Here is a 57671-nt window from a genome sequence, read left to right as displayed (position 1 = left end):
AGTTCTGCACCAGTCCGGGGCTGCTGATCGCCCTCAAGGGCGAGGGCACCGATCAGTTCGTTGCAAAAGCATCCGAGGCGATCGCAGCACAGGCCGCGCAGACGATGCTGACCCCGGCGATCAGCGGCAGCTACAAATCAGGCAACGCACAGCGCAGCGACGACGCGAATGTCGAGCTGATGGCCAAAAGCGCGGATGTTGCGGCCAACGCCAACCAGGCGCAAGTGTATCTGTTCAAGGTCTCAGGCGCGAACTTTCTGGCCGACGAAAGCCTGCAGCACGAGATTTTCGGGCCCTCGACGCTGCTGATCGAATGTACGGACGAGGCTGAACTCGTGCAGGTTGCCAAAAGCTTCTATGGTCACCTCACCGCAGCGGTTCACGTCGCTGATGCGGACGATGCGCTGACGGCGCGTATCGTTCCGATCATCAACGACAAGGTTGGTCGCTTGCTTTTCAACGGCTACGGCACCGGCGTCGAGGTTTGTGGTTCGATGTCTCATGGCGGGCCATACCCAGCCAGCACCAACGTGCAGACGACCTCAGTTGGCGAACGAGCCATTGATCGCTTCCTGCGCCCGATCAGCTATCAGAACACGCCTGACCGGTTCTTGCCACCGGAACTTCAGAACGCAAATCCGCTGGGTGTAATGCGTCTGGTGGACGGAAAATGGACCGATGCCCCGCTTTAGGGGCCGCCAGACCCGATTGAAAGGCCGCGCCCCACAAAGCGCGGCCATTTTCACAGGCGGTAAAGGTGTTCTGCAGTGTCGCCAAAGACCGCGTCGATAGCAGACGCTCCACCCCGGCTGTTTATTAGTGAGTAGGCCAGATCGAATGCATCAGCGTAGTTGCGCTCGCTTTCTTCCAACACCGGCCAGTCGCTGCCAAACATCAGCCTTTCCGGACCAAGTTCGTCCCATAGCAGATCCGTCAGGGCGGCGTAGTAGTCCGGATCGCAGGTCGCCGGTCTTTTTTGCGTGCATAAATCCATCAGTCCTGAAAACTTAAACACGATATTTTTGCGAGCGGCCAGGGTGCGCACAAGTTCAACCTGACGAGGAGGCAGGGGGCTCTGATCTGTATCGACGTGACCGCAATGCGTCACGACGATCTGAAGGGTCGGCAGGGCGTCAGCCAGCGGAATCAACGCGGACTCCATCCGGTTTTCTATCATCAATCCAAGCTCTGCCAGCCGCCCGAACCTAGGCAGAAAACCCGCCAGACTAGCCTGCTCCCACGGATGCAGGCGGGGACGGATCGCGCGCAGCTTGGGATAGCCCGTCAATGCATCCAACTGCGCGTTAAACTCTGTGCTCATCGGGTTGAGGTTGGCGACATATGCCGGGATGAAGTCACAATCGGCGATTTGTTCCAGACACCAAAGGTTATCCACATGTCGTTCGCTCGCCTCGACAAGAATGGCGGCGGTCAACTTGCAGGTGTCCAAATGGCGGCGGATATCAGCCGTTGCTATCACGCGGTGAATAGGGGACTCCGGTGGCGGGAAGGGAACCCCGCCCGGCTTGGCGGGGTCCCAGATATGGGCATGTGAATCGATCAGCACGGTCAGACCTACGACTGCAGGTCGTTCTCTTGTGCCAGTTTCATCAGGGCCGTTGTGATACGGGTGACATTCTCGACCCCATACCCCATGCCGTTCACCATCTCGTGCAGCTGACGGGAAGAGCTGCCCAACACCGACAGAATGCCCGATGAATTTGCGAGAAGATCATAGAGCCTCATGTCTTTTGTTGCCGCCGATACCGCGAAATTCTTGGTGTGGTCGTCATTGATCAACGCGGGCGCGATCACATGCAGACGCTTGGAGGAGGCCATTGAGGCGTCAAGGACCTTGTATAGTGTTTCCTGATCGACATCCATGCGTTGAGCGACGGCGAATGTTTCATACAGAATTGCCGAATTGGTCAATGTCACGGCGTTGTTGATCAGTTTGACGGTATGCCCGGAACCGGGCCCCCCAGCTATGAAAAGCGCGCCGGAAATCGCGTCAAGCAACGGCTCGGCACGCTCGACCGCCTGGCGCTCGCCCCCCGCGACGATCCCCATGACGCCATCCCAGGCCTGCGGCGGCCCGCCCAGCAGCGGCGCATCGACCAGCGCCACGTCGTTGGTGGCAAACTCACCGGCAAGTTTGCGGGTGTTGGTTGGGTCGCTCGTCGAACAGTCGATGACCAATGTGCCGGGACGGGCCAGTTCCCGAATCCCCCCTTCGCCGGCATAGACCGCAGTGATTGCGCTGAGCGTGGGCAGGCAGGTCAGGATTACGTCGCCATCGCGGATCAGTTCGGCGTTTGATGCGGCCTCGGTCGCGCCAAGCGCGATCAGAGCGTCCACGGTTTCGCGCGTTTTGTGCTGCGTGATGGAGACGGTATTGCCCGCTTCAAGCAGGTTTTTGACAATACCTTTGCCCATCAGCCCTGCGCCGATGACACTAACTTTCATGTTTTAATTCCTTTCGGGGGTTTAGTGGTTGGTCCGATCTGGAAAACCGGTCGTCAACAAATTGTCTGCATTGAATTGCAAGGGTGCGGCGTTGCCGATTTGCTCTAGCCCGTCATGGGCGGCAACCTCCGGCAGCAGTGCTTCGGATACCCAAAGCAGTTCAAGCTCAAGTGTGTTATGTGCCACGACCATTCGCACATCGGCCGGTGTGTTCCAGCGGCAGCAGCGCATCGATATCTGCAACGCCTGAAGGTCGTGTTCCGTGACCATGGGTAGTGATGCAGCGGGCATGTTGCCTGCGGTGGCGCAATTTACGTAGGTGGCTGACCAGTTCACTTGGTTGACCAGACGATGCGTGGTGATATCCGACAAGCCCAGCCCGGTGGCGTTTCCATGAGATTGTGGCGTGATGTTCAGGGTGACAATACATTCGATGGGCGGCGCATCAAAGCCCGGTAACCGCGATCCGGGCCGACCGATTACATTGGGATCGATTCCCGAGCCCGAGATATTCTTGCCCATTTCATGCAGCACCAGAATATCCAGCGAGGGCAAGGGCAGGCGCGGAAGGTTGGCCTTGGCCATCTCCTGCATGGCTGCGTCCCGTTTAAAAAAGTCTGCTGGGGCAACAAATTCCAGATGGCTGAGATCTTCATGGGCGTTTTCAACCATGGCGACACCGAACAGAACCCGGGTCTTAGCCAGAAAAACCTCGGCGGCGGCAGGTATAAGGGTGTGAAAATTCTCGAACCCGCGCGTGTGAAAGGTTGCGGCCCCTTCGTGCTTGCTGATGCCAATTGCGAGCATCTTGATCAGCCCGCTTTCATGTTTCGCCTTGAAGTCCGTATGTGGTTTGATCCGATTAAACGGAATGTAGAAATCGGCTTCGTAGGCGTGTTTGTCACAATAGACCGGCATTCCGTCGGGTAGACGGCCCAGTTCGACCACTTCCATGCTGGATTTGAAGGGCACGCCGAGGCTTTCCTCGGAATAGCCGTAGCCGTTCAGCAGCTCCATCTGACCCTCGGCGGTGCCGCCACCATGGCTGCCCATCGCGGGCACCATATACGGTTTCGCGCCTGCGGCCTTGAGCTGGGCGATGGTGGCGACAAGAACCGCAAACTGCTCCTTGATGCCACGGCTGCCGACGCACAGCGCAACCGACTTGTCCTTTAAGTCGGTATCCGCGAATTTCCCGAACTCCTGTGCGACCTGATCGGGAATATCGGTCACCTTTGATGTATTGAATATCTGGCGCACCGGTGCCAGTTTGGGAAACTCCACTTCAAGGCCGCCGGGAAGATCTATCGAAATCGGTTCCGTCATCATCAGAGCGTCCTCCAGGTGAATTGCGAGTGTTGTGGATATTAATATATTAGTTTACAAGTGAAGTCCATGGCGTCCGCGCTCGAGCCGGGTATTCTTGTACATGGTTTTACCGACAAGCAGGGGCAACAAATGAAAAATGTCAACGTGGTCGATCTTGATCTGGTCGGCGGCATCGCGGGCGATATGTTTCTGTCAGCGTGCCTGCATGCGTTTCCCGAATTTGCTGTCGGTTTGTCGGAATTTCTGAACGACGCAGATCTGCCCGCCGCGTATCAGCCAACCTTCAACCCTGTCGTCAAGGATGGTCTGACTGGCATGTATCTCGCCCCGGTTTCGCGGCCTGAACGCTGTGTGCCGTCGGGTCATTGGACTGCGATACGATCCCGGATTCAGGACCTGAGCGCCAGTGCCGCGATCAAGGCTCATGCCATCGGCATTTACGGCCTTGTCGCCGAGGCCGAGGCCGAGGTGCACGGGATCGATGTGGACAAGGTTCATTTCCACGAACTGGCCGACTGGGATACCTACCTGGACGTTTTGGGTACCGCCTGGCTGATCGACCAGATCGCGCCTGGCTGTTGGACCTATGATGCCGCGCCGCTGGGTGGTGGGTTTGTCACCTGCGACCATGGCCGCATGCCCGTCCCTGCTCCGGCCACATTGTTGCTGCTGAAGGGGTTGCGGTGCGTTGATGACGGGGTCGGAGGCGAACGGGTGACGCCAACCGGTGCAGCGATTCTCAAATATCTGGTCTCGTTGGGTGGTAGCCCCGCACCAGTCAGGAGTGCCGTGCGTGTCGGCTACGGCGCCGGCACAATGTCGCTGCCGGGAATTCCGAATGTGTTGCGCTTGACTGCATACGAGACGTTGCAAGCGGGTGAACCGACGGATTGGCGCAGCGAAGAGATCGTCGTGCTTAGTTTCGAGATTGACGACATGACGCAAGAGGAAATCGCCACTTCGACTGACCATTTGCGCGGAATTGATGGCATACTGGATGTCAGCGTCGGGCAGCGCTCGGGTAAGAAAGGCCGCTTCATGTCGGATTTTCGTCTGCTGGTTCGGCCCGGCGCGGTGCAAGCAGCGACCCGGCAGTGCTTTCTGCAAACCACAACTTTGGGCGTGCGGAGTGAGACTCAGGTCCGCCAGATACTGGAAAGGTCCCAGAGGGCGGGGGAGGTCGGCGTGAAATATGCTCGACGCCCCGAAGGCGTGATGACTGCCAAAGCCGAACAGGACCATTTGCGCGTAGCCGCCACACTGCCTGAACGCCGGGCGCTTGCGGCAAAGGCGGAAACGGAGGAGTCATGACATATCGCGACCAACTGCTTGAGGTGTTGCGGCGTTTCGACCGTCTGGCGATCGCCGTCAGCGGCGGCGTCGACAGTCTGACGCTGGCTGCTACGGCGGCCGAGCGTATCCCGAACCGGGTCGAGATGTTTCACGCCGTTTCCCCTGCTGTGCCTGAAGATGCGACGCGGCGCACGCGCGAAATCGCGGATGCCCGGGGATGGCGCCTGCACGTGATCGATGCGCAGGAATTCAGTGACCCGGACTATCTGCGCAATCCGGTGAACCGCTGCTATTTCTGCAAAAGCAATCTGTATTTCCGGATCGCCACCCATACAGATGCACCAATCGCCGCTGGAACTAATACCGACGATCTGGGCGACTATCGCCCCGGTCTGATCGCCGCCCGGCAAAACGGCGTGGTACATCCCTTTGTTGAGGCCGAAATGGCAAAACCTCAGGTTCGGTCACTGGCGGCCGATCTGGGGCTTGGCGAGGTATCGAGCCTGCCCGCGCAGCCCTGCCTGGCCAGCCGCATTCAGACCGGGATCGGTATCCGCGTGGATCTGTTGCGATTGGCCTATGATATCGAGGCCCTTGTGCGCCGCGCACTGCCCGGCAGCGTAGTGCGCGCGCGCATCCGGCCCGAGGGAGTCGAACTGGAGCTTGGTGCATCCGTGCATGAAACATTGGGGGCAGATCATCCGCTTCTGGGCGAGATAAAGCAGAAATGCGCGGCCGCACAACTGGCCTTTGCCGGAGTATCCAGCTACCGAATGGGGTCTGCGTTTGTTGGTGACAAAGCGGGAGGGTGAGATGTCCGATTTCGACTTTGATTTGGATCGAGCGTCCCGCGCCGGCGTGGGCGAAGCGATCTTTTGCGCGGGGAAGTCTGTCGAGCAGCTCAATGCGTTTCTGGGCGACTGGACCGGGAAGGGGCCGGCCATTTTTCTGACCCGGTTGAGCCCCGAGAGGGCGGGGGCGTTGAAGGTCGCGCCTGATCATAGTTTCGACTATGATCCAATATCACAAACGGCGATTCTGGGGTCTTTGCCGGTGGCGCGACATGCAGGCGTGGTGATCGTAACCGCTGGCACCTCAGATGTGCCCGTCGCGACCGAAGCGGCACGCGGGCTGGCGGTTTGCGGTTATGATTCCGAAACGGTGAAGGATGTCGGCGTGGCCGGTCTGCATCGTCTGCTGGGTCGGCTGGACACCTTGCGCGAGGCACGTCTGATCATCGCGGTAGCGGGTATGGAAGGGGCATTGTTTCCCGTCATCGCCGGGCTGGTGCGGGCGCCTGTGATCGCGGTCCCCACCTCAGTGGGCTATGGCGTAACGGCTGGCGGCAAGGCAGCGCTTAACTCGGCGCTTGGAACCTGCGCGCCCGGCGTTCTGACCACAAATATCGATAACGGCTTTGGTGCGGCCATGGCCGCAGCCAAGATTCTGGGCATCGGGGCCGCAGATGAATAAAAAAAGCCGCTTCGTTGAAACGAAGCGGCAAGAGCCTCAATCGGGAAGAAGGAAGGGCGATTGAGGTCGGGGAGTAGGTATTTCAGAGCAATCCGGGCACGCGCCGGGTCGATGCGTCGAAAAGATGGCAATACTGCGGTTGCATTTCGAGCCCGATTTTCGCGCCGGCTCCGATCTTGAGCGACGCGTCGGCCTTGGCGACGATGGTTTGGCCACCCTCGATTTCGCCATAGAGGATGCTCTCAGAACCCAGATTTTCGGAAACCGACACTTTGAACGGTATGCCGTTTTCGGCAACTTTCAGGTGTTCGGGGCGAATGCCCAGGGTAAGGTCGCCGTTGCAGTCATGCTTGCTGTTCAGGTTCACGTCCTGACCGCTTGCCAGTTGCACTTGGGTTGAGCGGCCATTTTGGCCAGCAACTTTGGCTGGAATAAGGTTCATCTTCGGGGCGCCGATGAAGCCTGCCACGAAGATCGAAGCAGGTTCGTTGAAGATCTGCTCCGGCGTGCCGACTTGCTCGATAATACCATGATTCATTACGATAATCCGATCAGCCAGCGTCATCGCTTCGACTTGGTCGTGGGTCACGTAGATCATGGTTGCATCCATCGACTGGTGCAGCCTTGCCAGTTCCAAACGCATTTCCACCCGCAGGGCTGCGTCGAGATTCGACAGCGGTTCATCGAAAAGGAACACTTTTGGATCGCGCACGATGGCTCGGCCAATTGCCACTCGCTGGCGCTGGCCACCCGACAGGTTTGCCGGTTTGCGTTCGAGATAGTCGGTGATGCGGAGCATTTCGGCGGCTTTCGCCACGCGCGTGGCGATCTCGTCCTTGGGAATCTTTCGGATTTTCAAAGAAAAACCCAGGTTTTGTGCCACGGTAAGGTGGGGATAGAGCGCATAGGATTGAAACACCATCGCGATCTCGCGCTTGGACGGAGACACGCGTGCAACAGAGCCGCCGCCGATTCGAATGTCGCCACCGCTGATATCCTCCAGCCCCGCCACCATGCGCAGGGTCGTGGATTTTCCGCAGCCCGATGGACCTACCAAAACGGCAAACTCACCGCTTTCGATGTTCAGGTCTATGCCTTTTACGGCTTCTACCGAGCCGTATTTCTTGCGCACGCCACATAGTTCGACCTGTGCCATAGTCTCCTCCTGTGCCTTCCTCAGGGACGCTGCAGGCGTTCCTGTCCGTTCCCGCGCTTCATCTACTTACAAGAATTATCGCGAGTTGACAAGACTCATATATCAATATATTAAACGACACTGAAGAGAGCCTCGGGAGGAGCGCTTTCAACAGGGGAGGTAAGCGTGCAGCTTTCACTGAAAAAGCAACCAAAGTTCTATTTGGGACTTGTGCTTCCGGCGATACTGATCGTTTCGAGCCTGATCCTGTACCCGCTGTTGAATGGCGTTTACATGAGCTTTACCGATGCATCTCCTCTGTATCAGGACACGAATTGGGTTGGGTTCGAAAACTATACATACCTTTTGTCGGATAACGGTTTCTGGGAGGTTGTCTGGAACACGGTCTTTATGGTGGGAGCATCTATTATCCTGTCGACCTTCCTGGCTTATGTGCTGGCAACCGCGCTGAATACCGGGCTGAAGGCGGCGCCGCTGCTCAGAACGCTGATCTTTCAGATTTGGGTTCTTCCGTGGATCGTGATCGCCATTCTGTGGGCCTGGCTGTTTTCAGAAAATTTTGGCCTAGTGAATTATGTCGCCATCAGCCTTGGAATAATCGACGAACCCTACAAATGGCTGTTCGATCCGCAGGGGTCGCAATGGGCGGTCATCGCGGGGTATGTCTGGCGCTCGCTGCCACTGTTGATGGTGATCATTCTGGCGGCGCTGCAAGGTGTACCGGATGAATTGGAGGAAGCGGCGAAAATCGATGGTACCAACTTTATCCAACGTCAGTATCTGGTGGTGTTTCCGTTGGTAAAGAACATCGTGGTCGTTGCGATGCTGCTGCAATCGGTGCGTTTGTTTCAGGAAATCACGTTGATCTTCGTGTTGACCAAGGGTGGTCCGATCAACGCCACCATGGTTCTCAGCCTGTTCACCTACAAACTGGCGTTCGAGGATTGGGATTTCGGGCTGGCGGCAGCGGTGTCAATGCTGTGGCTGGTTCTGATCATGTTCCTCGCGCTGTTCCTGATGAAAACGGTAATTCGGTCGAATACGGAGTAATCCAATGGCGAATCAAGAATTGATAGCTGAGTTTCAAAGCGAACTTGGTCCCGACTGGAAGAAATTTGCCGTCGACGTCGCCATCTATGCGGCGCTGCTCGCCTCGATCACGTTCCTGCTGCTGCCGGTGATCTGGACCATTTCGACCAGCTTCAAGCCGATAGGCGAAGTTTTTGAATACCCGCCGCGCTTTATCCCGCGCGATCCGACGCTCGAGAACTACAAGGCCCAGCTTAGCCCATTGCTGGGAACCTTGTTCTTCAACTCGTTCCTCGTGGGCGCGGTTTCGGCGCTGGTCTCGACCGTGGTCGGGGCGATGACAGCCTATGCGATCTGTCGGTTCAAATTCGCGGGTAACGACTGGATCATGCTGTTCTTCATGGCGACACTGGCCTTTCCGATCCCAATGATCATGATCTCGACCTATATTATGTTCGCCAAGTTCGGGCTGTTGAACACCTATTGGGCGATGATCCTGGGCCATGTGGTGATCACTCTCCCCGTGACGGTCTGGCTGCTGCGCAACTTCTTCGACCAATTGCCCGGTGAGGTCGAGGAGGCGGCGCTTATTGATGGCGCTGGCCCTTGGTACACCTTCTTTCGCATCGTCCTTCCGATGGCCAAGCCAGCGATGTCGGCAGCGGGAATATTCGTTTTCATCACCTCCTGGAATGAGTTGCTTTTTGGCCTGACATTCGTTTCAGAAACCGCAATGCGGCCGATTCCGGCCGGCGTGATCCTGCTGTTCCTGCAGGAATACGAGGGTGAATGGGCGCAAATGATGGCGCTGGCAGTGATCGTATCGCTGCCGATCCTGCTGCTGTTCGTGTTCTTCCAAAACGCCTTCCTGCGCGGTGTGACCGGAGGGGCGGTGAAGGGCTGAACACTAACAACAGGATCAACAACAACTATGCCGTAAGACGGCAGAACAAGTACCAACAGAAAAGGAAAATCTATGACACTGATCAACCGCAACAAGCTGTGCGCCGGTGTGGCGGCTCTGGCCGTGACCGCTGGCGCTGCCTCGGCAAAGGACAACGAACTGACCTTTTTGGGTCTCTGGGCGCTGTTCGATTTCTCGCGCGCTTCGATGGAAGAACTGGAGGCGAAGTTCGAGGATCAGAACGACGGTTGGGATTTCAATCGCAACGACGTGCCATTCGAACAGACACTGCAACAGGCGACCTCGGCGCATCTGGCCGGGACTTCGACCGATATCCTGCAAACCGTTGCGGGGAACGTTCCCGCACTGGTTGGCATCGGCTCATTGGCTCCGCTGAACGATTTGTTCACCGAAGAAGAATGGGCCAAACTGCCACCCACGACGCTGGCATCCGTTTCGGTCGATGGACAGATCTATGGCATGCCGTGGGTTCCTGGCCCGATCCTGCCCTTCTACAATCGCGACCTGCTGCAAGAGGCCGGCCTAAACTCCGACAACCCACCCCAGACCTGGGACGAAATGATTGCGGCAATGAAGGCCGTTTGTGCCCTGCCTGACACGGATGCGGGTCCGGTTTATGGCCTGGCTATGCGTTCGGACCGGATCGGCAACTCGGCACAGTGGAGCATTCCGATCATCTATGGCCTGGGCGGTGATGTGATCGATGAAGAGGGCAAGCCGCTGTTCAATACTCCGGAAGTGGTCGAAGCTTGGACCCTGCTGCAGGAAATGGCTGCGGATGAATGTGTACCGATAGGGTTGTCGATCCAGGAATCGCGCAGCCTGTTCGCCTCCGGTCGTGCCGCGTTTGCCTTCGAGGGTCCTTGGGGCGCCGGTCTGTTCAACAACCTCAGCGGCGGCGCGCTGGAAGTGGCTCCTGATGGCAATGTGTGGGTATCGCAAATGCCGGCGGACAAGAACGGCAACGTGCGCACGATCGGCAACCCGCATCATCTGACCATCTCGGTCAACTCGCCAAACAAGGAAGTTGCGGCAGAACTGATCCGGTTTGCCACCACCAACCAGGAATTCGCCGACAATTTCTTTAAGGCGTCGAACCTGCTAGGCTCGGCAAATTCTGAAGTGTTGTCCAGCGGTGCGCATGCGGAGAGCGAATACGCTCAGGTATTTGTCGAAGCCTTGCCGTCCACGATCGACAATCCGATTTTCCATGCGAAGTTCGGTGCGATGATGGACGAATGGGTCGAAGGCCTGCAAAAGGTTCTGGCCGGTGCTGACCCGGCCACGGAACTGGAAGCGGTTGACAAGCGAGTCTCAAGGCTGACGCGGCGCTAAATCCTGTTGTTCGCAACAATGGTGGCTGCGCCGGATCGGAGGCGTGGCCACGTTGTTTTTTGCAAGGTTATTGAATCAGCGTAAAGTAGCTCTCACGGAAGTGACGGAAAAATCAGATTTGACGGCTTGCGGAGCGGAGACGGGCCTTCAATCGTCAATCGTCGAAAACTTCTCTTCGATCAGTTCCTTCATCATCTCGTGCGAATAATCCAGATGCGCCACCATCGCGGCTTCCGCCTTGTCCGGATCGCCAAGCTCAATCGCCTCAATGACTTTCAGATGCTGTTCCTGAACGTTTCCCAAGTGGCCCGGTATCGGTGCCGCCAGGTGACGCAGTCGGTCGACATGGGCCTTAGCTTCGCGGATCATGCGCCAGAGCTTCTTGAACCCGCTGATTTTGCTGATCTCGTGATGCAGTGCATCGTCGACGGCCACGTACTCGTTCCAAGCTTCGCGCTTGGCGAGACGTTCAGCCTTGTAATGAAGCGTGTAGAGATCTTCGATCTGTGTGACAGTTGCATGTTGGGCTGCGTGGCGAACTCCGGCGATTTCCAACTGCTTTCGGATAATGGCCCCCTCTACGAACATGCCGCGGCTGACATTTGTCACGAATATGCCGGAATGCGGAAAGATATCGATCAGATCTTCGTTGCAAAGTGAAATTATCGCCTCGCGTACCGGGGTTCTGGATACGCCAAGAGATTTTGCCAGCGCTTTCTCGTTGATCGGCGATCCAGGCTGCAACTTCGCCCAAATGATTGCTTGCCGCAACAGTGCATAGATCTGAGAAGACTTCGAACTGTTTCCGTCAAGTTTGATGTTCCCCAGTATTTGGGCAAAATACTTCAGGTCATCGATCTCTTTTTCATTCAGATTGTCTGAGCTCTTGTTCATGAATTTCGGGTCCGCCATCCGTTGCACCCGAGGCAGTAGACTAAAACCCGGGCTCATATCAATTCGAATAAGTGACAATTTCGCCTTGATTTTTTTAATATATCAATATACCAGACATTGGCAAGCGAAATTACCCTGAGAGGAAGTGTCATGACCCGCAAAAACATGGTCATCATCATGTCTGATGAACACAACAAATTCATCCAGGGGCATATGGGGCACGACATCATCAAGACGCCCAATTTGGACAAGCTTGCGGCGCGCGGCACCAAGTTCAGCAACGCCTATACGACCTGCCCGATTTGTGTACCCGCCCGAGCGTCTTTTGCAACCGGCCGTCACGTCAACGAGATCGGAAATTGGGATAACGCGTTTCCCTATACCGGAGCCGTTCCCAGCTGGGGGCATTACCTGAACCAGCGCGGGGTTCGTTGTGACTCGGTGGGCAAGCTGCATTTCCGCAGTGATGAGGACAACAATGGTTTTGCTCGGGAGGTTGCGCCGCTACATATTGTCGGCGGGGTAGGGGATCTGCTAGGTCTCGTGCGAGAAGAACTGCCGGTGCGCAAGGGGGCCAGGAACCTCGCGCTAGAGGCGGGGCGGGGCGAGTCCAGCTACACCAAATATGACCGCCAGGTTCGCAACAACGCCATCGACTGGCTTACCAATGAGGCCCCCAAACACGAGGATGGCTGGGTTGTCTTTGTCTCGTTCGTTGCACCGCATTTCCCGTTGATCGCACCAGACGAGTTCTACGACCTCTATGCCGACCTCGATTTGCCGATGCCAAAGCTCTACAACGAGGACGAACGGCCCGATCACCCTTATCTTGTCGAAATGAACAAGTGCTTCCCTTATGATGAGCCCTTCAATGACAAGGAAATGGTGCAAACCGCGATGAAGGCCTATTTCGGCCTCGTTAGTTTCATGGATGATAATGTGGGACGGGTCGTAGATGCAGTCGATGCGCTCGGGCTCGGCGACAACACGGACATCCTGTATGTCAGCGATCACGGGGATAACCTTGGTGCGCGAGGCCTCTGGGGAAAGTTCGTGATGTATGAGGAATCCGCCGGTATCCCTCTCCTCATAGCCGGCCCCGACATACCAGCGGGCAAGACCGTGGCCGAGCCCGTGTCATTCGTAGACATCATGCCCACAGTGATGGAATGCGCAGGGTTTGACGCCCACGAGATCGATCCCACGCTGCCAGGCACGTCGCTATACGACCAGATCAGAGGAACCGCCCCGAAAGACCGTGCGGTACTAAGCGAATATCATGCTGCCGGTGCCTGCACCGGGAACTTTATGGTGCGCCATGGGAAGTACAAATACATAGACTATGTGGGCATGCCTCCGATGTTGTTTGACCTCACGGCTGATCCGGAGGAGCTGAATGATCTGGCCTCCGACCCGGAATATGCCGAAGTCTTGGCCGCGATGGACGCCAAGTTACAGGAGTTCTGCGATCCCGAAGAGGTGAATGCCAAGGCCTTGGCAGCGCAAAAGGAACTGATCGATCAGCATGGCGGGCGCGATGCTGTCCTCAACCGTGGTGATTTTGGATACTCACCCACGCCTGATCAAAAAGTGGAATTCAACTAAATCGGTGTGGGTTCCACTCGACGCAACCAGTCTGTGGCTCACCGACTATGCAAAAGGATATCTTGATGGAAACCATCGGTTTTATTGGTGCAGGCGCGATGGGCCTGCCGATGTTGAAACATTTGGTCGATGCTGGCCACTCAGCCGTCTGTTTCGACCTGAACCCCGCCGATCTGGGCGACAGGGTCACCTGGGTCGATAGCCCGAAGGCCGTCGCGGAAGCTGCAGAAACCGTTTTAATGTGCCTGCCCAGCGAAAAGGTGGTCGAGGTGGTGCTGCATGGCGATGATGGCCTGCTGGCGGGCCGTGCGTCGGGGCTGACCGTGGTGGACATGACCACCAATCAATACGAGGCCGCCGCAAAATTCGGGGCCGAACTGGAGGCGTCGTGCAGCGCCTATCTGGATGCGCCGGTATTTGGTGCCCCTCCGCATGCGCGCGCGGGCGAACTGGCGATCATCATCTCGGGCCCCAAGGACGCGTATGAGAAGGTTGCGCCGTTGATGGAGAATTTCACGCGTCGGCAAACCTTTGTGGGCAAAGCGGGAACCGCGAGTCTGTTCAAGGTCATGCAGAACAGCCTGGGGCATGTTCAGATGTGTGCCATCGCTGAGGTGTTTTGGATTATCGAAAAGCATGGCGGCGACCCGAAACTGTTCTTCGAGGCGGTTTCTGGCAGCGGCGGGTTGGCCGATAGCGGGTTGTTCGCCAAGGTCGGGATGGATTTTGCCGAACATGAGGCTCGGTTCGATTCCATCCTTTGGGTGGCGGCAAAGGACATCAATACCGGCAATGAGCTTGCCAAGGACGCCGAGGTGCGCTCGCCGATGCTGCAATCGGCGCGCGACCATTATCAACATGCGATGGATCTGGGCTTTGGCGGCAAAGACATCTGCATGGTGGGCGAAGCCATCCGTCAGTCGTATAAAGGAAACTGAGCCTATGCATATGAGCAGCAGACTGTACCTGTCCGGTGGGGCAGCGGCGTTGTTGGTGTTCGGGTGGTTGGACTACAGCCTGGCGAGTCCGTCGCACCGGGTGGCAAATCAACCCACTGAGGGAGAAGTTGTGCAGATAACCCATGAAGCACCCGTCACCTGTCATCAGGACGCACTAGGTGAACCTGCACCGTCCGGGCATGGTACCAGCCCGACCCCGTGTGAAGACGAACACACGCATTGATGGCCGGGTATTAACAAATGGAGACTTTTTTGTTTCGAAAACTGCTGTTGCCACTTGTGTTTTCCGCATTTTCGACCGGCGTTTCAGCGGCGGAAATTCTCCTTGAGAACCAGACAAAAACGCTGAACCTCGCCAAGCAGATGGCTGAGTTGATGGAGGCCAAGGCTGCGGCCGAAGGTGAGAATGTGGTCATCTACATCGTCGGCGCCGATGCCCGCCCTGTCTTGATCCATCGTGATCCGCAATCCGGGTTCGCGCCAATGGATTGGTCGAGCGAAAAGGCGCTGTCATCCTATCAGACCCGCCAGCAAACCAAGGATCTGTCGTCGGAAATGAAGGTTTTCCGCGTCGACACGTTCAGCTTTGTGCCCGGGCTGCCCGGTGGTGTGCCTTTGGTCCTGGACGGAAAGCGCGCGGGGGCGATCGGCGTAAGCGGCGCGCCGGTCGCAAAGGATCAGGCGATCGCCGAAGTTGGCCTTGCCGTCTTTGAAAAGGCAATCGCCAGCCAAGACTAGCGGGCGCTCCTTTTCCGGCACAGTGTATGCGTCCGCTTAAGTGGGCGCATGATCGCAATTGGCCCCGACGATACGCGAAAACCGCAATATAGCCTCTGATTTGGACGAGGAGTACGCCCGTGTCAGATTCAATGCCACGCCGAGTGCGTCGAATGTTCACGCTGAACCGCCCCTGGTTCGCGACCGTTGGCCGCGACACCATGCGTGACGATGCGATGGCGGGCCTGACCAATGCAGCCATCGTACTACCCCAGGGCGTCGCCTTTGCCGTGATCGCCGGTTTGCCGCCGCAATACGGGCTGTTCACTGCCATGATCACGCCGATCATCGCAGCGATCTGGGGTTCTTCCGTCGTTATGGTATCGGGGCCGACCACAGCAATCTCGGCCGTGCTGTTCGCCACGCTGACAGAGATCACGCCCGCCGGCACCCCGGCTTACGTCGAATTGGCGCTGGGGATGACCATCATCGTCGGGCTGATGCAGTTGGCGGCTGGCATCGCACAGATTGGTGCACTGATTTCGTTTATCTCGCATTCGGTCATCATCGGCTTCACCGCCGCCGCAGCACTGTTGATTGCCGTTTCGCAATTGGCGGATGTTCTCGGTCTTACAGTCGATCCTGGAGGCTCAGTCTTCGCCCGGCTCTACCGAGTCTATGCCGGGCTGGATCAGACAAACCTCACTGCGCTTGCGATCTCTGGCTCGACCCTGGCCACCGTCATTGTAATACCGAAAATCAACAAGCGTCTGCCCGCATACATCGTTGCGCTGCTGGTCGGTTCGGTGACAGGCTATGCCCTTGGCGCGCCGGACCATGGCATCCAGATGTTTTCCAGCCTGCCTTCCATCGTGCCGTCGCTCACGGTGCCAGGGCTCGACTTTTCGACCACGATGCAGTTGGTCCCGGGAGCTGCGACCATCGCTTTTGTCGGCCTGCTAGAGGCCATTTCGATCGGCCGGTCATTTGCCCTGCGCCGGGGCGACGCTTATGACGCCAATCAGGAAATCGTCGGCCAGGGCCTGTCCAACGCCATCGGCGGGTTCTTCCAGGCTTATGCCGGCTCCGGCTCGTTTACGCGTTCAGCGCTCAACGCTGAATCCGGCGCCCGCACGCCACTTGCGGCGATATTCGCGGCGGCCTTTCTGTTGATCATGCTGTTTCTGCTATCGCCCTTTGTGCAGTACATACCGGTTCCAGCCATGGGCGGCATCATCCTCTATATTGCTTGGCGCCTGATCAATGCCGAGGAAATCCGTCACATCATCACCTCTTCACGCAGCGAAACCGCGATCCTACTGGCGACGTTCCTGACCGGTATCGCGACACAACTGGATTTCGCCATTATCGTTGGTGTGATCTGCTCGCTCTTTTTCTTCTTGCGAAAAAGCTCATTGCCCTGGGTCGGGGTGATGTCACCGGCAACCTACAGGGGCGTCCGCAGTTTCCGCAATGCCCGCCTCTACAACCTCAAGCAATGCCCGCAGATCGCTGCTATCCGCATCGAAGGTCCGCTCTTCTTTGCATCTATCGAACATGTAGAGCACGAATTCCGAAACGCCGAGGCTGAGGCCGGCGAGCGCCCGATTGTTGCCCTCACGCTGCGCAGTGTTGGTGACATCGACCTTTCAGGCGCCGACTTTCTGGTCAAAGAGATCGAAACCTGCCGCAAACGCGGTGGCGATTTGCATCTGGTCGCAACCTACCTGCCGCTGCTGCGCACGCTTGCGCGCACACACGTCCTTGAAATTCTTGGCAAACAGAACCTTCACGCGTCAAAATACTCGGCGGTCGCGGCTGCGGTTGAACAGGCAGACGAAGAGATCTGCAGAAACTGCCATATCCGCTCTTACTTTGAATGCAAAGGCAAGCCCAAACCGACGGACTTAGTCGAGCGCGAAGATACAACCGAAATCGTTGAGATTCTGGGGCCGCAAAGAAATTCAGGCCAAGGGTGATTTTGCATAGAGAAACACTGCGTATCAACCGGCTTCAGCCATATGGAGTCGTTAGAGATTCGCCGGAAAGCGTTGCATTGAGTTGCTTGGGATGTGCCGGGCAGCAGTTTTGACGGAGGATGTAGCGTTTGCACGAATGGACGCCGCGTTGACGCGCCGTAGCGATTTTTTGACACCGAAGCAGGCCGATCAGCAGAGCGGAAAGTATATCGTGCCTATTAATATATTAATATTGTCACAACGCAGAATATAAGCTATCTCAGAGAGCAAGATCGAAAACCGAGGATCCAGCGGCGTGTCAGGTGTTTTGCATTCGGTGCCCATTTGGCCAGGCGAAGACGAAGTTGTTGGCGTCAATAGACGAGTACTGAATCACGTAATCATGACTGAACAAGGATAGGCTAGGTGACACTTCTTCCCGTTGAACTCAGCGACAAGTTCGATCTTTCCAAAAATCAGGTTTACTTGACCGGAACGCAGGCCTTGATCCGCCTGTGCCAAATGCGGTCGGAATTAGACAAGTGTGCTGGCCTGAACACAGCGGGCTATGTGACCGGGTACCGTGGATCGCCGCTCGGCAATGTCGATCAGCAATTTTCCCGCGCCGGAAAATATCTCGACCCCTATAACGTGAAGTTCGAGCCGGGCCTGAACGAGGATCTTGCCGCTACCGCGGTCTGGGGAACGCAGCAGGCCGAAATGCGGGGCGAGGGCGCCTATGACGGCGTTTTCTCGATCTGGTACGCCAAAGGCCCCGGCGTCGACCGCACCGGCGACGCGCTGCGTCACGGCAACCTGGCCGGCTCGTCCAAGAATGGCGGCGTGATCGTGTTGATGGGTGACGATCACACCTGCGAAAGCTCCACCACATGTCACCAGTCGGAATACGCGCTTGTTGATGCGCTCATTCCGGTTCTGAACCCATCCAACGTGCAGGAAATCATCGAGTATGGGCTGCATGGCTGGGCCTTGTCGCGCTATGCCGGGGTCTGGTGCGGGCTGAAATGCGTCAAGGATAACATCGAGTCCTCCGCCTCGATCGACGCCAGCGTCGACAGTTTCAAATCGAACATCCCGACGGATTTCGACATGCCCGAGGGCGGCCTGAACATCCGCACCGGCGATTCACCGCAGACCCAGGAAGCGCGCCTTCACCAGTATAAAATCGAAGCCGCGAAGGCGTATGTACGCGCCAACGCTCTGAACAAGGTTGTGTATTCCGGCGGCGACAAGCCGCGTGTAGGTATCGTCAGCACCGGCAAGTCTTACATGGACACACTACAGGCGCTTGACGAGTTGGGTATCGATGAGGCTCGCGCAAACGAGCTGGGGTTGGCGCTGTTCAAAGTTTCGATGCCATGGCCTCTTGAGCCGCAGGGGATCTGCGATTTTTCCCGCGGGCTGGATCTGGTTATCGTGGTCGAAGAAAAGCGCGGTCTGATGGAGGATCGCATGCGCGTGCTGATGTACAATTACGACGACGCACCGAAGATCATTGGCAAACTGGACGAGAAGGGCCGCCGCCTGTTCCAAGTTGAGGCAGCGTTGAATCCCATCCAGATTGCGGCGGAAATCGGCAAGCGCATCGGGCGGAAATTAGGCGATCCGGCATTGATCGACGGCTCTAAGGAAATTGGCCAACGTCTAAAACAAGAACGCAAGGAGTTGGGCGTTCAGCGCAAGCCCTACTTCTGCGCTGGATGTCCGCATAACAGCTCGACCCGTTTGCCGGATGGCTCGCGCGGCTACGCCGGGATCGGCTGTAGCTGGATGGCGCAATTCATGGATAGGCGTACCGAGGGTTTCACCCAGATGGGCGCTGAGGGCGCCAGTTGGATAGGCGAGAGCAGGTTTTCCAAGCGCAAGCACATGTTCCAGAACCTGGGCGACGGCACCTACAATCACTCCGGGCTTCTGGCGATCCGAGCGGCGGTGGCGTCGAATACCAACATCACCTACAAAATTCTCTACAATGACGCTGTTGCAATGACGGGAGGGCAGCCTCACGAAGGTGACCTGAACTTGTACAAGATCGCCGCCGAGGTTCACGCGGCCGGTATCAGGAAGCTGGTATTGGTTTCAGATCATCCGGACATCCATCCGCGGTCGAAACTGCCGACGGGCACACGGGTCGAAAACCGCGACAACTTGCTTGAGGTCGAAACCGACCTGCGCGACACCGATGGGGTGACCGTTCTGCTTTACGAACAGACCTGCGCCGCCGAAAAACGTCGCCGACGAAAAAGGGGTTTGGTGGAAGACCCCGCCGAACGCGCCTTTATTAACGACCGCATCTGCGAAGGCTGCGGCGATTGCGGTGTGCAGTCGAACTGCGTCGCGATCTTGCCGAACGACACGGGCTTTGGTCGCAAGCGAATGATCGATCAGGCCGCCTGCAACAAGGACTTCTCCTGCGTCAACGGCTTCTGCCCGAGCTTTGTCACTATCAAAGGCGGCGGATTGCGCAAGGCAACCAAGGTCTCGGCCGAGTTGCCTGAAATTCCACTTCCCGCCAAGACGGTACAGCTGGGTCGACCCTATGCAATCGCGCTGACCGGCGTTGGCGGCACCGGTGTCGTGACAATCGGCGCTCTGCTGGGCATGGCTGCACATCTTGATGGCTTCGGCTGCGGATTGATCGACATGACCGGCATGGCACAAAAGGGCGGCGCCGTGACCACGCATATCAAGATCGCCAAGACACCTGAAGAGATCAAGGCGATCCGCATTGCGCCAGGCAGCGCCGATTTGGTCCTGGGTTGTGACTTGGTGGTCAGCGCCGGCGATCAATTGATGGCATCGATCAACAAGGCGCGCTCAAAGGTGGTGGTGAACACCCACGAGATGATGACAGGCGACTTTACCCGTGACGCGGATTTCAAACTGCCAGTCAACCTGATGTTGCAGCGCCTGACCAGTTCGGTCGGGGACGGCGCCGCCCACTTCGTGGACGCAACCAAGGTCGCCGGTGCCTTGATGGGCAATTCCATTGCCTCAAACCTCTTAATGCTCGGTGTCGCATTCCAGCATGGGCTGATCCCAGTGAGCGCCGAGGCGATCAGCCGCGCCATCGAGTTGAACGGTGTTGCCATTGAATTCAACAAACAAGCCTTTCAATGGGGGCGGATGTGGGTCCACAACCAGGCTGATGTTGAGGCACGGATCAGCCAGGAAGCAGATGGGCCCGCACGCGAGATACTGGACGAACGGATCGCGCGTCTGTCAGCCGAATTGGTCGATTATCAGGATGATTCTTACGCGCAGCGCTATCTAGATCTGGTTGAGCAGGCCCGCGCGAGCGATCCGAGCAAGGACAAAGTTCTGACCGACGCGGTGGCGCGCTATGCCTATAAGGTCATGGCCTACAAGGATGAATACGAGGTTGCGCGTCTGTATTCCGCGCCGGAGTTCTCGGAAGAAATCGCCAAGAACTTCGACGGGGACTTCAAGCTGTCGGTGCATCTGGCCCCGCCGCTGCTGACCCGGATGAACCCGAAAACCGGCCGGGTCAAGAAGATCAAATTCGGGTCTTGGGTCTTCAAGGTTTTCCCCCGTCTGGCGCGGATGAAAAAGTATCGCGGAACCAAGTTGGACTTGTTTGGCTACACCGCCGAACGCAGGGCCGAACGGGCCTTGATTGGCGAGTACGAAGAAATGATCCACGGTCTGCTGCCGCGCCTTGATGCAGTCGACTACGACACCGCTGTGGCTTACGCATCGCTGCCCGAGCGCATTCGCGGTTTTGGCCATGTCAAGGAGCGCCACATTGCCGACTATCACAAGCGCAAGTCGGACTTGGAAGGTGCGTTGGCCAGCGGCAAGAGCGGAACAAGCGATGTAGCCTGACCTGGTTCTTCAACCCGGTGCGGCAAGGATTGAGACCTGCCGCGCGGGTCACATCCAGCCCCTGAGGCTTGTCGGTTGCCGCCCCACGAATAGGAACATGTCATGATGTCTTTTCGCTTTCAGACGACCCGATCGGTGTTGGCCGAAGTTGGCGCCACCGCGAAAATCGGCGAGATAATGGCTGCGCGTGGTTGTCAAAAGATCGCGTTTGTCACAGACGAGATCATTCTGAAACTTGGTCTGGCCGATGCAGCCCTTGACGGATTTCGCAAGGCTGGGTTGGAGGTCTGGACATTCGCAGACGTTCAGCCGGACCCGCCTGAAGCTGTCATTCTGACCGCGGTCGAGCAGGCGCGCGCCGAGAACATCGACGGTGTCGTCTCGGTTGGGGGTGGTTCATCGCTGGACACGGCCAAGCTGATCGCAATGCTGCTCAATACCGACCAGCCCATCTCCGAAATGTACGGCGTGAACCTTGTGCAGGGCGAGCGGTTGCCGCTGGTACTGGCGCCGACGACCGCAGGCACCGGGTCAGAAGTGACGCCAATCTCGATCGTGACCACCGGAGCCAATGAGAAAAGAGGTGTAGTTGCGCCGCAACTTCTGCCGGATTTCGCTATTCTGGACGCCGAGTTGACAGTGGGGTTGCCTGCTCAAGTGACGGCGGCGACCGGTATCGATGCGATGGTGCACGCGATCGAGGCCTTTACCTCGAAGCGGCTCAAGAACGTGGTGTCGGATTGTCTCGCCAAGCAGGCGCTTAAACTGTTGGGGCAGAATATCCGCAAAGCCTGCTTTACTCCGCAGAACAAGGCAGCGCGCAACGACATGCTGATGGGGTCGATGCTGGCCGGTATGGCCTTTACCAACGCGCCCGTGGCGGCGGTTCATGCTCTGGCCTATCCGCTTGGCGGACATTTCCACGTTCCGCATGGCCTGTCGAACGCCTTGGTTCTGCCCTACGTGCTGGAATACAACCTGCCCGAGGCACAGCAGATGTATGCCGAACTGGCCCCGATCATCTTTCCCGAACTCGCCGGCAAACCAGGTGCGGTGAGGGCCGAAGGCATGATCAACGGGTTTCAAAAACTCGGGCCCGAGCTTGGGATGCCGTCGCAACTGTCCGATGTCGGCGTCAGCCACAACAATCTTCCGATGCTGGCCGAAGACGCGATGAAACAAGAACGGCTCTTGATCAACAACCCGCGTGAAATGACCTATGAGGCCGCACGCGATATTTATGCAAAAGCGTTGTGAGGTGCGAGCATGTCTGATGATCCGCTAATGAAGGCGTGGCAAGACTCCCATGACGAGTTCCTGCGCGCGCAGGAACAGTTCTGGCGCCGGATGATGGCGGAATCCCCGCGTTCGTTCAGCGAAGAGGAAACGCGCAGCAATGCAGATGACGCCTGGGAAGCCGCCCGGGCCCAGGGCCAAGCCTGGTTCGAGGAACTGGCAACCGGTAAGGTCTTTGCAAATCTCGCGGACGAGGGGATCGCGCGCGACACCCTCCAGCGTGCCCTTGACCCTGCTCAATTTGTCAATGCCGGTTCGGGCGAGATCAACCGGGCCATACAAAAGCTGGTCGAAGGGCCCGAATTTGCCGATATCGGTATTCTTGAAAGGCAGGAGCTGAAAGCAACGGCGGAATGGCTGGCGCTACGCGATGCATCAAACGAACTTCGCCGTGTGACCAGCAAGGCCTGGACGCGCGCATTCGTCCGGTTCAGCGAAGAACAGGTCCAAAACCCCGAAATCTGGCGGGACGGTTTGCGCGCGGTGATCGACCGCTGGTTGGAAATCGCCAACGACGAGTTGATCGCCCATCATCGCACATCGGAGTTTCTGAACGCGCAGCGCAACCTACTGCGTGCGGGCATGGATTACCGGCTGCGGGAACGGGATCTGGTCGAAATATGGTGTGAAACGCATTCGATCCCGACCCGCACTGAAATCGACGACCTGCACTGGATGGTCTACGAGCTGCGCCGCGACGTCCGTGCCCTCCGGAAACGCAATGCCGAGATGGAACAGAAGCTGCGCGCGCCCAAAAAGAAGCGTGCGGCCCCTTCGAAATGATGTCGGAGTGACCGATGCCAGACCAGAACAACCCATTTGAAAACAATCCGTTGAAGGACGCCTGGGAACTCAGCCACAGGTTGGCTCAGAGTGCCGAGGCGCTGTCACGCATCAAGGAATCCGACGTGGATGTGGGCGCAACGCCCAAGAAATTGCTGTGGCAGCAGGACAAGGTGACGCTGCATCACTACGAGCCGCTCGACGGGGTAGAAGTTGTGACCGGCCCGGTCTTGATCGTCTATGGGTTGATCGGACGCTACACGATGGCCGATTTGCAGGAAGACCGTTCGTTGGTACGCAACCTGCTGGCACGGGGCGTGGATCTTTTTGTGGTGGACTGGGGGCATCCCACCCGCGCCGACCAGAACCTGCTTCTCGACGACTATGTCGATTACTACATGGACGACTGCATCACCCATCTATGCGATGTGGCCGGGGTAAAGCAGGTTTCCCTTCTGGGTATCTGCGAGGGTGGCGTATTCTCGACTCTCTATGCCGCGCGGCATCCCGAACGGGTCAAAAACCTGATGCTGACGATCACCCCGATCGACTTCCATGGTGACAAGGCCGACAGCGATGAAAGCCACGGCTTCATCAATCTCTGGACCCGCAACCTGGAGGATGAGGACATCGACAAAATGATCCGGGCCTTCGGGAACCTTCCGGGCGAGTTGATGGCCAGTGTCTTTCAGATGATGACCCCCGTGCGGACTCTGACCAAATACAATCTTGACCTGATGGACGCGGCCAAGGATGAAAAGCGGCTTCTAAATTTCCTGCGAATGGAAAAGTGGCTGGCCGACAGGCCGCACCATCCCGGCGCTGCGGCGCGCCAATGGTTGATCGAGCTCTACAAAGAAAACCGTCTGGTTTGCGGAACGTTCGAGATTTCCGGCCAGCGCATCAACCTGGCCGATCTGAAGATGCCGGTGCTGAACGTCTATGCGGCGCGCGACCACATCATCCCGCCGCCGTGCACTAGGGCGCTGGCCGAACACGTTGGAACCGACGACTATACCGAGATTGAATTGCCCGGCGGCCATGTGGGCGTGTATGTCAGCGGCAAAAGTCAGGGTATCGTTGGCGAGGGGATATTCGACTGGCTGATGCAACGCTTATGACGACGCCGGGAAAAACCCGCCTCAGTTCCGACTCGGAAGAAGACGCCGTCATCGATACGACACAGAAGTCGGCCTGTACGCCCAAAACCGGCAAAGTCCGGTGTATCTCGCGAACCGGGTTCCACGAGATCGCCTATCGAGACTGGGGTTCGTCCCGAAGCAAAAGCAATATCGTCTGCGTGCATGGCCTGACGCGGAACAATCGTGACTTCGACAACCTAGCACAGCGGCTGTCGCACCTTCACCGTGTGGTCTGTCCCGATCTGGTCGGGCGCGGTGAAAGCGACTGGCTGAATGATCCAACGGATTACAATCTGTTCCAGTACAACATTGATTTGACTGTCTTGCTGGCGCGAATGAATATCGACGATCATACGTGGATTGGCTCCTCACTTGGCGGTCTAATGGGGATATCTCTGGCGGGGATCGAGCGGTCGCCCATCAAGCGGCTGATCGTAAACGATATCGGGCCAAACGTACCCTTCTCCGCGATATCGCGCGTGACCAACTATGCTGGCGTGGTGACTGAGTTCGAGACGCTCAAAAAAGTGGAGCACCATCTCCGCAGCATACTCGCCCCATTTGGGCCGATGACAGACCGCGACTGGGCCAAAATGGCGCGCACCAGCTCCTTCAAATCCGGCTCGACCTACCTCCTGCGCAGTGATCCTGAAATTATGCAGAATTTTCGACGGTATTGGATGTTCTCCCATTTTTCGCTCTGGAAACAGTGGGAACGGATCAAATGCCCGGTACTCATACTTCGCGGCACCGAGTCCGACTTTTTGCCGAATTCTCTGCTCGATCGAATGCTCGACCGCCAAAGTCGCGCCGAAGCCATCGAGTTTGACGGTGTCGGGCATACCCCGACGCTCAACGCAGCCGAACAGATAGATCCGATCTGCGAGTGGCTGGACCGTACAACGTTTTAGATGGCGACTGCAATCAACGCACTGGCGGAAAGGTCGGGTAGGTATTGGCATTCCCTTTAGTACCACTGGTTCGCGCGTTCCCAGAACGTGAACCTAAGCGAAAAGGCAAGAAATTGAGTCACTTTAGCGCAGCCACAATTAATCCTGAGGAATACACATAATGAACGTAGCGCTGGCGATCCTGCCAATTGCAATTACCATCCTGTGCGGCTGCCTTCTTGTTCAGTGCAAGATGGTGCCCCGGGCGCAATGGGCGGGCATCGAATTGCTGGCGTATCGTCTGTTGATACCCGCGATTCTGATCAGCGCCATATCAGGGGCGGAAATCGAGTTCGTTGCATTTGGCCGATTGATCACAGTACTGTTGGGGTCGCTAACCCTCGCCGGATGTGCGATGCTCGGGTTGCGCTTGTTCTTGAACAAAAGCAGGTTGCCGAACCCGGCGCTGACTACACTCTTTCAGACAACCACCCGATGGAACGGGTTTATCGCCTTGGCCATTGTCCAGCTCGCGGTGGGGGACGGAGGGTTGGCGATGGTTGCACTGATCATGGCCGTCATGATCCCGTTCATCAACGTTGCCAATATCGTTGTGCTGGCTGCCTATGGGCCCGCAAACCCCAGCTTTGTGCTGATCGCAAAAGCCGTGACGACCAACCCGATGGTGCAAGGTTGCGTGATTGGCCTTTGCGTGAACCTTTCGGGGATTCCGCTGGCAGAACCGATCCGGCAAGCGCTCGATCTGGTCGGTCGTGGTGCGATAGGCATCGAGATTCTGGCTGTCGGAGCCAGTATCGAACCCCTACGCTTGTTCGAAGGTTCCGGTCTGCTCTGGCTCGGTGTGGTGTCGCGGTTGCTTTTCTGCCCCGCGCTGTTTCTGCTTTTTGCCGGCATGGTCGGGTTGAGCGAGATGGAGACTTTCATCGGCGCGATTGCCCTGGGGGTTCCAGCGGCGTCGGGGGGATACATCATTGCCCGTCAAATGGGGGGTGACGCCGAATTATATGCGGAGATAGTCGCCTGGCAGACCATCGTTTCGATGTTTGTTCTGCCCTGTTACATGTTACTGCTTCTTGCGTGAACAACCCACATGATCCTTTGCCGACAATTACACACTGGTGCACGAAAATCTTCAGCTAGAGATTAAGCATCATGAAAACAATAAGATGGGCGTTCTAGGTACCTCCAGTTTCGTACAGCGGTTAGTGGCGCTCGCGATACATTCGGCGTAGGGCGCGCGTTGGCGACATCTGTCAGGAGATGTGTCCGGGACTTCGCGTCTTCTCGGATTATGAGGCCTTGCTGGGGGACCCCGAGATAGATGCGGTTAAATCCCGTTGCCCAATCATCTGCACGTTGAATGGCCCCGCCGGGCTCCGCAAGCGGGCAAACACGTCTTGTGTGCAAAGCCGCTGACCATGCAGGCGCGGGAATTTGAGGAACTGACGGCGCTGCGCAATCAATTCGGTCTGATCGTGGCAGATGCTTTCATGATAGCGCATCATCCACAATTGCAATGGGTCCGGTCCCTGCTTCAGGACGGAGTAATCGGTCGGTGCGTGCAGACGGCATGTTCACCTACGATAACCGAGACGACACAGGGCTTATCCGCAACCGGCCTGAAACTGGTGGTGGCGCGCTCCGCGATGTGGGATGTTATCCACTGGGGCCCGTTAAGTAGGCGTTTTTGTAGAATTCTGGCTGCGAAGGATTCACATCACGAATCCATGCAGTTAGACGGGTGAGATGCGCGAGCTCACACCTGCCGGCTATCGCTAGACGAATTGGCCCAGCTACAACGATGTGCTCGGGAAGCGCGGGTCGCTACTGATTTGGTTGGACAAAGAGATGACCTGGCTCGCGCCGCAGGAACGGCGGCCGGGGCGTCCACTGGGCTTCTCGAACGCGGCGATCCAGTTCTGCCCATCGATCAAGGTTCTGTTCAATCTGCTGCTCCGGCAGACCGCCGGGATGGTCGCTAGCCTTTTGCACGTGGTAGGGCTGGATTGGTCCGGTCCCGGTTTCTCTATTCTGTGCCGTCGAAAGAAAGCGCTGGCCGTCCAGATCCCGTATCGCCGTGCCGACGGGCCACTGAACCAGCTTGTCCCCTCTCGGCAGCATGTTGTGCATGCGCCTGCCGGTTAAGAAATGGCAGGCCCACGAACACGGCGTTCCGGGGCGGCGCCAATCGCGCAAGGAGCATCCTGCGATGAATGCTGCCTCGTCGGACATCCGTGCCGTCGAATTCACCTCCAGCCGCGACGGCCGCCCTCATCAGCCGCTTCAATGCACTCGGCACCGTCGAGGTCGTCCGCGTCGCCTAAGTCCAGAGGAGAAGGGGTGCAGGCCTCAAGAGGGAGTTCTGCAACGACGCCCCGTGAATGCATTATGAACAACGGTTACAGATGCGAAATTGGAACGGTTCTGACCTTCGTTGACGCCCAATCCGTTCAAGTGAACCAGACCTTAAGCAGCAGCGATGCATAGCGGGATCAATTTGGTCAAGGTATTCCGAACGGAACTCTTCGCGCTCGGGTTTTGCCTTGCTAAGTTTTTTGCTAGATCAATAGGATAACACTTTATTCGCTAAGCCTCCGCCGCCCGGTCAGAAAGCTACGATTAGCAACAGTCTTCATTCGAGCAACTGCTGCGGTGCTACCTAGGATGCGGCCACATTCGTACTTGAGGATTACGAGAGGTTCCCAATCACCGTATGGTTGGGTGGACAACCAAAATTGTGCTACCCAGATTCGCATGAGTAAATTACACCCCGAAAAGACATTCGAAGTTCGCAAACTCTTTATTGAGCTAGTGGAAAGCGATGAAGTTGCCGAGGGCGACCGTTTACCGTCTGAGGCCGCCTTAGCCTTGAGGTTTGGTGTCAGCCGCAACACAATCCGGGAACTACTGGTTCAGATGGAAACCGAAGGTCTGATCCTGCGCAATCACGGCATCGGCACTTTTCTACGTTGCGCCCCGAAGCGCCATGGGACCTATCAGAGTTTCCCACAACTGATTGCGGAGTCTGGGCGCAAGCCATCGATCGATCTGGTGGGACCGTTGGACTGTGTTCCGCCTCAATCCGTTATCGGTGAGCTTGGTGCATCCCGAACGCAGGCAATCAAGAAGATCGAGAGAACCTTAGGGGCCGATGCGATACCGGTGGCTTACATTGTCGATCACCTTCCGGCCCGGGTCATTGAGCGAATTGCATCATGGGATGACTTCTCAGGAGATATGGTTGCGTTGATCGGACAGGCTGTCGGGAACACGCGGTTTACACAGAATGTCTCGATCAATGCAGTTTCCTGCAGTGCTGATCTTTCCAAAAGGCTCAGGTTAAAAGTTGGAGATCCGGTCATTCATGTCCACACTTTGATGCAAACGATGACAATGGAACCGGTTGCCGTTACCGACAGCTTTCTGCGTCCTGGCGAGCTACCTTTGGAGTACCTTGGGACAATTCGGGTGACGCCCTATGGCTGAGCCGGAGTAAATGCGAACCTGTTCAACATAATCGCTTCCAGAGGGTGCATTTTTCAGGGCTACTGTGTGCTCAATAGTCAAAATGCTTTGGGCATTATTCTGCAGCAACCTTGAAACATGCCCTACACTCGTATCACGCCATGGGCTTGCATGATTATCCAAACACGCAGGCATTTGCGTTATACAATCGCACTTCGTTGATTTGAGGTGGTTCGCGTGCACTAGGAACTTCATCGATGCGTAATACGTTGTAATTAAACCATATTACCGCCCATCGCGCGACGGGTCATCAATGCCACACAGGTAGGTGCCCTTCGAGATTGACTATTCAATCGATTCGTTGACGAGCAGGTCGACCAGTCGGCACAGCAAACCTCACTACCTTTTTGGAAGAGTTTGAAACACGCCGACCGATGCTGTGTGACCAAAGTTAGGCTTTGAATTAAAAGGTTGGACGTCCAACCTTTACTGTGATAACCATCGCGTATGGGAGATTATATCAAAGACAAAAGCGATGAAGTTCGCGGCCGACTGATCCAACTGGTTGGCGAGAGCGACATGAAGGTCGGTGACCAACTACCCTCCGAGGCATCATTGGCGGCCACATTCGGCTTTAGCCGCAACACCGTTCGCGAGACGCTGGTGCAGATGGAGTCCGAAGGGATTGTCACTCGTAACCATGGAATCGGCACCTTCTTGCGAGAGGTTCCTAAGGACCATGGAAATTATCTGAGCTTTCCCAACATCATTAGTGAGATGGGAATGAAAGCGCGAGTTGTCTTGACAGAACCTAGATCGCATGAGGTACCCGGAGAGGTCGCAAGTGATCTAAAGGCAAAGCGTCCGAACGACATCAAGCGGGTGGAACGTGTGATCTACGCTGATGACACGCCCATGATCGTTGTCAGTGACTATCTTCCGCAGCGCCTCGTTGAGCATATTGAGGATTGGTCACATTTTGATGGCGATATGATTGCCCTTGTAGGCAAGCTTACGGCTCAGAATCGATTCTCTCAGAAAGTTTCGGTTTCGGCGTTGAATTGTGATGCCCGGATTTCCGAAATGCTTGAGGTGGAGCAAGGCGCGCCGCTGGTTCAGGTTCATTCGGTTCTGCAAACCATGACGCTAGAATCGGTGATCGTGTCCGACAGCATTGTCCTCCCGAACACAATTCCTCTCAACTATCTGGGCACAATTCGAGTGAACTGCGATGACTGATCAACCGAACATATTGGTGCTTTTTAATGATGACCATGGCCAGTGGGCTTTGCCATCTTATGGAAACAGCGAATTGCGCACGCCAAGCATCGACTATCTGGCCCAATCCGGAGTGGTCATGGAAAACGCGTTTACGCCAATCCCTGTCTGTTCTCCTGCGCGGGCATGTTTCTTCACCGGGCTGCTTCCCAGCCAGCATGGCATTCACGACTATATCGCTGCCGCCAGAGAGTTTCACACTCGCGAGTGGATGAAGCCGTTCGAAACCCTTCCTGAAAAACTTTGCAAGGCGGGGTATGAATGTGGTTTTTCCGGAAAATGGCATCTGGGCCGGGATGAGCTAGTGCAGAACGGTTTCTCCGACTGGTTTGCCCTGTCGGGCGACTATCCGATCCAGCACAAAGGGGTCTATCGCTATTCTGACAATGGTCGGGACGTGGAACTGGCCGGATACAAAACGCACCACATTACCGACCGGACAATCCGGTTTCTTCAGTGCCGGGACAAGAACGCACCATTCTTTCATTTCACAAGCTTCTATGCCACGCATTCCCCTTGGTCGGGGCAGCCTGAGCGGCTGGTTGAGCCCTATCGCGATTGTGGCTTCGATGACATCCCGTCAGCCGAGAGGGTGTTCGGCGGCGAGGTGCTGAATATCGAGCACTCCGAAGCATCCGATGCATCGAAACACGAAGCAAAAGCGCAGTATTACGCATCCGTCAGCGCTATCGATGAGGCCGTCGGGCGTATATTGGATGAGCTTGAAACCAGTGGTGATTTGGAAAACACCATCATCCTTTACACTTCGGATCATGGACTATGTCTGGGCCATCACGGGATTTGGGGCAAGGGGAACGCCACTGCGCCGCAAAACCTTATCGAGGAAAGTATCCGGGTGCCAATGATTTATTCTGCGCAGGGACGTTATCAAAGCGGCGTCCGTTTGCAGCAGTTTGCCGATCATATGGATTCATTCAAAACTCTGGCCAGTGCTGCCGGTGTTCTTGATTATGCGATGACGCATCCCGGCGGCGATCTGAGCGCGCTTTTGCAAGGCCAAAACGACGTGTGGCGGGACTTCCAGGTGGCCGAATACGGTACCGCGCGCATGATACGCACAAAACAACACAAACTGATCCGTCGCTACGACAACCGCCCCGACGAATTATTTGATCTGAGCGTTGGCGATGGAGAGGGAAACAACCTGATAGCCGATCCGTCCTATAGCGGCGTCAGCCGGGATCTTGGAGACCGGCTGGAGGCGTATTTCGAGCAACACGGTGTACCGCCAAAAGATGCTGACTGGTTCTTTGGCGACCCGCAATTCAATCGCGCAGAAGCCTGGCGCTGATCCTTTGGGAGGAGACAAAATGAAACTCAAGACCATTCTTGGCTGCGGTCTCGCAGTTATGGCACAAACCGCATGGGCAGAAAGTTCCATCAGTTTCGATCAAGCCCTGGCCTGTGTTCAGGACCAGGTACCGGCAGGCGCTTATGTCAGAAATGATCTGGTTCCGTCGGATGCCGATCTGGAAAGCATCACGCCGCTGAGTGAACCGGTGACCCTAAAGGTCGGTTTGTCCTGGGTGCTGAACGCCGAACATGCGCATTTCTACAATGCAATCGAGCGTGGTTATTTCGCGGATGAAGGCATCGAGATTGAACTGGTGCCCGGCGGTCCCGGCAAGAACCATATCCAGACTCTGGGGGGCGGCGCCGTTGATGTGGCCGTTGCATCTTCCGGCTCGTTCATTCCGCAGGCTCTGACATCTCCAACGCCGATTGACGGCCTTGTTGTTGTTGGCAGCGTTCTGAAGGGTGCTCCGGGTGCTTTGCTGACCATTGATGAGGAATTGATCGGCAAAGAGCTGACACCTGAGGATCTGAAAGGCAAAACTGTTGCCGGCGGTCCGTTCCTGCGTCATTTGCCTATCATGCTGGACAAGGCCGGTATTGATGAAAGCGAGGTCAACGTCATCAAAGCCGGCTTTGCCCCGGACGCGCTGTTTGCGGGTGCAGCAGATTTCTATTTTGGCTGGATCTTCAACCAGACGCAGGTCATCGAGGATCGTGGGCATGAATGGAACGCCATTCTATGGAAAGACTTTGCGTTCAACGACTATCCGGTCTCGATCGTGATGAAGCAGGAAATGCTGGACGAGAATAGCGAAGTCGCAAAGCGTTTCATGCGCGCCACTTATCGGGGGCTTGCGGATGTAGTCAACGACCCAGAGGGTTCTGCAGAGATCACCGTCAAGCACGCGACGGATGCCACCGGCATCACAAAAGACGATGTGCTGTTCCGGTTCAAGAACCAGGAGTTTCTGATCACCAACGAAGGCGAGCGGCTACTGGAGACCTCGTTGGACCAATGGGACGAAAACGCGGCCACGCTAGTGCAGTACGGTTTCTTCCCGACTGTTCCCTGCGAATGATCAGAACGTTGGAGGGTTAACTCATGAGCGCCATATCGTTCAAAAAATTGTCGAAGTCCTTTGGCGCTGTTCAGGCCCTCCAGGACATCAATATTGAGATCACTGAGGGCGAATTCATCGCCCTTATCGGGCCGTCCGGATGCGGCAAGACGACAGTGTTGCGACACATTATTGATCTTGAGACCCCGACGTCGGGCGAAGTTCTGGTCGGTGGTAAGCCTCCGGATGAAATCAGGCGCGAACACAAGATGGGCACGGTATTCCAGCGCCCTGCGCTTGTTCCGTCCAAGACTGTACTGGAAAATGTCCAACTCACGCTGGATATTACCGGTGTCACTGGTCCCCTGTCGCCCAAGGAAATCCTAACCAACTTTGGATTGGGACAGTTTCTGCATCATTACCCGCACCAGCTATCGGGCGGTATGCAGCAAAGGGTGAACATCGCGGCCGCTATGGTTCATAATCCACCGTTCTTAATGATGGATGAACCGTTCAGCGCGCTGGACGAAATGACCCGCGAGTACATGTGTGAATTTGTCGGCGAAGTGTTGATCAAAGACCCCAAGACGGTTGTTCTCGTGACGCATTCAATGGACGAAGCCGTCATGCTTGCGGACAGGATTATCGTGCTGGCGCCGCGTCCGGGCCGGATCGAGAAAACGGTGCATGTGGATTTCGCGAGACCACGGCGCCGGTCGCTCAAAACTGATCCCGCGTTTGGGGACAAAGTTCTCGAGGTTCGCCGAGAGCTCTATGGCGTCGAAGAAGACGCAGAAGAGGAGGCGGCATAATGGAGCGCTACGGCTATCTCTTTATGATCGTGTCGCTGCCAATCATCTGGCAGCTGTTGGTCTGGACCTCGGGCCTTGAGCCCTTCATTCTTCCTGGACCTGTTCCGGTTGTGGAACACGTAATCATCGAATGGCGGATGTTCCTCTATAATACCGGGGTGACGATGGTGGGGGCATTAGTCGGCTATGCCTTTGCCAACATCTTCGCGATCGCGATCGCAATCCTGTTTGTCTATGTGCCATCGGTGCAGAACTTTATCATGCCCTGGTTCATCGTAATCAAGAACATTCCTTACGTTGTGATCGCGCCGATCCTCATTCTTACATTGGGCTCCACCCCACTCCCGAAGATCATCATCGTCTTTATCGTGACGTTCTTCCCTCTGGTGGCAAACGTTGCTGCTGGTCTGCGGGCCGCAGATGAAGTGTTGCTTGACAGGATGCGGGTTCTGAACGCGTCACGCTGGCAGATCTTCTGGAAGGTGCGTTGGCCGGCTGCCATCCCTTACTATATGGCCGCGCATGAGATCGCGTTTACCGGCGCAATCATCGCCGCGGTGGTCGCAGAGTTCTTCTTTTCGCGCGAAGGTTTGGGCTACCTGATCGTGACGGCGCTGGAAACCTATCGGGCGGACACGCTGTATGGTGTGACGTTGATTGCCGGTGTCCTTGGCGTTGGCAACTATCTGTTGGTGGTTCGTTTGCGCAAGTGGGTAATGCGCTGGCAGGAAGCATAGGCTCTCCTACTAAAGGGCTTTTGGGCGTCGCGGACGCACCGCCCAATCCCAAGAAATTGTGCGGGGAGACCCGCGCGGCACACTAGTGTCGCGAACATTCTCAAGAAGGTGCAGCTGCCATCAGACCCGACTACTAGTCGTCTGACGCAGCCCGTACGGTTCCCGCCCAAGCGGCGTGGCAATTGCCCTGCGTAATATGCACTACCCACGGAGCGCCGGTGACCGGCAAAAAACGAAGGGATTGGACGTGAACGTTCAAGATACAGTTAATCTCATTCAAAACCGATCCGGCATCGGAAAGGTCGATGTCGCCCTGGTTCTTGGATCGGGCCTGAGTTCGTTCATTGATGAGATTGAAGGGACCAGCATCGACTATTCAGATTTGCCTGACTTTCCGCATGCAGGCGTTTCGGGCCATGCGCCGAAGCTGAAGCTTGCCACGATTGGCGGGACAAACATCGCGATTCTGGGCGGGCGCATGCACTACTATGAGCGTGGCGAGGCGGACGTCATGCGTTTCCCGCTTGAGGTGATCGCAGGCCTGGAGACCACGAAGCTTATACTGACCAACGCAGCAGGTTCTGTGCGCGAAGCATATCAGCCGGGCAGCTTGCTGCGCATTTCGGACCATTTGAACTTTTCCGGACTGAACCCGTTGATCGGTGAAGAAACCGACCGCCGCTTTGTCGCGTTGGACGGTGCCTATGACGCAGAGATCGGGGCAGCACTGGACGCTTCGGCAGCCGCAGTTGGCGTCGAACTGCCGAACGGAGTGTACACTTGGTTCTCGGGCCCGTCTTTTGAAACCCCGGCCGAGATCCGCGCGACTCAGGTTCTGGGTGGTGATGCTGTCGGTATGTCCACGGTGCCCGAGGTAATTCTGGCGCGTTTTCTTGGTCTTCGCGTCGGCGCCATTTCGACCATCACCAATATGGGCGCGGGCATGAGCGACGAAAATCTCAGCCACGAGCACACCAAGAACATGGCCCCGATTGGCTCGGCCAAACTAGCCAAGGTGCTCAAGCACTATCTGGAAAACTACAAGGGTTAAGGTCATGGCGCGCGCATTTGTGTTTGTTCTGGACTCGGTGGGCATCGGCGGTGCACCGGATGCAGCCGACTTTGGTGACGAAGGTTCCAATACCCTGGGCCACATTGCGCAGGCATGTGCAGAAGGTAACGGTGATCGGCAGGGCGTACGCTCGGGCCGATTGCACTTGCCCAACATGGCCGAAATGGGTTTGAGCGCTTGCGCAAACGTTTCGGTTCCTGATGCAATAGACGATCTGGGAGCAGAAGCCTTTGGTGCTTGGGCCGTTGGCCGCGAAACCTCGGCAGGTAAGGACACACCGTCTGGCCATTGGGAAATCGCCGGCGTTCCGGTGGATCGTGCCTGGACGCATTTCCCGGATACCCAACCATGCTTCCCGCCGGAATTGGTTGACCAGATTCTGGCCGGAACCGGTTTGCCCGGCATTCTGGGCGACAAGCATGCGTCGGGAATTCCGGTCATTCAGGAGTTTGCCGAAGAACATATCCGCTCGGGTAAACCAATTTGCTACACTTCAGCCGACTCGGTATTCCAGATCGCCGCTCACGAAGAGCATTTTGGTCTGGACCGGCTTTATGAGGTATGTGCGAAGGTTTTTGAACTGACTGCACCCATGCGCGTTGGGCGCGTCATTGCCAGACCATTCGTTGGTGACGCCGAAACTGGATTCTCGCGCACCGGGAACCGCAAGGACTTTACCGTTGAACCTGCCAGTGACACGCTGCTCGACTATGTGAGCAATGCAGCTCGCAACACGATTGGAATGGGCAAAATTGGCGATATCTTCAGCTATCGCGGGCTGGATGAAGTGCGCAAGGCGCCGGGCAACATGAAGCTCATCGACAAAACAATCGAAGCAATGGATGACCTGGCGGATGGTGGCTTCATGTTCGCCAACTTTGTCGATTTCGACAGCGAGTTCGGTCATCAGCGGGATGTGCCCGGATATGCCAATGCGCTGGAGGAATTCGACGCCCGCATGCCTGAAGTTTTCGAACGCTTGCTCGAGGGCGACCTGCTCATTTTGACCGCCGATCACGGCAATGACCCGACATGGCGCGGCTCTGACCATACTCGTGAGCAGGTTCCAATTCTGATCCGCGGAGCAGGTTTCTCAGGGGATCATGGAATCCGGTCGCTTTCCGATATCGCTGCCACGGTAGCGCATCATTTGGAAGTCCCATACAAGGCCGCGGGCACGCCAATGGGGGCGTCTTAAAGTGGTGCATACGAAAGCATTCGCATCCTGGCGACCGATGCACCCGTCACTGACCACCGAACGAATTTGCTTTTGCCCGGCTTTAATGACGCGCATCTGCATTTCCCGCAGGCACAAGTCATTGCCTCCTGGGGGAAACAGCTGCTGGACTGGCTGCAAAACTATACGTTCCCGCCATGACTACGAAGGCGTGGACTCGGCGGCGGCACATACCCTGATGGACGATCTAATTGGGCGGCTGGCGGCACTGTCGAAAACCAAAGGCGGATCTCTGACCGTCGCACACACGGATCAGTTTTCGTACCACGACCCGGTCGATGGCTCGGTCAGCCACAATCATGGACTGCGCATCTGGTTCAAGGGCGGCGCGCTGGACACCGCAACTCAGACCGCGCTGGCCGATTTGTCGGCAGGTGTTGCGGACCTGACCGACCTGAACACCCGCACCCACGCAGCGCGCCTGATGTGATGACTTGACCGTTCCGAGGACATGATATGACTGAAAGAAGCGATCTGAACCGCCTTGCCGACTGTATCCGTGCGCTTGCGATTGATGCGGTCGAGCAATCGCAATCGGGCCATCCCGGCGCGCCGATGGGCATGGCCGACATGGCGGCGGTGCTTTATGCCAATCACTTGAAGATTGACGCGGCCCATCCCGACTGGTTCGACCGCGACCGCGTGATCCTGTCGAACGGCCACGCCTCGATGTTCCTGTACGCGCTGCTGCACCTGACCGGCGCACCGGGGATGAGCATTGATGAGATCCGCAATTTCCGCCAGTGGGGTTCGACCACGCCGGGCCACCCTGAAGTGGGCCACACGCCGGGCGTTGAAACCACCACCGGCCCGCTGGGGCAGGGGCTTGGCATGGCCGTGGGCTTTGCCAAAGCCGAGGCGCGGATGCGGGAAGAATTCGGGGCCGATATCTGCGACCACCGCACTTGGGTTTTTGCCGGTGACGGCTGCCTGATGGAAGGTATCGGGCAAGAGGCAGCCTCGCTTGCGGGCCATCTGGGTCTGGGACGGCTGAACCTGCTGTATGACCACAACGGCATCTCAATCGATGGCAGCACCGATCTGGCCTTTACCGAGGATACGGCTGCCAAGTTCGCCGCACTCGGCTGGCATGTGCTGCACGCCGATGGCCATGACACATACGATCTGGATCAGGCGATGCAAGCGGCCAAGGACGAGCTTGATCGTCCTTCGATCCTCCTGTGCCGGACCACCATCGGCTATGGATCGCCCTCAAAGGCGGGCAGCGCGAAATCGCATGGCGCACCACTGGGGGCCAAAGATGCGCAGGCGGCCAAGGCCGGGCTGGGTCTGCCGCCCGGTGCGTTCGACCTGCCCGCCGACCGCGTCGATGCGTGGCGACAGATCGGCGCGCGCGGACAGGCGGATCATGAGGCGTGGCAAGCCCGCGTTGATGCGCTGCCAGCCGACCAAAAGGCCGAGTTCAACCGCCGCATCGCAGGTGATCTGCCCGCCGGGTTTGACGCCGCCTATGATGCTGCGCTGGCCGATCTGATGGCCAACCCGCAAAAGGTCGCCACCCGCAAGGCCAGCCAGATCGCGCTGGAAACCCTGACCGAAGCCGTGCCGGAACTGATCGGCGGTTCAGCGGATCTGAGCGGGTCGAACCTGACCAAGACCGCCAGCACCGATACGGCATTTTCCCGCGCGGGCACTGGCCGTTACGTGAATTACGGCGTGCGCGAATTCGCAATGGGAGCTGCGATGAACGGGCTGGCGCTGCATGGCGGGCTGATCCCGTACGGCGGCACGTTTTTGGTCTTTTCAGACTATATGCGCAACGCAATCCGGCTGTCGGCTCTGATGGGCACGCGGGTTGCTTATGTGATGACGCATGACTCGATCGGTCTGGGCGAGGACGGCCCGACCCACCAGCCCGTGGAACATCTGGCCAGCCTGCGCGCCATCCCGAACCTGCATGTGTTCCGGCCCGCTGATGTGGTGGAAACACTGGAAGCATGGCGCATCGCGCTGGAGAGCCGTGACTCGCCATGCCTGCTGGCGCTGTCGCGGCAGGGTGTGCCGCAGTTGCGACTGACTGATGCGGGTGAAAATCTCACCGCAAAAGGCAGCTATGTGATCCGAGATTGCGAGGGCGCGCGCGATGTCACACTGATCGCCACGGGTACCGAGGTCGCGTTGGCCGTCGAAGCCGCAGAAGATCTGGCACAGCACGGCGTCAACGCTGCTGTCGTCTCGTTGCCTTGCTGGTCGCTGTTCGATGCGCAAAGCGAAGCCTACCGGGCCGAGGTTCTGGGCGACGCCCCCCGTATCGCCATTGAGGCCGCCAGCCCCTTTGGCTGGGCCCGCTACGTCGGGTCCGAGGACAACGTGATCGGGGTACGCAGCTTTGGGGCCTCAGCCCCGGCTGAACGGCTGTATCTGGAATACGGAATTACCCGCGACGCCATCGTGACGCGGGCACTGGACCTAACGAAAACCGCTAACTGAGAGGAAACAGACCTCATGAAATTCTTCGTAGACACCGCTGAAATCGACGACATCAAGGACCTGCTGACCACCGGCCTGCTGGATGGCGTCACCACCAACCCCAGCCTTGTGGCCAAATCGGGCCGCGATTTCAAAGAGGTGGTCGCCGAGATCTGCGGCATCACCGACACCCCGGTTTCGGCAGAGGTTGCCGCATTGGACGCCGAGGGTATGATCGCCGAAGGCTCGCATCTGGCGAAAATCGCCTCGAACGTGGTGGTCAAGCTACCGCTGACGGTCGAAGGCCTGAAAGCCTGCACCCATTTCAAGCGCGAGGGCATTCGCACCAACGTGACGCTGTGCTTCTCGGCCAGTCAGGCGCTGCTGGCTGCAAAGGCAGGCGCAACCTATGTGTCGCCCTTCATCGGACGGCTGGATGATATCAATCTGGATGGCATGGACCTGATCCGCGACATCCGCCAGATTTATGACAATTACGGTTTTGAAACGGAGATCCTAGCCGCCTCGATCCGCTCGGCAAACCACGTCTCGGACGCAGCATTGGCCGGAGCCGATGTGGCGACGATACCTCCGGGTGTGATCCGCAAGCTGGCCGGTCATCCGCTGACCGACAAGGGGCTGGAACAGTTCACCACCGACTGGGCAGCAACCGGCCAGTCGATCATGTAAGAAACCTGCAGCGTGCGGCCCCGTCCAAATGTCGAAGGTGGTGGAGCAAGTGCAGTAAACGCTGTCGCAATTATCGGGCCAACGCCTAGCATCGCGGTCAACCTCTGACATGTTTCATCTTTCTTGGCACGCTGTACGAATTGCGCCTCCAACTATCTGATACGGCGATTTAAGGCGCCATGCGTATCGAAAAAAATGCTCAGGAGAGGACGGGACATCTCCGGCAATTCAATGGTCCCGTCTTCGACGGCAAAAACAAGATTGCGGACATGTGTTGGGCCTTTCGCAACCACAAAACCGAACTCGGATAGGTGGCCGCGCAAGGCATTGATGATCTGTCTGCATTGCCGGACCAAAAGAACCCGCGCTTTGAAAGCCAGGGCCACTGCTTGATTATCTTCACTGCGGACCTGCACAAACCGCATCGTTGGTCGCAGCGCTGCCTCACAAATGGCTTGAGCGTCGATCGCATCACTCTTGCTGCGTTTCACAAACGGTTTGACATATTTGGGCGCGATCAAACGAACCGAATGTCCGAGTGCTTAAAATCCTCGCCCCAATAATGGCTCCCGGAACAAGCCTCCATCGCATGAGTGCACGCTGGCAGTTCAGCAACGAACGAACGCGGGTTGTTGCGCCTCAGTTGTTCGCAAAAAACTACTTCCTCTGGCACCGCACCCACGGAGTTGAAACACATTCTTCGCCAGATCTATGCCGACAAGCTCCAAGTTCGCCATTTTGCAAACCTCCTGATGGTTTCCATCTCCAAAACCTACCAGATGAGAGATCAGGGGATGTCCATTCCATCACAACCTTTAGAATGTGCCCCTGCTTCATACCCGAGCTGCGTAAGGTAAATTATGTGAAATCCGTACGCTGGCCGCATCGCTTATTATTATGTCCGAAAGGAAAGTTAGAGGCTCGTCTTTCGTAGCTGTCTCATGCGCGCCAGGACATCTACCCCGAGTTGTTGGTACATGTGCAGCAAATCCACCATAACCCAGTTTTCGCGGATGAGATTTCCCTCCAAGCGCCAAAAATCCAACCCGCGAATGTCCAAGGTTTGGCCAGTAGGAGGAATACCGCGGAAACCGTCGCCGACAAGGGTTTGCTTCATTGCGGGCCAGCCGGTTTCCCCAACATAGGCACCATCACCGAAGAAATGGCAAAGATCATGAAACTCCTGACCGCTCCAGCTTGGCATCCCATTGACCCAGGGCGACATGTGCCAGTTTGTGAAGCCATCAAAGCCGCGGGAAGTTCCAATACCAGCCGGTCCATACCATCCCATCCGGGGATGCCAGAACCGCTCAAGCTGCATTGTTTCGGGGCCGCCTTTTGCCGGGTAGTCCTTCATCTGTTCGAGCATACGTTCGACCACTTGAAGTGACCGGGCGGAATGTTTTGGATCGGGTTGGCCACGGCTGATCCCGTCGAGTAAGGCCGGGCCGGGAACGCACCATTCCCGGCCAAGGCTCGGCGACATGGGCCAAACTTTGGCTTGCATCATGAGCTCGGGAAGATCCCAAATCGCGTGCATCTCGACAATCTGAGCCCCGTAAAAACGATAAAACTCGTGATACCGCATATGCACGACGTGCCCAGTGGGTGGTATGTCCAAGAACGGTTTGGAAAAGACGCCGTGGATATTGCCCATGATCCCAACCCATGTCTGCCCAGACTGGCTTAGCCCTGCAATACGGATCAGATCGCGACACTCCATGTCTGGAAGCGCGATTGCCAACGGGCGATAGGTTTTGTCGAAGAACTCCTCAGCTGAGTGACAGGTTTCAAAGGGGGTACACATCCGGAATAGTGCCGTTGGACCGGTGAGCGTATCCAGTTCTCTTTGCGCCTGATCCGTAACAAAATTGTACAACGCGTTGCGGTACGAGGACATTCGGTCAGAAAGATCAAAAGGGGTCAGCGTCACGGCGTGATCACCTTAGAAATTCTTGAACTGGCGCTGTCAGAGCGCGGTGGCGCTCGATCAAATCAACGCCCAATTGTTTCAGAAACCAGAGGTGATCAATGAAAATCCAGTTCTCGGCCAGCTTGTCACCATCTCTTCGATAGAGATCAACGATACGCATATCCGCGGTCGTGTCCCCACTGGATGTCAGCCCCATATACCCACCCTTTGACCGCATTGTCATGCTTGGGTAGCCAAAGAAACCACCATAACTGCCCTCACCCAAGCGGACTATGTGCCCATTATGGCGAATAAATTCCAATCCATCTTCAAAGGGCGTTGTGTGGCCCTTCAGATAACCTTGATACGTGTAGGAGGCTCCAATGCCTGTTGGGCCCCACCAAAGCATGTCCTCGGTCCAGTCTGCGGCCAAATCAGCCATCGTGGTTTTTACGCCGCTGCCAATCAGCCGTCCAATCATCCGTTCAATCACATCGAGTGTCTTTTCTCCTTCGCTTGCCGGATGTTCGTCAAATAGCAAACCGTCATGTGGTTGCGGCCCTGGTGTCATGGTCACAACTCCGGTTGCTTCTGGAATGACGCGACTCCCAAGCTGAAGCAGAATGCTCATAACATCGATATGAAGCGCCGATTCCTGAATCTTGCCGTGCTCAACCCGATTAAAATCACAATAGCGCAGAAACGCCATCTTGTGGTGAGGTTGGATATCGATCCAAGGTTTATGAAAATGACCTAAGATATGACCCATCGAACACACCCAGGTCGTTTCTCCTCCGTCCAATCTGTTGTGACTGGCGAAGAAAATGTCTTCGCGACGTTGGGTGCGACCGAATGCATCTTTCAATGGCGCCCAAAATGAGCTTGCGACGCTTTCAGCACCATAGAGCTCGTTGAAAGGGAAGGACCCACGCCAACGATACGCCTCAGCGACGTGTTTCTTAAGGACATCCGCTGAAGCTTCCGACGTCGCGGCATCAAGCTCGGCATAGAATTTGCGGACAAGTAATTTTGCATCTTGAAGGTGAGACATCCCGAAATCCGTTCTATGATGAATAGGTATGCGTTACAATTTCAGATTTCGATGAAAGCTCAAGTGCTAATTTTTAGCTGTGTTGGCATGATATGTGAATATCGATGCCGGGTCCCTTGACAGAATCGGGGATATAGCGCGTATTGTAGCGCATACGTATGCGATCTGGAATCCATGAGGTCCCCGTGACACAGAAAAACAAACTACCTGAAGTTTCCTCCACCGCTTCCGTGACGCCGACGGTACGCAGCGAAGCGAAAAATGCAAAAGGAGGAACGCATATTCGGTTCAGCCCACTGAAAGATGAGCACATGCCAACGGATTTTTCTATTTCGTTGGAAGAATATCGTCGCGGTGGCACGAAGGAATTTCTCGGCAAAGAGCCCGACCACCTCGCCACGCATTCGATGCGAGGGTTTGAGGGTAAGTACAAAAACATTGTCGATTACATCGTCCGGATCACGCATCAGATCTGGGAGGAGAAAGATATCGGCTGTATCTATGACACTTACAGCCATGACTGCCGAGTTTGGGATGATGTGGGCCTCCAATATGGGCGCGATAAAATCGTGGCCGATACGGTTCACACCAACAACGCAATTCCAGATGTACGTCTTGTGGCCGATGAGGTGATCTGGGCTGGCAATGATGACGTCAGCTTTCACACCTCACACCGCACCATGATCATGGGGACAAATACCGGCTATTCTCGTTTTGGTCCCCCCACCAACCGCCCTCTGCGACTTTTCTGCATCGCCAACTGTGTTGCTCGAGACAACGAAATCTACGACGAGCACGTTGCGTACGACACCGCAGCCCTGATCCAACAAATGGGCTTTGATGTGGGTGAGATGGCCAAGAGGATTGCGTCACAGCGTCCGCAAGGTCCGTTCGCACCAAATTTTGCTGCCAGTGAACCAAAGCGCTTGGGTGGGCAGGCCTTCCCAGAGCGCCAACCAATCCCGGATGTAGTGGATGGAAATGTTCGCGAGTTCGTGCACGTGGCTTTCGAGAGCATTTGGAATCGTAGGAATTTTGGTGCGATGGATCAGGTCTATGCACCGGACGTCGTTTTTGAAGGCTCTACCAGCCGTGTCTACCGGGGTGTCGGCCAGCTGCGCTCCCATTTGATGTCGATGGTTGCAATGTTCCCGAATATTCGTGTGGCTGTCGACGATATCTATTGGATGGGCAATGCGAAAGACGGATATCTCGTCTCAGTTCGCTGGGGTGGTGTTGGTGCGCATCGCGGGAACGGTCCATACGGCGAACCCACTGGCAAAGAAGCCCATATCTGGGGCATCACTCAGTGGCATATTCATAACAACAAAGTCCAGAAAGAATGGACTGTTTTCAATGAGTTCGGGATTCTGATGCAGATCCTGAGCGACACCTAACCGCACATGCGGCAACAAGGAGGTTAATATGAAACTCAAACAAGTATTGCTGGCCTCAGCCATTGCACTGAGCCCGATCGCTGCTTCGGCGGAATGTACCATCGAAGGAACAGGCGAGGTGAATGTCTTGTCGAATTTCTTCGAGGCGCTGGAGGTATTGGCGGCAGAAATGGAAACATGTGAGCGGGATGGTCTTGTCGTCGAAACCAAGCTCACTACGGACCACAAAGAAGAAACAAACAAAGCGTTTGAGTCTTCGACGTCCCCTTGGGACGCTGCGGCTGTTGCGAACAGCTCCATTACTCTGCTGCAGGCGAAAGGCCAGCTTCGCCCGTTGAATGATCTGGTCGAGAAGTACCGGGACAAATATGACATCGAAGATGGGATGCTGATCCGTTTTGGTGACGACATCATGGCGATTGCCTTTATGGTCAACGCACAGCACCTGTTCTATCGCAAAGACATCTTTGAAGAGAACAACATTACTGTCCCGACGACTTGGGATGAGGTTCTGGAAGCATCGGAAAAACTTAAGGAGGCCGGGATCGAGCACCCCTATGGCGCGGCCTTTGGGAACAGCTGGGAATTGGCGAATGAGTACGTCAACTTGCTTCTTGCAAATGGTGGAACGTTGTTTGATCCGGAAACTTCTGACTCTACCTTTGAAACACCCGAAGCAATTGAAGCGCTGGAAAAGATGGGTGCGCTCTACAAGTACATGTCCCCGAATTCTATGTCGATGGACTTTGGGGACGTAAAACGTCAGCTACAGCAAGGCGATGTGGCAATGGCTATCCTCTGGGGCAATGAAGCCGCGGCGATGGACAATCCTGATGAAAGCACTGTGGTTGACAAGATCGGGTTTGCCCAATCCCCAACAATGATGGATGGAGGCGCTCCGGCATCAACATTCTGGTGGGACGGCTATGTCATGCCGAAAAATCTCGATGGTGATCCCGATCTGACGTTCCAGGTCCTGATGCATGCGATGAGTGCAAAAACCGTCAAAGCCAATAACGACATAACCCTTTGGATTCGTTCCGCATATGAGCCGGGCCGCTATACCGCTGCAATCACTGAAACAGTCCTTGCAGGAGCGCCGCCATATCCAATGAATCCGCAGGCTGCTCTGGCGCATTCGGCTTTGGGCGAGAACATCGCGGACTTTATCGTTGGTAAAGAGAGTGCCGAAGAATCTCTGGCTGATGCAACAAAGGCGTATCGCGCTGCGGCGCGTGAGCAGGGCCTGCTGAAATAGGCCAACTCCCTGGTGCCAGCCACGTCGACAAATATTGGCTGGCACCGAACTTCTGACGGGATAGTTTGATGAAACGCTCGACCTTCATTTCTTTCGTTGCACCCTCTTTGGTGTCCATGCTGCTGCTCATCGCGCTGCCGCTTGTCGCGATTGTCTATCTCGCATTGCACCAGTCCTTCACTCAAACCGAATTGAAAGAGGTTAAAACTGAGGTGCCTCTGTTCGGTGGGCAAACGCGGGAAATTACCCGAATTGTTCCACAATCCGTGCTGGATACTGAAGGTAATCCAGTGAAAGTCTGGCAATATGTAGGTGGAGAGAATCTGGAGAATGCAATCGATGCAAAAGGCCTGGAGGCCGCCATCGAAGAGGCGAAAGTTGAAAACCCCAGAGAGTTCATCAAATCGCTTTATCGAGAAATCAGTGATGTAGATTTCTGGTCCGCGCTGGAATTCACCCTTCTTTATACCTTTGTGACAACACCGATCATACTGATCCTTGGATTCGGTCTCGCCCTTGCAACCAATCGAGTAACGGTGCAACTGCGTGGCTCGGTTGTGTTTGTAACGCTTCTGCCGATGATCGTGACCCCGGTTGTTTCTTCCCTCGCGGTTTATTGGTTGTTCATTGATGGCGGTGTTATCGCAGCAACCTTAGAGGCCATGGGCTTCGGCAAATTCTACTTTCTTGCCGATCAGGTCACGATTCGGCTTGTGATCATCGCCTACGGAGTTTGGTTTGCTGCACCCTTCGCGTTCATCATTCTCTACGCGGGGTTGCAAACGGTACCGGAAGAGCCGCTTGAGGCAGCGATCATAGACGGCGCAACGCCATGGCAACGTGTTCGATACATCGTAATTCCTTACCTGTCTCCATTGTTCGCCGTGATCACCTTGATCCATGTGATGGACAGTTACCGGGTGTTTGAGCCCGTTCTGGTGTTCGGTTCGCGCGTCTTCGCAAATTCAGTACAGTATCTGACCTACTACACGCTTGTTTTTGAAGGAAACATCCACAAGGCCGCGGCTTACGCCGTGCTGACGGTGGCTGGCGTCATTGTGTTGCTGATACCGATCATGATCCGGACCTACAAAGATCAGAAAGCCGAAAAATGAGACCAGCGAAACTCAACCTAGCTTCTCGAGTATCGATCAACCTAGGGCTTTGGTTCTGGTTCTTTGCCGCGCTGCTGCCGTTTTTTTGGATGTTCATCATCTCACTGCGCAAACCCGTAGACGCGTTTTCGACACCGCCAAAACTACTGGCCCCAATGACCTTGGAGAATTTCAGATATATCTGGGTTGAGGACGGTTTCTGGCAGTATGCAATAAACACGACAATTGTAACCGCTTCGACCGTTGTCGTTTCGCTGACGATCGCCTGTTTGGCGGCTTATGCACTATCGCGGTACCGAGGCTCACTTGGGTTTTGGCTGCTGATGGCCGCCATGGTGTTTCGCGCAATGCCGCATGTCGTGCTGCTGACAGCCTATCGACCGGCCTTTTTCGAGCTGGGAATCTGGAGCCGTTACGAGACTCTCATCATTGTTCTTGTCGCAATAAACCAGCCATTCACAATCTGGATGTTGCGCGCCTTTTTCATGAATATTCCACAGGAATTGGACGAGGCTGCGTTGGTTGATGGTTGCAACCGTTGGCAGGCTTTCTTTCGTGTGATTGTGCCCGTCATGTGGCCTGGTATCGTGACTGCGGGCCTGTTCTCGTTCCTGTTGGCTTACAACGACTTCATTATCTCCAGCCAACTTATGAACGGTGATATGGCCACCATGACCGCATCTCTTGGCAGTTACATGGGCCAGAACCAAAGCCTCGCACGATTGATGCACGGGATCGCCGGGGCTGTCTCGATCACCATACCCATCATCATTTTGGTTTTCGTTTTCCAGAAACAGATCGTGTCTGGGATGACCGCAGGTGCAGTGAAGGGATGAAACATGACTGCCGAATCCAACCTCAAACTTATTCAGGATATGTATGTTGCGTTGAACGCGCAGGATCTTGAGGCGCATGACCGGTATTGGCATGAAGACATGATCTGGCACGGACCGCCGGGCTTTGGCGACATCCATGGACGCGAACGCTTCAAATACGAAGTCCTTGCCGACTTTTACAAGGCGTTTCCCGATTACTATGTCAGCCACGAGATCGAGTTCGCCAACGAGACATGGATTGCAGGTACCGGATACCTGACCGGCCACCAAAACGGTGAATATCTGGGGCTGCCACCCACCGGTCTGCCGGTAAAGATGCGCTTCTCAGATTTCTGGCTGGTAGTTGATGGCAAACTAAAGGAAAACTGGGTAATGGTTGATCACGTTGACACGTTCAAGCAATTGGGTGTCGATCTGATGGCAGCTGTCAAGAAAAGCTAATGCAAAACGGGTTGGCGTGAGTTCCTTTGAAAAAGTCTAAGGTCACTTCAATTGATGTTGCGCGCCATGCTGGTGTGTCTCAATCTGCGGTGAGCCGGGCTTTTTCTCGCACGCCGACCCAATCGGGTGTTTCCCCTGAAACAAAAAAACGTATTCTCAAGTCCGCAGACGAGCTGGGATACCGCCCCAATGCAATCGCCCGTTCGCTTATCACGCAAAGATCAAACATCGTCGCGCTGCTGTTTAGCTATTTAGACAACCAGTTCTACGCGCTCGCGCTTGAAAAACTCTGCATAAAGCTTCAAAAAACCGGGTTCCATGCGCTCGTTTTTATGATGCCCAGCACGGATGAGGGCGTAGAAGAGACCGTATCCCAATTGTTGGAGTATCAGGTCGACGGAATCATCACGGCATCAGTCGAGCTTTCTTCAACCCTGGTTAAATTCTGCTCTCAGCGCGAAATTCCGGTTGTCATGTTTAATCGCTTTCAGGAACATGAAGGAATTGCGAGTGTTACAACCGACAACGTTTCGGGTGGTCGTATAGCGGCGCGGTATCTGCTCGAAACGGATCACCGAAAAATTGCACTCCTCTCAGGATGGGAACGCTCATCTACAAGCCGCGATCGGAAGTTTGGCTTTGAGGCCGAATTGAGAGAAAACGGTCATCGTCTCTACGCACATGAAGTTGGTCACTTTGACCTTAAGCGGACGGGTGAAGCAATCAGAAAGATGTTTGGCGATCCAAATGAAGCACATCCAGACGCGCTTTTTGCGTTGAATGACTATATGGCGATCGAAGCGATCAGCATTTTGCGGAGCGAGCTAAAATTCAGTATTCCAGATGACCTTTCAGTCATTGGCTTTGATGACATTCCCTTGGCTGCAATGCCTGAGTTTTCTCTTACCACGCTAAGACAACCCATCAATAATATGGTTACAAACGCGGTGCGGCAGATCAACGAACTTGTCAGGGAAAATATCGTCGAGGTTGAGAACATCTCGTTAGCGCCGAAGCTTATTGAAAGAAGGACAGTTAAGCAGCGCCGTTGAATCCTGTGCAAGGATCCGTTGGGTATTGCCAAGTTGTCTGGCATTGCGAAGACGACTAAAGGCAATGAATGAACATTCAGTCCAGAGTGCCGCGCCTGAAGGGCTTTTGCTAACCTTCTGATGGCTTCCATCTCCAAAATCTATCAGATGAGAGATCAGGGGGTATCTATTCCATCACAACCTGCAACTTTAACTCTCACTCGGGCACTATAGGTTTACTTGCGACTAGCAGATCACAAGGCGTGCGCAACTCGGCATTATTCACATATAGCGCTTCGACCTCGATGAAAATGTCGGATTGTTCCATATTGTTGATTGCATCATACCCGCCCAATTTTTCAATGATGGCCGCTTGCTTTTCCAACGCACGGGCATTGATCTTTTCAGGATCAAGCATTGAGCGAAGAGCTTTTTCACATTCTGCTAAAGCATCTGCGAAATCGGGATCTTCTGCAAGGTCGACATCCTCATTTGGGTCGGTCTCATGATTGAAAAGCTGAGGTCGGTAGCCTGGATAATAAATGTATTTCCAAGGGCCATTGAGCAACATGAATATGCCGGTAGAGATCCCACCATCATGATACTCACTTAGCACAAACCGCTCTGGGGTTTCCCCCTTTATGATCTTAAAAAGACTTACGCCATCAAGATCTTTTTCGCGCTCGTCGAGCGTTTCGCCGGCGGCTTCGATCAGTGTTGGGTATAGGTCAATCAGCGATACAGGCGTATCACATGTGAGCCTCTGAGGGATATCCGGGCCAGACATTAACATCGGGATGGCCACCGAATCTTCATACATTTGTAGCTTTGTCCACAGGCGGTGGCTGCCTAGCATTTCGCCATGATCACTGGTGTAGATGATCCGCGTGTCATCTTTTAGTCCGGCGAGTTCCAAGGTTGTGAGTAGATTGCCAACCAAATAGTCGGTGAACGAGCAAAGTCCGAAATATGCCCGCCGTGCCTTACGGGCCAGATCCGCGTCAAAGTGGTCATCGTAGTTGTAGTATTTGCGTAGCTCTTGCATCAGTGGATGGTGTTCAACGTCGGGTCCGCGATGGGCTGTTCCGACTTCGTCTTCATCGTATAAATCCCAGAATTCCTGAGGGCAGATCAGCGGATAATGTGGGCTGGTCAAAGAAACGAACAAGGTCCAGGGCTTGTCATGTTCGCGCTGCCCTGCCTGACGGAGCCAGGCACAGGCAGTTTCGCTGACAACACGGTCATACTTTGTGTAGTCGGTTTCACCCACACCCACGTGATTGGCAAATTCAACGACTTCGACATTGGGTTCAGGAAAAGCAACAGGGTTGCGCAGCAAGCCGCGCACCCACCCAAGTTCATTCAAGTTGTGAATCGGCAAAAACTCACGCGTGAACCCATTCCCAGGACCTGCCCGCAGATAGCCAAGCTTGCCAACTGAAACAACCTCGTGGCCTTTATCAATCAAATGGTGACCCCAGCTAGGTCGCTTCATGTCGTATGCTTCAACAGAACTGAAATATTCATTCTGATGGAGCCATTCACCCGTTGCCAGACAGGCGCGGGCAGAAACGCAGGTGGGTGATGGTGTGTAAGCTTTTGTGAAAGTGACGCCTTCGGCCGCGATCTTGTCAATGAACGGAGTTTTGACAACCGGATCACCGTAGCATCCGGAATATCGCCGTGTGTGTTCGTCAGCGATGATGAATAAGGTGTTTTTTGCCTTCATGAGGTCCTCAGATGTATTGAATTTCCGCATAGTAGCGAAATTGATCTACGTCAGGTGGCGGGCAGCGAAATGGTTTCTTGCCGGAGAGATCCGCCATGCTTGGCGGCGGCCCTTGCGATGTCTTCCATCTTGGCGATCCAAACATCACCTTGATCGACAATTTCTTCCAAACGCTGTTCGAACAACCGCCAGCGGGCGATACGGCCAGTTAAGAAGGGGTGTAGAACTGGCATCCAGAAGCCGCCAGTAGCGTAGGCTGCATCAAACTCTTCGAAGAAGTTGGCCAGTCCTGAGCTTGGGCTTCTTACGGGCATCTTATAATCAAGTTCAGCAAGCTGCGCGAAAGGTGGCCAATCATCAGTGCCCCAGTGTGGCGGGATCTCGATGATATTACCTTCACTGGTTTTGACCAGATAGGGCAGATCATCCGCCATCATCGAACTGTCATACAAAAAGTCGTGCTTGATCAGCAGGCGCACAATCCCTGGAGTGATACTGTAAACCGGAGCTCGGTAGCCGCGTGGCTTTTGACCGGTCATTTTGACGTGCACATCAAGGGTCTTCTCGAAAAGCTCCATCTCCTGCGCATCTGAATGTTCCAATGGGTCTTCATGTGCCCAGGAATGATGTCCAATTTCATGGCCGCCTGCCAGGATGTCGTCGACGGTATCGGGGTAGTTCTCCATCACCCAACCCGGCATGAAAAAGGTCTGCTTCAGCCCAAGCCGCTTATAGGTTTCCAGTATACGAGGCACGGCAACAGTGGGCCCATACTGCCCCATGGAAACCGAGGAAAGTCGACGGTCAGCGTCGTCCGGACAGGCCAGTCGCACCAATGAATCTGCATCAATATCAAACGTGATTGATGCGGCGCACTGCTTTTGGTCGCTCCATTTTATCGGGTGCTGATACACGATGGGCCTCAATTTCAGTTCTGTGGGTGAATGTTGACGGCCGCGCTCTCTGGAGGATTGACGGCGAACATTGCGGAAAGATCATTTCGAATGCGTCGTGCCACATCGTCTGGCGTCAAATCTTCAGAGCAAACAAACTGAATGAAGCGCGCGTTTTGCAAGTGAAAGATCGCTTTTCCGAGATGCTCAACGTTGACGCTTGCCGAGACGCGATCATCTCGTTGCAGCAATCTGATTTTTTCGATCAAAAATCCGGCGAGCATTTGGTCTTGATCAAAATAGGCGCTCGCAATGTCTCCAGCATTGTCGGTTGTAACTGCGGCTATCACTTGCCTCCAAACAACCTTTCTCAAGTTACTGACGGCGTGTTCGGCTATGGTGCGCGAAAACATAACACTGAGATCAAATAGATTATTCTGGGTGCAGCACTTTTCCAGTTTTTCCAGCAATAGGCTGTCATTCTCGATAACCAGATTTATCAGAATTCCCGCTTTCGTCCTGTAGTAGTTATGAACCGTGACTCCGGAGACCCCCGCATGATTTGCGATATCCTCGATTTTGGTGCCTTCGATTCCGTACTTCTCAAACAGGGCGCGTGCGGCCTCCAAGATCTTGCGACTACGATCTTCTTTCTGGCGCGCTCTTAAGCCTGTCATTATCCACTCCGTCAAAGCCTACGGGCAGTATAGAGCGGTATCATAAATTAGTTCAACTAAATTTTATATTGAATAAATATTTTTATTGAACTAATGATTAGTGAAAGTTTGGGGTAGTCGATGGGAATCACATTCGAGTTTTCTGAAAAAGCGGTTGTGGTCACTGGGGCTTCCAGTGGGATCGGGAAAGCAGTTGCGACCGCATTCGTGCGCGCTGGTGCCAAAGTAACAATTCTGTCCGACACGTCCGATATCGGCGACGTAGCGCAGCAACTTGGCCCGAACGTTGGCGCGATCCAATGTGACATCTCGGATCGAAATCAGGTGATAGAAGCGCTCAAGCATTTGGAACAGATCGATATCCTAATAAACAATGCGGGGATTGAATTGCCCACGCCTTTACAAGGTGAAGGCACGAAGGGGCAGAGCGATTTTAATCGTGTGTTGGCGACGAACGTGTCGGGCACTCAAAATGTCACTCAGGCCTTAATCAACCGCATTCCGGATGGCGGACGAATACTGGTAACAGCTTCGATCTGGTCTCGTACTGCGGTACCGGGTTTTTCTGCATATGTTGCATCTAAACATGCGTTGCTTGGTCTTGTACGGACTTGGGCACAAGAGCTGGGAGCGCGCCAAATCCGTGTCAACGCAGTCTGTCCGGGCTGGGTAAAAACGGGTCCGGCCATGAAATCACTGGGCGAGTTGGCTAGCACGAGCGGCAAAGAAGTCGATGAACTGGCTCAAGAGCTGTCTGATGCGCAAGCGTTGCCGGGCTTGATGGAGCCTGAAGATATTGCTCAGACTTACCTCTTCCTTGCCAGTGATGGTGCCGCCAACATTACAGGTCAGGCAATCAACATTGACCGCGGAGAAGTTATGTCATGACGAGTAATGGCAAAACTGTCTTGGTGACTGGTGGCTCAAGGGGCATTGGACGGGCTACCTGTCTCGCCTTTGCGCAAGCTGGTTACAGGGTCGCATTTTGCCATCTCAATGATTTAGATGCAGAGAAAACGCTGGCTGACATCAATTCCCTCTCAACGGGCCTCGGGATAAACGCTGATGTCTCAGCCGAGGCGTCAGCACAATCTGTGTTTGAGCAAGTTGGGGCAGTGTTTGGCAACGTCGACGTACTAGTGAACAACGCTGGTATTTTGTCCGAAGCGCCTCTGGCAGAAACAACGATTGAAGATTTCGACCAAGTTATCGCTATAAACTTGCGCGGGTGCTTTCTTTTCGGTCGTGAATTCGTGCGGCATAGCCGAACCGGTCGGATAATTAACGTTGCAAGCGATTTGGCGCTACTCGGCCGTGAAGGGATGTCGGCCTATGCCGCCTCGAAAGGGGCGATTTTGAGCATGACTCGTAGCTGGGCGCGTGAACTTGCGCCGGACATTCTGGTCAACGCCGTGGCCCCAGGTCCTATCAACACATCCATGACCGACCCCGAAAACATGAGCGCCGAAGCGCAGGCTGCCGACCTGAACACGCCTCTGGCGCGCTTTGGTGAGGCTACAGAAATTGCGGAAATGATCTTGTACCTAGCCGGACCCCACAGTGGATTTACCACTGGCCAATGCTTTGGAGTGAACGGCGGAAGCGTGATGTAGGTGAGAGAGATGGATAAGACAGACACTTATTTTCACCCTGTTTCTGGATTTGAGCTGCCTCGATTTGCAGGCGTACCTACCTTTATGCGCCTGCCGTTCGTCGATCCCGACCATCCTAGGTTACGGGACGTTCAGGTGGGGTTGATCGGTGTGCCGTGGGACAGTGGGACAACAAACCGACCTGGTCCAAGACACGGACCAAGGCAATTGCGCGATATGTCGACAATGATCCGCGCACAAAACGGAGCCACAGGCGTCAGACCTTTCGAAATGGTCAACTGTGCAGATCTTGGGGATGTCGCCCCAAATCCCACCGATCTGATTGTAAGCATGACGCGGATCACTGATTTTTATAATTCAGTTCTGGACCATGGTATTTTCCCGCTCACCGCAGGTGGGGACCATCTGTCGTCGTTGCCTATCTTACGCGCGGTTGCGCGTGGAGGCCCGGTCGGCATGATCCATTTTGATAGTCATACCGACTTGTTCAACAGTTACTTCGGCGGCACGCAATACACCCATGGCACTCCGTTTCGTCGAGCCGTGGAAGAAGGGCTGCTGGACCCGAAACGGGTTTGTATGATCGGTATTCGCGGCTCAACCTACGACAATGAAGATCGAGATTTTGCGGATGCCGTTGGGATACGTGTTATTCCGATAGAGGAATTTCATGCAAGGTCGGTGCCCGACGTCATGGAAGAAGCGCGCGACATCTCTGGGCTCAAAGAGACCTACATCTCTTACGATATTGATTTCGTTGATCCAACATTCGCCCCCGGCACCGGCACGCCTGAAATTGGCGGGCCTAACAGTTTCCAAGCACTTGAAGTTGTGCGGCATCTAGACGGCGTCAATATCGTCGGTGCTGATCTTGTTGAAGTGTCACCCCCCTTTGATGCGTCTGGGAACACGGCATTCCTTGGTGCGTCCATTCTCTTTGAACTCTTGTGTGTCGTTGCCAAGAAACTCTCGCACAGCCAAATGACCAGACAGGACAAACGCAAATGAACACAGCTGACTTGAACTCGAATTTCCCAGTGGACTTTGTAAGATCCCAGTTTCCTGCAATCGGCAATCCCGAAACTGTTTATTTTGACAATCCCGCCGGCACGCAGCTGCCCGATCAGGTTTTTAGGGCAATGCAAAAAGCCGGTGCTGATGCGACAGCCAATCTAGGCGGAGCCTTTGCTCGGTCAATCGCCGCCGGAGAAGAATTGGCGCGTGCAGAACAGCGCGCAGCAGCGTTTCTGGGAGCGAATGACCCGGAGGAAATCGTCTTTGGTCCCTCCATGACGGAGCTGACATTTCAGATGTCACGCGCCATTGCCAGAACATTGTCACCAGGTGACGAGATTGTCCTTACCAATCAAGAACACGAAGGGAATTTTTCTCCTTGGCTTATTGCGGCGAAAGATTTTGGTCTGGTCATTCGGCGGGTCGAAGTGGATCCAGAGAGCTGGCGTGTTGAACAAAGCGCGCTGGAGGAACAGCTGAGCAACAAAACCAAGGTGGTCGCGCTGAACTACGCCAGCAATCTGACAGGATCGATCAACGACGTACACGCGCTGACCAAAAGCGCCAAGTCTGTAGGTGCGCTGGTTTACATCGACGCGGTACAATTCGCCCCCCATGACATTGTCGATGTAAAATCTATTGGTTGCGATTTTCTGGTGTGTTCTGCTTATAAATTCTACGGTCCACATCTGGGAGTTCTTTGGGGACGAAAAGACGTCCTGAACGACCTTCCAGCCGATTGCGTTGCCTGCACGGTTCAGCATCCAAACGCGAAATTCGAACGCGGCACGCCTCAGTACGAACTTCATTCTTCATTGAACGGATGCCTCGACTACTTCGAAGATTTGGGGCAAAAGCTGCGGCCCGAAACAACAGGGATTGCAGCGATACACGCGGCTCTTGAATTGGCAAAGCACCATGAGGAGGCCTTGTGCCAACGGTTGGTAAATGGCCTGCAAGATATCTCCGGTGTTTCCATTTTTGGTATTTCTAACCCGTCAAAAATGAATTTTCGGGTGCCGACTGTCTCGCTTATTTCATCAACCGTGCCCCATAAGGTGCTTGCTGCACAATTGGCTTCGGCAGGAGTAAATGTCTGGCATGGGCACAATTATGCCATCCGAATTCTCGAACAATTTGGCCATGATCAAAACAACGGCGTCTGTCGTTTTGGGATTGGGCATTACAACTCTGCTAACGATGTTGATCGTGCCATTACCGCCGTCGCAGCCGCCCACGACAAATCGCAGGCAGTCGCATGAGATACTGTACGCCCCGCCTCTGGAAAGGAGCTGCACATGACTGCCGATGTTGAACGCTTAAATGTTGTGGATTTGCACAAACACTATGGATCATTGGAAGTCTTAAAGGGTGTGTCGCTTCAAGCCAATGAAGGCGATGTTATCTCGATGATCGGTGCCAGCGGTTCGGGCAAGAGTACATTTTTGCGCTGCATAAATCTGCTCGAGCTTCCGTCGGCCGGGACGATTAAGGTAAGTACAGAAGAGATCCAGTTCAAAGACAAATTGGTGCACGGAAACATGGTTCCCAAAAACATGCGTCAAGTTGAACGGGTCAGGCAGCGCCTAGCCATGGTGTTTCAAAATTTTTGCCTGTGGGAGCACATGACTGTACTCCAAAACGTGATGGAGGCTCCAGTCCATGTACTTGGATTGCCAAAGGCCGAAGCCAAGGACAAAGCAGAAGCGCTACTTAACCGAGTAGGTATGTGGGAGAAACGTGACGTCTACCCGTCCTTTATGTCTGGTGGCCAACAACAACGTGTAGCTATTGCAAGATCGTTGGCCGTTGATCCTGAAGTGATGTTGTTTGACGAACCAACCTCCGCGCTCGATCCAGAGTTAGTGAACGAAGTTCTCAAAGTTATCAGAGGCCTGGCCGAAGAAGGCCGAACTATGATCCTAGTCACCCACGAAATGCGCTTCGCTCGCGAGGTATCCAGTCGCGTTATGTTCCTACATCAAGGGCTGATCGACGAGGAAGGAACACCCCATCAGGTGTTCAACGATCCACAAAGCGAACGCTGCAGCGCGTTCGTCAATTCCATCAATTAAGAAAACCCAGGGAGGAATGGGAATATGAAGATCAGAAACATCATCAAAACCGTCGCCGTCGCAGGCGGCCTGTTGGCGGCGACCCAAGCAGTAGCTGAAGTACGTTGGGGCGTGGCGTCGGAGCCATACCCGCCCTTTGCATCAAAGGGAGCTGACGGCGAATGGATTGGTTGGGAAATCGAAATCGGTAACGCACTTTGCGCTGCGATGAACGAGGAGTGCTCCTGGGTCGAGGTTTCCTGGGATGGGATAATTCCAGCTTTGCAAAGCAAGAAGTTTGATGCGATTGTTGCCTCTATGTCGATCACCGAAGATCGCATGAAAGTCATCAGTTTCTCAAATAAATACTATCAGACACCAGCCGTAGTCGTGGCACCAAAGTCCTCTGATATTAAGGCGTCCCCTGAGGGTGTTGCAGGAAAAGTTGTTGGTGTCCAGATCTCAACGACACACGCTTCTTATGCCGATAAGCACTTCAGTGGTTCGGTAGATTCGATAAAGCCATATCAGTCCGCCGACGAACGGAACCAGGATCTGGTGTCTGGACGCATAGACGCGATGATCGGTGACTCGCTAGCCATTTCGAAATTTCTTGCTGGCGAGAGCGGACAGTGTTGCGAAATCAAGGGCGAAGTGACCGATCTAGCAGTCTATGGACCAGGAATTGGTGTCGGATTGCGCAAGGAAGACACGGAACTGCGTGACAAGATCAACACGGCGATCGAGAAGATCCGCGCAGACGGCACATATGAAGCCATCAGCGAAAACTACTTCGATTTCGATATTTTCGGCGAATAAATCTCTGCATCGTCGCTGCCTCGTGAACTTCAAGGCAGCGACGGATAACGAAAGGAAGACAGGTGCAAGAATTCATTCAGGATATCGCGCGCGAACTTGCCCTTGTGCCCCCCGGTTGGGGCGGCAACCTTTTGCGTGGTTTGCTAACAACCCTTCAGATTGCATTCGGTGCCTACGCTTTGGCGCTTGTAATCGGGATCGGTGGAATGCTTGGCAAAGTTTACGGTGGTCCGGTGACACGGCTGGTCTTGGAGGTTTACACCACTGCAATCCGAGCGGTGCCAGAGCTGATTGTTCTTCTATTGCTTTATTATGCCGGAACCGATTTTCTCAACTTCATCCTTGCCAAATTTGGGCATGACCCGGTGGACATCAATGCACTCTTGGCCGGTATTCTTGTCATTGGCATTGTCCAGGGCGCGTTCTGCACCGAAGTCTTTCGCGGTGCAATCCGGTCCATTCCCGTGGGGCAGGTCGAAGCCGCTCAGTCGTTTGGGATGCCATTCTGGCAAAGGTTTCGCCGCATCATATTACCCATTATGACCCCGCGCGCCCTTCCGGGTCTATCGAACCTCTGGCTAATTACAACCAAGGACA

The 57671-nt window shown here is 55.3% G+C and carries 53 protein-coding genes and 2 pseudogenes (2 of these 55 cut by a window edge); 44 read left to right on the top strand and 11 right to left on the bottom strand.

Features of this window, described 5'->3' with window-relative positions:
- Nucleotides 1-692 carry the 3' end of an aldehyde dehydrogenase (NADP(+)) gene (locus AB1E33_RS21030; RefSeq protein WP_372579210.1) on the top strand. 904 nt of this gene lie to the left of the window's left edge, so only the last 692 of its 1596 coding nucleotides appear in the window; the start codon falls outside the window, past its left edge; the stop codon is at nt 690-692.
- A gap of 50 nt (nt 693-742) precedes the next feature.
- Here the strand turns inward: AB1E33_RS21030 and AB1E33_RS21025 are convergent, their stop codons facing one another.
- From AB1E33_RS21025 to AB1E33_RS21015, 3 genes are read right to left on the bottom strand one after another with little or no spacing between them, the layout of a single operon-like run.
- The gene (locus tag AB1E33_RS21025) at nt 743-1567 is read right to left on the bottom strand and encodes an amidohydrolase family protein (RefSeq protein WP_372579209.1); all 825 of its coding nucleotides are present in this window, start codon (nt 1565-1567) and stop codon (nt 743-745) included.
- Between the two features lie 8 nt (nt 1568-1575).
- The gene (locus AB1E33_RS21020) at nt 1576-2466 is read right to left on the bottom strand and encodes an NAD(P)-dependent oxidoreductase (RefSeq protein WP_372579208.1); all 891 of its coding nucleotides are present in this window, start codon (nt 2464-2466) and stop codon (nt 1576-1578) included.
- A 21-nt stretch (nt 2467-2487) separates the two neighbouring features.
- Entirely contained in the window at nt 2488-3795 is a 1308-nt protein-coding gene (locus tag AB1E33_RS21015) for a nickel pincer cofactor-dependent isomerase, group 22 (RefSeq protein ID WP_372579207.1), read from the bottom strand.
- 129 nt (nt 3796-3924) lie between these two features.
- Between AB1E33_RS21015 and larC the strand changes: the two genes are divergently transcribed.
- The 3 genes from larC to larB are packed head-to-tail and all read left to right on the top strand — an operon-like array spanning nt 3925 to nt 6561.
- Entirely contained in the window at nt 3925-5106 is a 1182-nt protein-coding gene (gene larC / locus AB1E33_RS21010) for a nickel pincer cofactor biosynthesis protein LarC (RefSeq protein WP_372579206.1), read from the top strand.
- Nucleotides 5103-5900 (top strand): ATP-dependent sacrificial sulfur transferase LarE, encoded by a 798-nt coding sequence (gene larE, locus AB1E33_RS21005; RefSeq protein ID WP_372579205.1) that lies wholly within the window; start codon nt 5103-5105, stop codon nt 5898-5900. Before larC ends, larE begins: the two co-directional genes overlap by 4 nt.
- 1 nt (nt 5901) lies before the next feature.
- Complete coding sequence (gene larB, locus AB1E33_RS21000; RefSeq protein WP_372579204.1) at nt 5902-6561, top strand: nickel pincer cofactor biosynthesis protein LarB; 660 nt, start codon at nt 5902-5904, stop codon at nt 6559-6561.
- A gap of 82 nt (nt 6562-6643) precedes the next feature.
- Here the strand turns inward: larB and AB1E33_RS20995 are convergent, their stop codons facing one another.
- Nucleotides 6644-7717, bottom strand: coding sequence for an ABC transporter ATP-binding protein (locus AB1E33_RS20995; protein ID WP_372579203.1), 1074 nt, complete (start codon nt 7715-7717; stop codon nt 6644-6646).
- A 165-nt stretch (nt 7718-7882) separates the two neighbouring features.
- On the opposite strand from AB1E33_RS20995, the gene AB1E33_RS20990 reads away from it, so the two are divergent.
- From AB1E33_RS20990 to AB1E33_RS20980, 3 genes are all read left to right on the top strand, one after another.
- Nucleotides 7883-8767 carry a carbohydrate ABC transporter permease gene (locus tag AB1E33_RS20990; RefSeq protein WP_372579202.1) on the top strand — a complete coding sequence of 295 codons (885 nt, stop codon included), beginning with the start codon at nt 7883-7885 and terminating at the stop codon, nt 8765-8767.
- A 4-nt stretch (nt 8768-8771) separates the two neighbouring features.
- Complete coding sequence (locus tag AB1E33_RS20985; RefSeq protein WP_372579201.1) at nt 8772-9650, top strand: carbohydrate ABC transporter permease; 879 nt, start codon at nt 8772-8774, stop codon at nt 9648-9650.
- Between the two features lie 72 nt (nt 9651-9722).
- Entirely contained in the window at nt 9723-11006 is a 1284-nt protein-coding gene (locus tag AB1E33_RS20980; protein ID WP_372579200.1) for an ABC transporter substrate-binding protein, read from the top strand.
- 147 nt (nt 11007-11153) lie between these two features.
- Here AB1E33_RS20980 and AB1E33_RS20975 read toward each other — a convergent pair whose 3' ends face one another.
- Nucleotides 11154-11900 carry a GntR family transcriptional regulator gene (locus AB1E33_RS20975; protein WP_372579199.1) on the bottom strand — a complete coding sequence of 249 codons (747 nt, stop codon included), beginning with the start codon at nt 11898-11900 and terminating at the stop codon, nt 11154-11156.
- Between the two features lie 150 nt (nt 11901-12050).
- Between AB1E33_RS20975 and AB1E33_RS20970 the strand changes: the two genes are divergently transcribed.
- From AB1E33_RS20970 to fsa, 24 genes and pseudogenes are all read left to right on the top strand, one after another.
- Complete coding sequence (locus tag AB1E33_RS20970) at nt 12051-13505, top strand: sulfatase-like hydrolase/transferase (protein WP_372579198.1); 1455 nt, start codon at nt 12051-12053, stop codon at nt 13503-13505.
- 65 nt (nt 13506-13570) lie between these two features.
- Nucleotides 13571-14443 carry an NAD(P)-dependent oxidoreductase gene (locus tag AB1E33_RS20965; RefSeq protein WP_372579197.1) on the top strand — a complete coding sequence of 291 codons (873 nt, stop codon included), beginning with the start codon at nt 13571-13573 and terminating at the stop codon, nt 14441-14443.
- A 273-nt stretch (nt 14444-14716) separates the two neighbouring features.
- Nucleotides 14717-15202, top strand: a complete 486-nt coding sequence (locus AB1E33_RS20960; RefSeq protein WP_372579196.1) for a GlcG/HbpS family heme-binding protein — start codon at nt 14717-14719, stop codon at nt 15200-15202.
- A gap of 119 nt (nt 15203-15321) precedes the next feature.
- Nucleotides 15322-17160 carry a SulP family inorganic anion transporter gene (locus AB1E33_RS20955; protein WP_372579195.1) on the top strand — a complete coding sequence of 613 codons (1839 nt, stop codon included), beginning with the start codon at nt 15322-15324 and terminating at the stop codon, nt 17158-17160.
- A 405-nt stretch (nt 17161-17565) separates the two neighbouring features.
- A complete protein-coding gene (locus AB1E33_RS20950; protein WP_372579194.1) occupies nt 17566-21006 on the top strand; it encodes an indolepyruvate ferredoxin oxidoreductase family protein in 3441 nt (1146 codons plus the stop codon).
- Between the two features lie 102 nt (nt 21007-21108).
- On the top strand, nt 21109-22263 hold the full coding sequence (locus tag AB1E33_RS20945; RefSeq protein ID WP_372579193.1) for an iron-containing alcohol dehydrogenase: 1155 nt from the start codon (nt 21109-21111) through the stop codon (nt 22261-22263).
- Nucleotides 22264-22272: 9 nt separating this feature from the next.
- Nucleotides 22273-23085, top strand: coding sequence for a poly(R)-hydroxyalkanoic acid synthase subunit PhaE (locus AB1E33_RS20940; protein WP_372579192.1), 813 nt, complete (start codon nt 22273-22275; stop codon nt 23083-23085).
- A 14-nt stretch (nt 23086-23099) separates the two neighbouring features.
- On the top strand, nt 23100-24206 hold the full coding sequence (gene phaC, locus AB1E33_RS20935) for a class III poly(R)-hydroxyalkanoic acid synthase subunit PhaC (protein WP_372579191.1): 1107 nt from the start codon (nt 23100-23102) through the stop codon (nt 24204-24206).
- Nucleotides 24203-25138 carry an alpha/beta fold hydrolase gene (locus AB1E33_RS20930; RefSeq protein WP_372579190.1) on the top strand — a complete coding sequence of 312 codons (936 nt, stop codon included), beginning with the start codon at nt 24203-24205 and terminating at the stop codon, nt 25136-25138. Before phaC ends, AB1E33_RS20930 begins: the two co-directional genes overlap by 4 nt.
- 160 nt (nt 25139-25298) lie before the next feature.
- Entirely contained in the window at nt 25299-26219 is a 921-nt protein-coding gene (locus AB1E33_RS20925; RefSeq protein WP_372579189.1) for an AEC family transporter, read from the top strand.
- Nucleotides 26220-26475: 256 nt separating this feature from the next.
- Nucleotides 26476-26883 carry a Gfo/Idh/MocA family oxidoreductase gene (locus AB1E33_RS20920; RefSeq protein WP_372579188.1) on the top strand — a complete coding sequence of 136 codons (408 nt, stop codon included), beginning with the start codon at nt 26476-26478 and terminating at the stop codon, nt 26881-26883.
- A gap of 58 nt (nt 26884-26941) precedes the next feature.
- A pseudogene (locus tag AB1E33_RS20915) lies at nt 26942-27404 on the top strand (transposase); the annotation flags it as partial.
- Between the two features lie 488 nt (nt 27405-27892).
- On the top strand, nt 27893-28624 hold the full coding sequence (locus AB1E33_RS20910) for a GntR family transcriptional regulator (RefSeq protein ID WP_372579187.1): 732 nt from the start codon (nt 27893-27895) through the stop codon (nt 28622-28624).
- Between the two features lie 486 nt (nt 28625-29110).
- Nucleotides 29111-29842: a GntR family transcriptional regulator gene (locus AB1E33_RS20905; RefSeq protein ID WP_372579186.1), complete on the top strand. Its 732-nt coding sequence runs from the start codon at nt 29111-29113 to the stop codon at nt 29840-29842.
- Nucleotides 29835-31193: a sulfatase family protein gene (locus tag AB1E33_RS20900; protein WP_372579185.1), complete on the top strand. Its 1359-nt coding sequence runs from the start codon at nt 29835-29837 to the stop codon at nt 31191-31193. Before AB1E33_RS20905 ends, AB1E33_RS20900 begins: the two co-directional genes overlap by 8 nt.
- A gap of 19 nt (nt 31194-31212) precedes the next feature.
- Complete coding sequence (locus AB1E33_RS20895) at nt 31213-32277, top strand: ABC transporter substrate-binding protein (protein WP_372579184.1); 1065 nt, start codon at nt 31213-31215, stop codon at nt 32275-32277.
- 23 nt (nt 32278-32300) lie between these two features.
- Nucleotides 32301-33068 (top strand): ABC transporter ATP-binding protein, encoded by a 768-nt coding sequence (locus AB1E33_RS20890; RefSeq protein WP_372579183.1) that lies wholly within the window; start codon nt 32301-32303, stop codon nt 33066-33068.
- Nucleotides 33068-33805, top strand: coding sequence for an ABC transporter permease (locus AB1E33_RS20885; RefSeq protein WP_372579182.1), 738 nt, complete (start codon nt 33068-33070; stop codon nt 33803-33805). The genes AB1E33_RS20890 and AB1E33_RS20885 overlap by 1 nt, the downstream gene beginning before the upstream one ends.
- A 241-nt stretch (nt 33806-34046) precedes the next feature.
- Nucleotides 34047-34856, top strand: coding sequence for a purine-nucleoside phosphorylase (locus tag AB1E33_RS20880; RefSeq protein WP_372579181.1), 810 nt, complete (start codon nt 34047-34049; stop codon nt 34854-34856).
- Nucleotides 34857-34860: 4 nt separating this feature from the next.
- On the top strand, nt 34861-36075 hold the full coding sequence (locus AB1E33_RS20875; protein WP_372579180.1) for a phosphopentomutase: 1215 nt from the start codon (nt 34861-34863) through the stop codon (nt 36073-36075).
- Between the two features lie 36 nt (nt 36076-36111).
- Nucleotides 36112-36249, top strand: a pseudogene (locus AB1E33_RS20870) (guanine deaminase); the annotation flags it as partial.
- Between the two features lie 43 nt (nt 36250-36292).
- The gene (locus tag AB1E33_RS20865) at nt 36293-36544 is read left to right on the top strand and encodes a hypothetical protein (RefSeq protein ID WP_372579179.1); all 252 of its coding nucleotides are present in this window, start codon (nt 36293-36295) and stop codon (nt 36542-36544) included.
- Between the two features lie 26 nt (nt 36545-36570).
- Nucleotides 36571-38565 carry a transketolase gene (tkt, locus tag AB1E33_RS20860; RefSeq protein ID WP_372579178.1) on the top strand — a complete coding sequence of 665 codons (1995 nt, stop codon included), beginning with the start codon at nt 36571-36573 and terminating at the stop codon, nt 38563-38565.
- 15 nt (nt 38566-38580) lie between these two features.
- Nucleotides 38581-39234 (top strand): fructose-6-phosphate aldolase, encoded by a 654-nt coding sequence (gene fsa / locus AB1E33_RS20855; RefSeq protein ID WP_372579177.1) that lies wholly within the window; start codon nt 38581-38583, stop codon nt 39232-39234.
- 152 nt (nt 39235-39386) lie between these two features.
- On the opposite strand, the gene AB1E33_RS20850 is transcribed toward fsa, so the two are convergent.
- The 3 genes from AB1E33_RS20850 to AB1E33_RS20840 form a co-directional block, all read right to left on the bottom strand.
- Complete coding sequence (locus AB1E33_RS20850) at nt 39387-39755, bottom strand: IS110 family transposase (RefSeq protein ID WP_372579176.1); 369 nt, start codon at nt 39753-39755, stop codon at nt 39387-39389.
- A gap of 392 nt (nt 39756-40147) precedes the next feature.
- Nucleotides 40148-41167, bottom strand: coding sequence for an ester cyclase (locus AB1E33_RS20845; protein WP_372579175.1), 1020 nt, complete (start codon nt 41165-41167; stop codon nt 40148-40150).
- Between the two features lie 7 nt (nt 41168-41174).
- Nucleotides 41175-42197: an ester cyclase gene (locus AB1E33_RS20840; RefSeq protein ID WP_372579174.1), complete on the bottom strand. Its 1023-nt coding sequence runs from the start codon at nt 42195-42197 to the stop codon at nt 41175-41177.
- A gap of 185 nt (nt 42198-42382) precedes the next feature.
- On the opposite strand from AB1E33_RS20840, the gene AB1E33_RS20835 reads away from it, so the two are divergent.
- The 6 genes from AB1E33_RS20835 (at nt 42383) to AB1E33_RS20810 (ending at nt 48296) form a co-directional block, all read left to right on the top strand.
- Nucleotides 42383-43594, top strand: a complete 1212-nt coding sequence (locus AB1E33_RS20835; RefSeq protein WP_372579173.1) for a nuclear transport factor 2 family protein — start codon at nt 42383-42385, stop codon at nt 43592-43594.
- 28 nt (nt 43595-43622) lie between these two features.
- Complete coding sequence (locus AB1E33_RS20830) at nt 43623-44852, top strand: ABC transporter substrate-binding protein (RefSeq protein WP_372579172.1); 1230 nt, start codon at nt 43623-43625, stop codon at nt 44850-44852.
- A gap of 68 nt (nt 44853-44920) precedes the next feature.
- On the top strand, nt 44921-45967 hold the full coding sequence (locus AB1E33_RS20825; RefSeq protein WP_372579171.1) for a carbohydrate ABC transporter permease: 1047 nt from the start codon (nt 44921-44923) through the stop codon (nt 45965-45967).
- Nucleotides 45964-46803 (top strand): carbohydrate ABC transporter permease, encoded by an 840-nt coding sequence (locus AB1E33_RS20820; protein WP_170429226.1) that lies wholly within the window; start codon nt 45964-45966, stop codon nt 46801-46803. The genes AB1E33_RS20825 and AB1E33_RS20820 overlap by 4 nt, the downstream gene beginning before the upstream one ends.
- A 3-nt stretch (nt 46804-46806) precedes the next feature.
- Nucleotides 46807-47244, top strand: a complete 438-nt coding sequence (locus AB1E33_RS20815; protein ID WP_372579170.1) for an ester cyclase — start codon at nt 46807-46809, stop codon at nt 47242-47244.
- A 26-nt stretch (nt 47245-47270) separates the two neighbouring features.
- Complete coding sequence (locus AB1E33_RS20810; protein ID WP_372579169.1) at nt 47271-48296, top strand: LacI family DNA-binding transcriptional regulator; 1026 nt, start codon at nt 47271-47273, stop codon at nt 48294-48296.
- A 196-nt stretch (nt 48297-48492) separates the two neighbouring features.
- Here AB1E33_RS20810 and AB1E33_RS20805 read toward each other — a convergent pair whose 3' ends face one another.
- From AB1E33_RS20805 to AB1E33_RS20795, 3 genes are read right to left on the bottom strand one after another with little or no spacing between them, the layout of a single operon-like run.
- Nucleotides 48493-50004: a sulfatase family protein gene (locus AB1E33_RS20805; protein WP_299985935.1), complete on the bottom strand. Its 1512-nt coding sequence runs from the start codon at nt 50002-50004 to the stop codon at nt 48493-48495.
- Nucleotides 50005-50054: 50 nt separating this feature from the next.
- Nucleotides 50055-50918 carry a polysaccharide deacetylase family protein gene (locus AB1E33_RS20800; protein ID WP_299985933.1) on the bottom strand — a complete coding sequence of 288 codons (864 nt, stop codon included), beginning with the start codon at nt 50916-50918 and terminating at the stop codon, nt 50055-50057.
- Nucleotides 50919-50932: 14 nt separating this feature from the next.
- Nucleotides 50933-51574, bottom strand: coding sequence for a TetR/AcrR family transcriptional regulator (locus AB1E33_RS20795; RefSeq protein ID WP_372579168.1), 642 nt, complete (start codon nt 51572-51574; stop codon nt 50933-50935).
- A gap of 120 nt (nt 51575-51694) precedes the next feature.
- Between AB1E33_RS20795 and AB1E33_RS20790 the strand changes: the two genes are divergently transcribed.
- The 7 genes from AB1E33_RS20790 to AB1E33_RS20760 form a co-directional block, all read left to right on the top strand.
- Nucleotides 51695-52462, top strand: a complete 768-nt coding sequence (locus tag AB1E33_RS20790) for an SDR family NAD(P)-dependent oxidoreductase (protein ID WP_372579167.1) — start codon at nt 51695-51697, stop codon at nt 52460-52462.
- Nucleotides 52459-53187, top strand: coding sequence for an SDR family NAD(P)-dependent oxidoreductase (locus AB1E33_RS20785; protein ID WP_372579166.1), 729 nt, complete (start codon nt 52459-52461; stop codon nt 53185-53187). The genes AB1E33_RS20790 and AB1E33_RS20785 overlap by 4 nt, the downstream gene beginning before the upstream one ends.
- A 9-nt stretch (nt 53188-53196) precedes the next feature.
- On the top strand, nt 53197-54195 hold the full coding sequence (gene speB / locus AB1E33_RS20780; protein WP_372579165.1) for an agmatinase: 999 nt from the start codon (nt 53197-53199) through the stop codon (nt 54193-54195).
- Entirely contained in the window at nt 54192-55463 is a 1272-nt protein-coding gene (locus tag AB1E33_RS20775; RefSeq protein ID WP_372579164.1) for a cysteine desulfurase-like protein, read from the top strand. Before speB ends, AB1E33_RS20775 begins: the two co-directional genes overlap by 4 nt.
- A gap of 36 nt (nt 55464-55499) precedes the next feature.
- Nucleotides 55500-56276: an ABC transporter ATP-binding protein gene (locus AB1E33_RS20770; RefSeq protein WP_372579163.1), complete on the top strand. Its 777-nt coding sequence runs from the start codon at nt 55500-55502 to the stop codon at nt 56274-56276.
- Nucleotides 56277-56300: 24 nt separating this feature from the next.
- Nucleotides 56301-57074, top strand: coding sequence for a transporter substrate-binding domain-containing protein (locus tag AB1E33_RS20765; RefSeq protein WP_299985918.1), 774 nt, complete (start codon nt 56301-56303; stop codon nt 57072-57074).
- Between the two features lie 62 nt (nt 57075-57136).
- On the top strand, nt 57137-57671 hold the 5' portion of the coding sequence (locus tag AB1E33_RS20760; RefSeq protein ID WP_372579162.1) for an ABC transporter permease. Its footprint extends 191 nt past the window's final position; 535 of the gene's 726 nt are visible here — the first part of the coding sequence; the start codon lies at nt 57137-57139; its stop codon lies beyond the right edge, outside the window.

The organism is Ruegeria hyattellae (assembly GCF_041537925.1).
Lineage (GTDB): Bacteria > Pseudomonadota > Alphaproteobacteria > Rhodobacterales > Rhodobacteraceae > Ruegeria_C.
This window is presented reverse-complemented; position numbering and strand designations above follow the sequence as displayed.

Excerpts from the sequence above, each read along its gene's own strand:
- AB1E33_RS20875 (WP_372579180.1), top strand. The coding sequence starts at position 34,861 with ATGGCGCGCGCATTTGTGTTTGTTCTGGACTCGGTGGGCATCGGCGGT.
- AB1E33_RS20840 (WP_372579174.1), bottom strand. The coding sequence starts at position 42,197 with ATGTCTCACCTTCAAGATGCAAAATTACTTGTCCGCAAATTCTATGCC.
- AB1E33_RS20965 (WP_372579197.1), top strand. The coding sequence starts at position 13,571 with ATGGAAACCATCGGTTTTATTGGTGCAGGCGCGATGGGCCTGCCGATG.
- AB1E33_RS20980 (WP_372579200.1), top strand. The coding sequence starts at position 9,723 with ATGACACTGATCAACCGCAACAAGCTGTGCGCCGGTGTGGCGGCTCTG.
- AB1E33_RS20805 (WP_299985935.1), bottom strand. The coding sequence starts at position 50,004 with ATGAAGGCAAAAAACACCTTATTCATCATCGCTGACGAACACACACGG.
- AB1E33_RS20830 (WP_372579172.1), top strand. The coding sequence starts at position 43,623 with ATGAAACTCAAACAAGTATTGCTGGCCTCAGCCATTGCACTGAGCCCG.
- AB1E33_RS20905 (WP_372579186.1), top strand. The coding sequence starts at position 29,111 with ATGGGAGATTATATCAAAGACAAAAGCGATGAAGTTCGCGGCCGACTG.
- AB1E33_RS20995 (WP_372579203.1), bottom strand. The coding sequence starts at position 7,717 with ATGGCACAGGTCGAACTATGTGGCGTGCGCAAGAAATACGGCTCGGTA.
- fsa (WP_372579177.1), top strand. The coding sequence starts at position 38,581 with ATGAAATTCTTCGTAGACACCGCTGAAATCGACGACATCAAGGACCTG.
- AB1E33_RS20795 (WP_372579168.1), bottom strand. The coding sequence starts at position 51,574 with ATGACAGGCTTAAGAGCGCGCCAGAAAGAAGATCGTAGTCGCAAGATC.
- AB1E33_RS20825 (WP_372579171.1), top strand. The coding sequence starts at position 44,921 with ATGAAACGCTCGACCTTCATTTCTTTCGTTGCACCCTCTTTGGTGTCC.
- AB1E33_RS20900 (WP_372579185.1), top strand. The coding sequence starts at position 29,835 with ATGACTGATCAACCGAACATATTGGTGCTTTTTAATGATGACCATGGC.
- AB1E33_RS20945 (WP_372579193.1), top strand. The coding sequence starts at position 21,109 with ATGATGTCTTTTCGCTTTCAGACGACCCGATCGGTGTTGGCCGAAGTT.
- larE (WP_372579205.1), top strand. The coding sequence starts at position 5,103 with ATGACATATCGCGACCAACTGCTTGAGGTGTTGCGGCGTTTCGACCGT.
- AB1E33_RS20985 (WP_372579201.1), top strand. The coding sequence starts at position 8,772 with ATGGCGAATCAAGAATTGATAGCTGAGTTTCAAAGCGAACTTGGTCCC.
- AB1E33_RS20820 (WP_170429226.1), top strand. The coding sequence starts at position 45,964 with ATGAGACCAGCGAAACTCAACCTAGCTTCTCGAGTATCGATCAACCTA.
- AB1E33_RS20790 (WP_372579167.1), top strand. The coding sequence starts at position 51,695 with ATGGGAATCACATTCGAGTTTTCTGAAAAAGCGGTTGTGGTCACTGGG.
- AB1E33_RS20785 (WP_372579166.1), top strand. The coding sequence starts at position 52,459 with ATGACGAGTAATGGCAAAACTGTCTTGGTGACTGGTGGCTCAAGGGGC.
- larB (WP_372579204.1), top strand. The coding sequence starts at position 5,902 with ATGTCCGATTTCGACTTTGATTTGGATCGAGCGTCCCGCGCCGGCGTG.
- AB1E33_RS20930 (WP_372579190.1), top strand. The coding sequence starts at position 24,203 with ATGACGACGCCGGGAAAAACCCGCCTCAGTTCCGACTCGGAAGAAGAC.
- AB1E33_RS20765 (WP_299985918.1), top strand. The coding sequence starts at position 56,301 with ATGAAGATCAGAAACATCATCAAAACCGTCGCCGTCGCAGGCGGCCTG.
- AB1E33_RS20885 (WP_372579182.1), top strand. The coding sequence starts at position 33,068 with ATGGAGCGCTACGGCTATCTCTTTATGATCGTGTCGCTGCCAATCATC.
- AB1E33_RS20775 (WP_372579164.1), top strand. The coding sequence starts at position 54,192 with ATGAACACAGCTGACTTGAACTCGAATTTCCCAGTGGACTTTGTAAGA.
- speB (WP_372579165.1), top strand. The coding sequence starts at position 53,197 with ATGGATAAGACAGACACTTATTTTCACCCTGTTTCTGGATTTGAGCTG.
- AB1E33_RS20910 (WP_372579187.1), top strand. The coding sequence starts at position 27,893 with ATGAGTAAATTACACCCCGAAAAGACATTCGAAGTTCGCAAACTCTTT.
- AB1E33_RS20925 (WP_372579189.1), top strand. The coding sequence starts at position 25,299 with ATGAACGTAGCGCTGGCGATCCTGCCAATTGCAATTACCATCCTGTGC.
- AB1E33_RS20975 (WP_372579199.1), bottom strand. The coding sequence starts at position 11,900 with ATGAACAAGAGCTCAGACAATCTGAATGAAAAAGAGATCGATGACCTG.
- AB1E33_RS21020 (WP_372579208.1), bottom strand. The coding sequence starts at position 2,466 with ATGAAAGTTAGTGTCATCGGCGCAGGGCTGATGGGCAAAGGTATTGTC.
- AB1E33_RS20970 (WP_372579198.1), top strand. The coding sequence starts at position 12,051 with ATGACCCGCAAAAACATGGTCATCATCATGTCTGATGAACACAACAAA.
- AB1E33_RS20865 (WP_372579179.1), top strand. The coding sequence starts at position 36,293 with ATGGACGATCTAATTGGGCGGCTGGCGGCACTGTCGAAAACCAAAGGC.
- AB1E33_RS20815 (WP_372579170.1), top strand. The coding sequence starts at position 46,807 with ATGACTGCCGAATCCAACCTCAAACTTATTCAGGATATGTATGTTGCG.
- AB1E33_RS20895 (WP_372579184.1), top strand. The coding sequence starts at position 31,213 with ATGAAACTCAAGACCATTCTTGGCTGCGGTCTCGCAGTTATGGCACAA.
- AB1E33_RS20890 (WP_372579183.1), top strand. The coding sequence starts at position 32,301 with ATGAGCGCCATATCGTTCAAAAAATTGTCGAAGTCCTTTGGCGCTGTT.
- larC (WP_372579206.1), top strand. The coding sequence starts at position 3,925 with ATGAAAAATGTCAACGTGGTCGATCTTGATCTGGTCGGCGGCATCGCG.
- AB1E33_RS21015 (WP_372579207.1), bottom strand. The coding sequence starts at position 3,795 with ATGATGACGGAACCGATTTCGATAGATCTTCCCGGCGGCCTTGAAGTG.
- AB1E33_RS20770 (WP_372579163.1), top strand. The coding sequence starts at position 55,500 with ATGACTGCCGATGTTGAACGCTTAAATGTTGTGGATTTGCACAAACAC.
- AB1E33_RS20940 (WP_372579192.1), top strand. The coding sequence starts at position 22,273 with ATGTCTGATGATCCGCTAATGAAGGCGTGGCAAGACTCCCATGACGAG.
- tkt (WP_372579178.1), top strand. The coding sequence starts at position 36,571 with ATGACTGAAAGAAGCGATCTGAACCGCCTTGCCGACTGTATCCGTGCG.
- phaC (WP_372579191.1), top strand. The coding sequence starts at position 23,100 with ATGCCAGACCAGAACAACCCATTTGAAAACAATCCGTTGAAGGACGCC.